Raw genomic sequence first — 57,671 nt, 5'->3', positions numbered from 1 at the left:
CTTTCGGAAGAAGCGCTGCATCGGAAGTTTGGCCGCAGCCTGCAGGACAGGTCGGAAAAAACCTTCTCGTTCAACGCGGATTTCCAGGTCGAAAGCTACTTGCGCCATCAGGGGTCGTCGTTCGTCGACCGCTTCGATGCGAACAGCTATCTCTACATCACGCGCGCGATGGATTACTTCGACCTGCGCGAGGGACGCGGCAGCGTGCTGGCCGACGCATTTCGCGGGACGCAGACACGCTTCTGCGTCGTTTCGTTCACATCGGACTGGCTCTATCCGACGCGCGAAAGCCGGCGCATCGTGCAGGCGTTGAATGCGGTTGCGGCCAACGTGTCGTTCGTCGAAATCGAGAGCGATAAAGGCCACGACGCTTTCCTTCTCGACGAGCCGACGTTTCACGCGACGGTTCGCGGTTTTCTCAATGCGGCGGCGCTGAAACGCGGCCTCGAAGCGGTGGGGAATGGGGCATGAACGCACCGGACCGTTCGGTTGCCAAGGCCAAAACTCCGCGCGTCGACCATGTCCTGATCGCCGAGATGGTCGAAGCCGGAGCGCGCGTTCTCGACGTCGGCTGTGGCGACGGCGAACTCCTGCAGCTTCTGGCTGAGCGGCGGGGCGTCGACGGACGTGGAGTCGAATTGCAGCGCGACAAGGTCAACCAAGCCGTTGCGCGCGGGCTGTCGGTCATTCAGGGTGACGCCGATCGCGACCTCGACAATTATCCCGACCAGGCTTTCGACTATGCCATTCTGTCGCTCACCATCCAGGCGACGCGGCAACCCAAAACCGTGCTTGAAAATCTCCTGCGCATCGGGCGGCGCGCGATCGTGTCGTTTCCGAACTTCGGGCATTGGCGCGTGCGGACAGGGCTTTTGATCGGTGGCCGGATGCCGGTGACGGCCAACCTGCCGGACCTCTGGTATCTGACGCCGAACGCGCACCTGTGCACGATCCGCGATTTCGCCGACCTTTGCGAACGGGTCGACGCCACGGTCGAGCGGGCCGTCGCTTTCAACGATTATGATCGGCAGCTGCCGATCAAATGGTCGTTGTCGATGCAGAACCTGTTCGGCGAGAAAGCCGTGTTCCTGCTGCACGGTCCGAAGCGCGCGACACTCTAGTGGCGGCGTAAGCCGACCGGCCTCGTTGTATTGACCGGCTTCAATACTGGCTGCGCGGTAACTCGCTTCGCGCTGCCACTGATGGGCGACATGACCTCCTTGTGCGCTTCGACGATAATGACGCCCGCGACGCCTATCGACATGCTCGAGCCGACGCGCTCGAGCGTCGGCGCCATGCGCAGCATCAGACGATTGTTGAGCGGCGGAAAATAGAGCGCTTCGCCCCATTGGTCGGGCGCGAACAGCGCGTCGGTCAATTGCGTCTCAAGCTGCCCGCGACTGAAGGGAAGGCCATATCCGAACGGCGTCGCGTCGACACGCGACCACAGCCCACGACGATTGGGGACTACGATGAGCATGCGGCCAGAGGGCTTCAGGACGCGCCACATCTCGCGCAGTAGCGGTCCGGCGCGCTCGGCCTGCTCAAGGCAATGGATCGCCAGCAAACGGTCGATCGAATTGTCGGGCAACGGCCACTGCGCCTCGCCGACGAGCACGGAATGACATTGACTTGAATGCGGCCAGACGAGCGCGCCCTGGCGTTCCGGCATCAGACAGGCGAGGCGCGCGGCCTCTGTCCGGAAGGCGCCCAAAAACGGCGACGCGAAGCCCGCGCCCGCAACGCTCAAGCCCTCGAGGTTCTTCCAGCGCTGCCGGATGACAAGCGACAGCTGGCGGCGCGCGAGCCTGCCAAGGGACGTCCGGTAGAAATCTCTCAGGTTTGTTGCATCCATCGGCATGCGTCTTAACGGCCGCGCTTATCCAATGTTGCCGACGCCGGACCGAACGGTCCAGCCCCATCGGGCTTCGGAAGGCATACTTTGGGAGAACGGCTTCGTCGTCCCGTTTTGTTTGACATGGGCTTTGAGCCCTACCAGACTCTCTGCATGACAACCTTCCAAATCGTTCTTTTACCTTGTCTCGCGGATAACTATTGCGTTCTCCTGCACGATCCCGGCTCCGGTGAGACTGCAGCGATCGATGCGCCGCAGGCCGCGACGATCAGGGCGGCGCTCGACGCGCGCAACTGGCGTCTCAATCACCTATTCATCACACATCATCATACCGATCACACGGCGGGTATCGCGGAACTCAAAGGCCATTATGGCGCAAGCGTCACGGGACCGGAAGCCGAGGCGGACCGCATTCCCGGGCTGACGCGCGGCGTTACGGAGGGGACGCGCCTCGAATTTGCCGGTCATCCCATTCAAGTCCTCGAAACGCCCGGCCACACGCTCGGCCACGTGACCTTCTGTTTGCCTGACGATGGCCTGGTCTTCACCGGCGACACGCTGTTCTCCCTCGGATGCGGCCGGATCTTCGAAGGCGACCCGCAGATGATGTGGAATTCCGTCTCCAAGATCGCCGCGCTTCCGGGGGATACGCGCATCTATTGCGGCCACGAGTATACGCTCGGAAACGCCCGCTTCGCGATGAACGTCGAGCCGGAGAACGAGGCGCTCAAGGCGCGTGTCGCGGAGGTGGACGCGCGGCGCGCTGCCGGAGACGCGACGATCCCGACAACCATCGATCTGGAAAAGGCGACGAACCCGTTCCTCCGCCCCCAATCGCGCATGATCCGCGCGCGGCTCGGCCTCGAGGGCGCGCCGGATTGGGAAGTCTTTGCGCTGCTGCGACAGCTCAAGAACAAAGCGTAAAATCCTAAGCGAGAAATCCGGATGCAGCGCAATCTATCCGCCGATGACGTCATCAAGCTTTTGGAATTGTCGCCGCATCCGGAAGGCGGCCATTTTCGAGAGACGTACCGCGACGTCAGCGAGGCGAACGGACGCTCCGCCTCGACGGCGATTTATTTTCTGCTGAAAGCGGGTGAGCAATCGCACTGGCACGCCGTCGACGCGGCCGAGGCCTGGCACTATTACGCGGGGGCGCCGCTGATGCTCGAAATCGCACCCGGCGGAGGGCCGCTCACGGCGGTTCGGCTCGGTTCTGATCTCGCCGCCGGGGAACGTCCGCAGGCCGTGGTGGCAAAGGATTTCTGGCAGCGCGCGCGCAGTCTCGGCGATTGGACGCTGGTTGGCTGCACGGTCGCGCCGGGATTCGATTTTTCTGGCTTTAGACTGGCGGGGCCGGATTTCTCACCGCTCGATTGAGCGGCGAAGCTGCAACAGATCAAAGCCTTTCGATGACTGTCCACACGTCATCCCCAGAGTCGTTCGACAAGCGCGTGGCGTATCCGCAGTCCATCCACGGCTTATTTGTCTCTTTGGATAGCGGGTTAGCTGGCGCTTCTTGCTGGCGGCTCGAGACTCGTCAACAGTGAAGTCCGAATCACGTTCGGATTCACACGGGGGTTGTAGTCCATGAAACGCGAGTCCTCAGGACCCGTCCTAACTACGGTGTTTGTCGATTACGACAACGTCTATCTTTCTTTGAAGCGCAAAAACGAAGATGCCGCGAAGCGCTTCGCGAAAGACAGCAGCATCTGGCTGCAGGGCATCGCGTCGGGTGAACTCATTACATCCAAGACGGTCCTGGGCGTCCCTGCCGAACGGCGCATCGTCATGAACCGATGCTATGGAAACTCGCAGCCGCGCCGGAACGCACATGATAACTCGACGGACATGTGCTCGTTTCCGTTCATCCGGCATCACTTCCAGCGCTCAGGGTTTGAAGTCATCGACTGCCCGCCGCTAACGCAGCAGCTGAAGAACTCGGCCGACATTCGCATCGTCATGGATGTCAGCGATATCCTCAATCATCCGACATTCTTCGACGAGTTCGTCATTCTGTCGGGCGATGCCGACTTTACTCCGGTGCTGCACCGGCTGAGGGCGCATGCGCGCCGCACCGTCGTTTATGCCAACGATCACACGGCTCTGCCTTACACCGCGATCAGCGACGGCGAGATCAAGGAATCCGATCTTCTGGCGCTGCTGACGAGCGGCCGCGCGATCGCAGGCGAAAGCCCGCGCGAAATCACAGCCACGGTTCCGGTGATCGACGTCGAAGCCGCGCGCAAGTCGATCCTGGCGGAAGTCGTGGATTTCGTGCGCAGCGCGCCGCAAGCGGTGCCGCTCGAGACGCTCGCCGACCGTTCGGTGCGCGTCATCGGACGCGACAAGACCGTCGGGACGAACTGGGGCGGATACGGCACATTCCGCGATCTGTTGCTCGCCGATCTTCCCGACGACATCCATCTCAGCGACACGCCGCCCTACACCGTGTTCGATGCGAACCGGCACATTTCGGCTGCCGGACTGATTGCCCCGCAGCTTGCGGCGCCGACGCCCGAGCTCCGTAGTCGCGAGATTTCGGCCGAGATTTCCGCTTCGGAGGCAAAAGCGATCGCGCGCCCCGCGATGCCGAGCATCCCGAAGGTCGCGCAGCAACAGATGTCGCTTCAGCAGCCGATGCAGACCACCTTCCAGCAGCCTGTGCCGCAGCAGCGGTATGCGGCGCCAGCACCTTCGGCGCCCGTGCCGCCCGCCCCGCCACTGCCGGCGGCTCGCGGTCCTGAAATTTCTCCGGTGCCCACACCGCAGATGTCGCGTCAGCCGCTCGGCCAGCAACGGCCATCGATGCCGCCGCCGGGACAGGGGTCAGGCTATCAGCCGGAGCGCGCCCGCGAAGCGCAGCGGCCTTCGGCTTCGCAGACACCTCCGCCTCCGATGTCAGGCGCGCCACGCAGCGGCGAACAGGCGACGCAGATCCAGCAATCGATCGCACGCATCCACGAGGCTTGCCAGGCTCCGGCTCTGGCGCCGGCAGAATATCGCGTGCTGTTCGACGTCATGGCGCAGGAAATCACGGCAAACGGACTTCAGGGCGCTCAGACGCTGGTAAACATCACGCAACGGGCACGCGAGTTCGGTCTCGACGTCAAGCGCGACGACCTGCGCTTCATCTACGACGTCGTCAGCGAGAGCGATCCGTGGTTCGAGCAAGGCACGAGCGCGACGCTGTTTGCGAGTCGGTTTCGCAATTTCGTCGTGGCCCGCTGCCGTAGCCAGGGCTTGAGCCTTTCGGCCGATGAGCTCGATCTCGTCGAGGCGTGGTTCTCCGCACCGCAGCCGCCAGCGGCGACGCGCGCATTGCCGTATGGCGGGCGCGCTCCCGCACCCCCCGCCCCGTCCGCTCCGATTTCCAAACCGCACGCCCCGGCACCGAACGCCGGCGAACAATGGTGGAGCCTCGAAGAAGGCCGTCAGCATATCGTCGAGCAGCGCGACGCGGAGCAGAAGGAGCTTAACCCTTACGCTCAGAACCAGAGCGAAGAAGAATTTCCGCGCATCGTCCGGTCGCGCTTCCGGGGTTGAAGGAGCGCTTCGCTCAATTCGCCTTAGAGAATGCAGATATAAAAATGGCCGCCTCAAAGGGCGGCCATTTCAATTTGATGCTTAGAGCTTAATGCTTGCGCGGGGGCGATCAGGCGAAGTACTGGCCGCCGTTGGCCGACAGTGTCGAACCGGTGATGAATCCGGCTTCGTCGGACGCGAGGAACACGACGGCGCGCGCGATCTCGTTCGGCTCGCCGAGACGACCAACCGGAATTTGCGGCAAGATCGCCTTGTCGAGAACGTCCTGCGGGATCGCCTTGACCATCTCGGTTGCGATGTAGCCCGGGCAAATCACGTTGACGGTGATGCCGGCACGCGCGCCTTCCTGAGCCAGCGCCTTCGTGAAGCCAATGTCGCCCGCCTTCGACGCGGAATAGTTGACTTGGCCCATCTGGCCCTTCTGGCCGTTGATGGAGGAAATGTTGACGACGCGGCCGAACTTGCGCGAGCGCATGCCTTCCCAAACCTGGCGCGTGACGTTGAACAGTCCGTTCAGGTTGGTGCCGATGACTTCGTCCCACTGCTGCTTGGTCATCTTGTGGAACATCGTATCGCGCGTGATGCCGGCGTTATTGACGAGCACCTCGATCGGGCCGAGATCCTTTTCAATCTGCTTGACCGCCTTCTCCGTCGTCTCGTAGTTGCCGACGTCGAATTTGTAGACAGGAATGCCGGTCTCGACCTGAAAAGCCTGAGCCGCCGCATCGTTTCCTGCATAGCTTGCCGCGACCCGATAGCCGCTATTTTTCAAGGCAATTGAAATCGCGTGTCCAATGCCGCGCGTGCCTCCGGTAACGAGGGCTACCCGTGCCATACTTTTTCTCCCTGGATTTTTTTATCGGAAAACGTGGATGAGGTGACGCGGCCGGATCATTGCGATCCGGCCGCGAATGAGACGTGTATCAGTCGCGGGCGACGCACAGGGCGACGCCCATGCCGCCGCCGATGCAAAGCGTGGCTAGGCCCTTCTTCGCATCGCGGCGCTGCATTTCGAACAAAAGCGTGTTGAGGATACGCGCGCCGGAAGCGCCGATCGGATGGCCGATGGCAATCGCGCCGCCGTTGACGTTGACCTTGTCCGTATCCCAGCCGAGGCCTTTGTTGACCGCAAGCGCTTGCGCCGCGAACGCTTCGTTGGCCTCGATGAGATCGAGATCGGCGATCGTCCATCCGGCTTTTTCAAGCGCTTTCTTCGACGCCGAGATCGGTCCGGTGCCCATGATCGACGGATCGACGCCGGTCGTCGCCCACGACACGATGCGAGCGAGCGGCTTGATCCCGCGCTTCTTGGCTTCCTCGGCGGTCATCAAAACGACGACAGCTGCACCGTCGTTGATGCCCGATGCGTTCGCCGCCGTGACCGTGCCTTCCTTCGGATCGAAAGCCGGACGAAGCTTTGCGATGCTATCGATCGTCACGCCGTCCTTGATGTATTCGTCCTGATCGACGACCGTCTCGCCCTTCTTGGTCTTGATCGTGACCGGGACGATTTCGTCCTTGAACTTGCCGGCCTTGCGCGCGGCTTCGGCTTTGTTCTGCGAGGCGACGGCGAACTTGTCCTGATCCTCGCGCGTGATCTGCCACTGGCGTGCGACGTTCTCAGCCGTCACGCCCATGTGGTAGTTGTTGAAGGCGTCCCAGAGGCCGTCTTTCACCATCGTGTCGACGAGCTTGAAGTCGCCCATCTTGGTGCCATCACGCATGTGTCCGGCGTGCGCCGACTGGCTCATGCTTTCCTGACCGCCGGCGACGACGATCTTGGCGTCTCCGGTCTTGATCTGCTGCATGCCCAGCGCGACGGCTCTGAGGCCCGAGCCGCAAATCTGATTGATGCTCCACGCGGGAGAATCCACCGGCACCCCAGCGCCGACGGATGCCTGACGCGCCGGGCCTTGGCCCTGAGCCGCCGTCAGAACCTGGCCGAGGATGACCTCGGAAACGTCTCCAGGCTGAACGTTGGCGCGCTTGAGGGCGGCTTTGATCGCGATTTCGCCAAGTTTGGAAGCCGGCAGGGACGCCAGCGCGCCGTTAAACGAGCCGACTGGCGTTCGGGCTGCGCTTGCAATCACAATCGTGGAAGAATCTTCGCTCATTGGCGGCCCCTCCCTGGGCACAGTTCTTTAAATTTATCGAATGTCTCGCGCGACGCCGAAGCGTTCTGGGCATCAGGCATAAGGCGAGGGTACTTTGCAGTGCGTAGATATTTTCAGCAATTGCGACCTCTTGGCTAGACTGCCCAATCGTAGTGTTTCCACCCTGCCCAAAAGAGTGACAGAAACGGCTGGCGGCTGACCCCCTCGGTGTGGTACGCTGCCGCAGTGCAGCAACAGGCGCCCAAACCTTCGAAAAGAGAACGCTAACGCGATGCTGAGCAACCCAGAACCGCAAGCCCAGGCTCCCAAACGCGAAGCCGTCGTCGTCAAGAAATATGCGAACCGGCGTCTTTATAACACCGAGACGAGTACATACGTCACGCTCGAGGATCTCGCAAAGATGGTGCGCGGGGATCGAGACTTCGTCGTTTACGATGCCAAGAATGGCGACGACCTAACCCACGCAGTGCTGACGCAGATCATCGTCGAGCAGGAAAGCCGCGAAGGCGGACAGGCGCTGCTGCCGATCCCGTTTCTCCGCCAGCTCATTCGTTTTTACGATGACAGCATCGCGCGGATGGTGCCGAGCTACCTGCAGTTCAGCCTTGAGCATCTGGCGAAAGAGCAAGTGCGGTTCCGCGAACAGTTCGCCTCGGCGTTTTCCAATCCCGCAGCGGCTTTCGAGTTCTACCAGCAACAGGCGCGGCAGAACATGGCGATGTTCGAGCAGGCGATGTCGATGTGGGCTTCGTTCGGCTCGGCGGCCAGCGGTCAGCGCGGCGACGGTAAAATGCCCGACGCGGCGCAGCAGCAAACGCCGGCACAGGGCGAATCCTCTGCTAGCGGCCGCGACGAGCTCAGCGAGCTCAAATCGCAACTGTCGGCCATGCAGCAGAAGATCGAGAAGCTTTCTCAATCGCGGCCCTGATTTCGAGGGCCGCCGATTGAACGAAAGCGACTTCAGGCTTTCCTCGAAACGTAGTCGGCGGCCTCGATCGGCAGGCCGTAGTAAAAGCCTTGCATGAAGTCGATCCCGGCTTCGGTCAAATGCTTGACCGAGTGCTCGTCGCCGACCCATTCGGCAACGGTTTCCATACCGAACATGCGGGCGAGATCGATCATCGTCTTGATGAAGATCCGGTCGCTCGTGTCGTTCGCGAGATTTTTGACGAAAACGCCGTCGATCTTGACGATATCGACGTTGAGCAACTTCAAATTCTTGAATGACGTATACCCTGCGCCGAAGTCGTCGATCGCAACGCGGCAGCCGAATTCCTTCAACGTGTCGACGAAGTTGATGGTCTGATCGAGATCCTCGATCGCGACCGTTTCGGTGATTTCGACGATCAACCGGCTCAGGATATCTCTGCGGCCATCGCTGAGGCGACGAAGGGCTGCGACCCATTCCTTATCGGAGCACGTCAACCCCGACACGTTGAGCGAGAGCACGAGATCGGGATGCTTTTTCAAAAGCGCGATCGTCAATTCCAGGGTTCGGCGATCGATCAGACGCGACAGTCCGAGCTGCTCGGCGACGGGGACGAATTCGCCCGCCGACACGATATGCCCGTCGGGCTTCTGCATGCGAAGTAGACATTCGTAGATTTCCGCCTTGCCGGACTTGGCGGAAACCATCGGCTGCAAGACGAGGCGCATACGGTTGTCGTCAAGCGCTTCGATGACGTTATTGGCGATCGTCCTGTTGCGCACGCGGACGCTTTCGCCGCCCGCGACCGGCTCATAAAGCACGAAACAATCGATCCGCTGCGAGCGCGCCGCATCGAGTGCACGAAGTGCAAAATTCACGGCGTCCTGTACCGAATTCGCCTGTTCCGGAATAATGACGGCGCCCATCGAGATCGTCGCCGAAAGCTGCCCGCCGGATGTCTTGATCGTGGAATCTCGGACCACCTTCAAGAAGCGCTCGGCGGCGACGCGTAGTGCTTCAGGCCCGCATTTCATCATCACGATGCCGAACTTATTCGACGAGTAGCGGCCGAGGATGTCGCCGCCACGCAGCTTGCCGCGGATGCGGCGCGCGACTTCGGCGATCGCTTCATCGCCGATCGAGATGCCGAACGTATCGTTGATCACCGCCAGATTATTCACCGATGCCATCAAGAACCCGCACGACTGAGGCTCGCGCTCGATCCGGTGCAGAACGGAACTTAATGCCTCGGTCAGGCGGATGCGATTGAGTTGTCCGGTCAGTTCGTCGAAGTCGTTGCGAACGAGCTGGCGCTGTTGCTCAAGGTATTGATCGTGGATGATCCTGATGACGCCGCGCGCGTGTCGCGGATGCCCGTCGGCACCCGGCCACCAGCGGCCATGATCTTCGACGCGGATTGTCTTCCAGCTTCGCGGACCTCCGGGGGTTATCCGGTACTGGACGCGGTAGGGAACGCCACGAACGCGATCGGTCGCAACGCCACGCGAAAACACTTCCAGTCGATCCTTCAGGTTTTCCGGCGCGATGAGAGCGTGGTAGGCGGCTCCCGTCGCAATCCTAGTCAGGTCGGCGACGCCGAGGATGGCGGCCGCGTTACTGCCCCATTCAATGCGCCCCGAACCGAGGTCCCAGGCGTAAGCGGTCTCTTCAATCGACGAAAGTATCCCGACCAGATCGAGGTTGTCGGATTCAGCCAGCGCGTCGCGCTTCTGGTCCGCACCTGGATCAGCCTCAGGTTCGTTCCCTTGGACGATGGTCTGGGAGGTCAATTTACAACCTCAAATCAAGTCTCTCAGCGAACAACACGCAAACGTGGTTCAATATCGTTGCATTCTCGCGACAAAACAGATCTCGAAAGCAGATGACTTAACAATACCTGAAGTATCGCCAGAAAATAGATCAGTCTTGCCACGCGGAGCGGACAGACCTTTCGAAGCCATGCAATGTAATTATTGGTCGGCACCGATGTTGAGGTCACGGCGAGCGACGCGAATACCGATGGTGTAACCGCCAATGACGTCGATCATCGTCGCAATCAAGATCAGGAAAAAGATGGATGTCGCGGCCTGCGGCACGGTGAGAAATTCGACGCCAACCGCGATGAACACGACCATCGAAAGCGCATGATCGATCAGCGTCGACGTCGTCGTGAACGTGGATTTGACGATTTCAACAAAAAGCAAAATCAGCGTGACGAGCAGGATGAAATCGCCCCACGTGAACGCCCAATCGCCACCACTCAAAAGCCGGAGGTGGAAAATTTGTTTTGTCAGGGCTTCCAGTCCCAACGTCAGGACGATGGCGTTGTAGAGGACGAAAGCAAGGACCAAGAGCGGAATGGCTCTAACAGACATAAGTCTCTCCTGACATTTGACGCCCCAACGCGCTCGGCTTTTTGGCATGCTCCCTCTGATTTGCCAAGCAAGAGAGCGTGTTCAAAAATCAACAAGGCCGGCATCAAGGACGCCAGCCTAGTCCAATTTAAGGCAACCGGAGCAGTGCTTATTCGTCGGAGGCCGGCGGCAGGATCTGGCGGCCGCGGTATTTGCCTGACTTGAGGTCGATATGATGCGGACGGCGGCGCTCGCCGCTCTCCTTGTCCTCGACGTAAGCCGGGGCCGTCAGGGCGTCATGAGAACGCCGCTGACCCCGTTTCATCGGGGACGTCTTCTTGCGCGGAACTGCCATTGTCTTGCTCCAATTTACCCCCGCGCCAATGCTGCGGAGCCGCCGGTTACGTGGCGGGGAATGCCGAACGCTATATTGATTGTGGATCAGCCTGGCAACGCCGGACTTGGGCGACGCTCAGAACCCAGGGCGCGGCTTATACGCAAATTAGATGAGAAACGCCAGTCCCCCCATAAAATCCGGCTGGAAGGGCCAGTAATCCGGTCAGTTGCGACGTCTTGGCAGGACGCAACTCGTTTGAACGCTCGCGGCGATCCGCATCCGCATTTGGACGATGCGGGCCAGACGCTGCATGCCCGGACCGGGTTTCGCGGGATTTCGCACCCTCGGATTGGGGAGCGCCACGGCAAGCCGGGACGCCTCTCCGGCGCTCAGGCTGCTTGCCGGCTTATGAAAGCGGGCCTCAGCCGCCGCTTCGATGCCGAAGATGCCCGGCCCCCATTCCGCAATGTTGAGATAGACCTCCATGATGCGCCGTTTGGGCCAGAGCATTTCCATGACGAACGTCAGCGGCAGCTCCACGGCTTTGCGCGTGTAGCTTCTCGACGACCAGAGGAAGAGATTTTTCACGACCTGCATCGAGATCGTGCTGGCGCCGCGCGCCGCTCCACTCCCGACGTCGGTGACCGCGCCCGCGAGGGCTTCGAAATCGACGCCGTAGTGATCGCAGAAGCGACTGTCTTCGCTGGCGATGACGGCGCGAACGACGTTCGGGGAAATCTCCTCAATGGGCACCCAGGTCGTCTCGATGCTTTGGCCGGAAAGCCATTGCTGCAGCATCAGCATCGATCCCGGAGGATTGATGAAACGGTACGCGACCATCAGCACGAGTACAACGGCGAGCCAGCCGACGACGAGCCACACGGCGATGTGGAGCAAGTGGCGAAAGAGAGAGCGATGACCAACGACCTCCGTTGCCGGAGAGCCGGTATTTATTTCGCTGAGGCTTGGCCTGGCGGCAAGGTCGGCCTGAAGCCCGCCAAACTGAGCGTCCTGCCGATGCGCCGGCATTTCGAACCTCGGCGCGCCAGGAATGAGGCTTCCGAGGTTCGGAGGCGTCTCGATGCTGGCCTTCGAAATTGGTGGCGGAGACTCGTAAATGTTTTCGGGCGGTTCCGGCGCCTGTCCCGAGACGGCGGTCAGAGAACGCGCGGCTGCTTCCGCGTCGATTTCAGAGAACACCGCATCGACGGGAAGAGTGTGCTCGTCGCCTTGCACCTCGGCCGACGGCGCGGAACGGTCGTAGGCGACCGCCTCGAACGCGGGGCCAGAACGCTGGAAAATGCGCGCCGGCATCGGAACTGGCGCTAGTATCGGCACTGGCACTGGCAATGGCGGGACAACAGCCTGCGGGGCCGGATCGGCCGGACCTCGAAACGCCAGCGGTGGCAAAGGTCGCGGCGGCGCAAGTTCCAACACCTCGCATCCGCCGTCCACGGCGACACGCGCAGCAGTCTCGCCTGCCGGCGCAATCAGCCTCTCCTCCGCCGACGTTTCGACAGGCGGCGCGGCAGTTCGCTCTGATGTCTCCTGCGACCGATCCATGCTTTGCTTATTCTGATTGCAGTGCGATACCGCGACGGCCGGTAACATTGAACAATGGCCATGTTGAGTGCCGGGGCGGCCATACGAGGAAGGTTGAGGGTAGTGTCACAATTTCTTGCCCAGCTTGGCAATGCCGCAACGGCCGTCGAAGGTTTTCTCGCGGAATGCCTGGCGGAACAACAGGCCAATGGGACGCCCCCTCGCCTCGCCGACGCGCTTCGCCATGCCGTGCTCGCCGGCGGCAAGCGGTTCCGGCCGTTCCTGGTTTTCGAGAGCGCCGGGCTTTTCGGCGTGACGCGTGACGCGGCGCTTCCGGCAGCCGCCGCGCTCGAATGCATCCATTGCTATTCCCTCGTCCACGACGACCTTCCCGCGATGGACAACGACGAACTGCGGCGCGGTCAGCCGACCGTTTGGAAGGCATATGACGAGTGGACTGCGATCCTCGTCGGTGACGCCCTGCAGGCGTTCGCCTTCGAGCTCACGAGCGAGCCCAGACGGCATGACGTCGCCGAGGTTAGGGCAGAGCTCACTCATGCGCTTGCGGTCGCATCCGGAGCTGTCGGCATGGTCGGCGGACAGATGCTCGATCTCGAAGCCGGACGATTGCCGGAGCAGGCCGCCGCGACGATTGCTGGCATCACGCGGCTCCAGGCGATGAAAACCGGACGGCTGATTACGGCGGCTTGCGAGATGGGGGCTATTCTCGGGCGCGCCAAGCCAAGTGACAGGGCAGCACTCAAGACCTATGGCGAGCATCTCGGCTCGGCATTTCAGATCAGCGACGATCTTCTCGATGCGGAAGGCAGCGCGGCCGATGTCGGCAAGGCGACCGGCAAGGACGCAGCGGCGGGCAAGGCGACGCTCATCGGCCTTCTGGGCATTCGGGAAGCGCGGCAACATCTCGATCGCACGATCGACGCTGCTATCGCGGCGCTCAACCCGTTCGGCGCAAAAGCAGAGCCCTTGATCGCTGCCGCGCGCCACATGGGTCGACGTGACAGCTGATCAAGGGCTCAACGCAATCGCAGTCTACTAGAAGTGGTAGTTGAGACCGACGCGTACGGTCTGAACGTCATTGTTGATACGCACGAAGTCGCCGTCGGCAGCTTTCAGCTTGGAGTCGCCCAGGCCGAGATACAGATACTCAGCCTTCGCGCTCCAGTTCTGCGAGAATTTCCACTCGAGACCACCACCGACGGCATAACCCGTCAGCGTATCGTTGGCGCGAAAGCTTTCGCCGTCAAGGTTGGCGCGGTGATCAACGTCGGCTACCGCGAGACCGGCTGTCGCATAGAACAGCCACGGACCGCTTGCGACGCCGAGGCGACCACGAACCGTCGAGAACCAATTCATGTCGCTGCGTGCAGTATCGCCGTCAAAGGTGTAGGTGCGGCCGCTGATGTCGGCGCCCTGGAAGTCGCCTTCCAAGCCGAAGACGATGCGATCACGCTGCCAATTGTAGCCGATCTGGCCGCCACCAAATCCGCCTTCAGCTTCCGTCGGCTTTGCATTCGACCAACCGTAGCCGCCGTTAATACCGATGTATGCGCCATCCCAGATCGCGGGCTGATAAATCGGTGCCGCCTCAGGCGGATTGTAGGGCTGATACGGCCCCAGATCAGCGGCCATGGCGCTGCCGCTCGCAGCTGCCAAAGCCGTCGCGCTGCCAAGCAGCAGCGACTTCAAATTCCACGCTTTCATAGTGTTTACCCTGTAAGAACAGCCTCGTGGGCCTGCTTGCCCCCGACAATGCCTAGCAGAATATAGGGTTCCATTTAGGCAATGCGGATGCGCTAACTGAGTATCTGTCATGCCGTAAAATAATTGCTATTCCGTGAGTATTATTCTTCGCCCTTTAATTATGGCTTTTACATTCGTCAGCACTAAGCCCTAACCGGAATGCGGCCTTTTTCTGCCGCAAAAGCCTCTTTCCGAGCCATGCGCTTGTCGCGAAGTTTCAGCAGCGGCAAAACCAAATGCGCGAGGCGAATTTCTCGCCGCGATTTTTCCGGATCGACGAGATGTGTCGTCGGCAGGCGCTGTGTAAACGATTGCTCCATCAGTGTGCCAATTGGAAACTCCAGCTCGTCCTGCATGGCGATCATGCGCGCGTAGAGATCGGATAGCGGCGTGACGAGGCGGCCAAAGCCGTTTCGCGCCTGCGCCCATCCGACAATGTAAAGCCCGCGAATTCCAGCGGGGAACGCGCCGCCGTAGACTTGCACGACATTGTCTTTCACCGCGATCAGACCCTCGGGAAGGAAGGGATAAGAGGCGTGAAATCCGGTTGCGGCGATAATCAGGTCATAGGTGCCGGTCGATCCGTCGACAAACGTCACGGTGTTGCCGTCGACATGATCGATCGCGAGGCGCGGCTTCACACGACCCAATCGAATGGCGCTCAAGAGGTCGGTTCCGAATGCAGGATGACGATCGAACAATTTGTGGGTCGGCCGCTCGAGTCCGTAGCGGCGATAATCGCCGATGCTCAATTTGACGATTGTCTTTAAAATCGCGCGCTGCATGAAGATCGGCAGCCGCCAAATCGGAACGTCGGTCAGCGGGCGGCCGAAAAATGTCTTGGGCAGATACCAATAGCCGGACTTGAGGCTGATGTCGCAGCTCTCTCCGAAGCGGCCCGCATCGCACGCCATGTCGACGCCGGAATTGCCGCCGCCGATGACGAGCACGCGCTTTCCTTGAACCTGCGAGACATCGCGATAATCCTTTGAATGAAGGATTTCTCCCGCGAACGTGCCGCGCAATTCGGGATAGCGTTTATCCCAGTGATGGCCGTTGCAGACGACGACGCCTTTGTACGTTCGCGTTTCGCCGTCGGCGAATGTCACGGTCCAGCGGCTCGCGTCCTCGGGGACGACGGAGGCAACGCTTTTGTTGAACTCGCACTCGGGAAGAAGCCCGCGATCCCGCGCGAACGCATTGAGATAGGACAGCATCTGGTCGGCCGACGGGAAATCCGGAAAATCGTCAGGCATCGGATAATCGGCGTATTCGGTCGCCTTCTTCGAAGACACGATGTGTGCGGAGCGATAGACGCCGTGCAGCCAGTTGCCTCCGACGCCCGATCCGGCATCGACGATATCGAATGGAATACCCCGGTGCTTCAACGCGGCGCCCATAGCGAGCCCGACCGGACCGGCGCCGATGACGAGGTGGCGTTCGGAGGTGCTGCTTCTGTCGCTCATTCCGGATGAAATCCTTCGTGGCTGTTTGACAAGACGCACCCTCTAGCAAACCTCAAAGGGACTGCGAGGGTTCATCTTCAGAAGTGGTAATCGCCGGCTAATACTTAGCGCGGGACGCGAAACGGCGCGAGCGAAGGATGGTCGCAAATCGCGATCAGGACAGCCGTTAATGTCAATTAAGAGATTGAATTATAAATGTTAATTTACGCGATATCGACGCTGCCGGGTCTATTCGGCCGCGTCGCTTTTTGCCAGGCCGGGGGCGGCGAAGCGGCGGGCAATGTAATCCTCGACGATGGACTTGAAATCGGTCGCGATGTTCGGACCGCGCAACGTCATCGCCTTCTTGCCGTCGATGAAGACGGGGGCAGCCGGGGATTCTCCGGTGCCCGGCAATGAAATTCCGACGTCGGCATGCTTGCTCTCGCCGGGGCCGTTCACGATGCAGCCCATGACGGCGAAGTTTAGCGTTTCGACGCCGGGATACTGCGTTTTCCAATCCGGCATGCGGTCGCGGATCATGTCTTGTATGTCGCGCGCAAGTTCCTGGAACACGGTGGACGTCGTGCGTCCGCAGCCGGGGCACGCTGCGACGACCGGGACGAACGAGCGAAGGCCCATCGTCTGCAGGAGTTCCTGCGCGGTGCGCACTTCCTGGGCGCGATCTCCGCCCGGCTCCGGCGTCAGGGAAAAGCGGATCGTGTCGCCGATGCCGTTTTGCAGCAGGATGCCGATGGCGGCGGATGAGGCGACGATGCCTTTCGAGCCCATTCCGGCTTCGGTCAATCCGAGATGCAGCGCATAGCGGCTGCGTTGCGCGAGCATGTGATAGACGGCGATCAGATCCTGGACGGACGAGACCTTGCCGGAGACGATGATGCGATCGGCACCGAGGCCCATTTCCTCGGCGCGTTCGGCCGACATCAGCGCGGATTGCACCATCGCTTCATGCATGACGGCGCGGGCCGGTTTCGGGTTTGCAGACTTCGCGTTCTCATCCATCAAGTGCGTCAGAAGCTCGGCATCGAGCGAACCCCAGTTGACGCCGATGCGCACCGGCTTGCCGTGGCGCATCGCGGTCTCGATGATGGCGCCGAACTGGCGGTCGCGCTTGTCCTTGAAACCGACGTTGCCGGGATTGATGCGATACTTGTCGAGCGCTTCGGCGCAGTCCGGATTTTCGCCCAGCAGCTTGTGCCCGATGTAGTGGAAGTCGCCGATCAGAGGCACGGTCACGCCGCGCTTGCGCAACTGGTCGCGAATGTGCGGGACGGCTTTCGCGGCTTCGTCACGATCAACCGTGATGCGCACGAGTTCCGAACCGGCGCGGGCCAAGTCGGCGACCTGCTTGACCGTCGACGCGATGTCGGCTGTGTCGGTATTCGTCATCGATTGGACGACGACAGGCGCGCCGCCGCCGACGATCACGCCGCCAACGTTGACCGCGACAGTTTCATGACGCGGCTTCATCGAGATGCTGTCGCTGAGCGACATCAGCAAACCTTTCCCTGCCCCACTGGCGACGTTCTAGCCTTGTCTGCGGCTTCCCGCCAGAAGGGATATGGCTGCGACTGTGCACATCGCGATGACGATGCTCGGCCCGCCCGGCAAATCGCTCGAAAGCGACAGCCAAAGCCCGAAAATCGTGCTCGCAACGGCGATTGCCGCAGCCAGTAAAACCATGCCGACCGGTGTTCGCGATAGAGGCCTGGCTGCCACAGCGGGAACGACCAAAAATGCCATGACCAGCAAAATGCCGACGATCTTCATCGCGACCGCAATGACGATAGCGAGCAGAAGGTCGAACGCCGCGCGCGGCAGGCGTGGATTTATCCCCTCGGCCGTCGCCAGGTCTTCGTGCAAGGAGAGCCGGACGAGCGGCTCCCAGAGGTAGAAAATTACCGCCAGGACCACCGCCCCACCGGCATACACCCAGATCAGGTCGGTCGAGGTGACGGCGAAAACATCGCCGAAAAGATAGCTCATCAGATCGATGCCCGGGCCTTTCGCCAGCGCGATGGCGGTAATGCCGAGAGCCAGCGTCGCGTGATGCGTAAGGCCAAGAGCGGAATCGAGGGGGACGACGCGCTGGCGGCCGAGCAGTGTCAGCACGCCGACGGCCGCAATCGCAGCGACGACGACGGCGAGCGTCAGGTCGATGTGGAGAGCCAATCCCAGCGCCACACCGAGAAGGCCGGCTTGGGCCAGCGTTTCTCCGACGTAGGACATCCGCCGCCACACGACGATGCAGCCGAGGGGCGCCGCGATCACCGCGAGACCGATGGCTGCGAACAACGCGCGCCAGACGAACGGCTCAGGCCAGGACAACACTTAGGAACCTCGTCCATGCGTATCGTCGGGGGCGAGCGGCTTCGGTTCGCCTGTCAAATCGTGGGCATGATCGTGGTGATGCCGGTAGACGCTCAACGACGACGCCCCCTTCGGCCCGAAGATACGCGCATATTCGGAGTGCTGAGATACATGCTCCGGCTCGCCCGAGCAGCAGACGTGACCGTTCAGGCAGATGACGCGGTCGCTTTTCGCCATCACGACGTGGAGATCGTGCGAAACGAGCAGAATTCCGAGATGGCGCTCGTCGCGCAGCTTGCCGACCAACTCGTAGAGTTCCGCTTCGCCCGCGAAGTCGACGCCGCTCGCAGGCTCGTCGAGGATCAGCAGGTTTGGCCGCCGCAAGAGCGCCCGCGCGATCAGCACACGTTGCGTCTCGCCGCCCGACAGTTTCGACAATTGCTGGTGTCCGGTGCGGCGCGCTCCGACTTCGTCCAGCGTATTTGCAATCTCTTTCGCGGACGCCGAGCCGCCGAGGGCGAGAAAACCTTCAACCGTCATCGGGATCGCCGCATCGACCTCGAAGCGTTGCGGCACGTAGCCGATGCGTGTCGAAGCGGGGCGTATGATCCGGCCGCTGTCGGGTTTCTCAATGCCGAGAACAAGGCGCACCAGCGTCGTTTTTCCTGCGCCGTTCGGTCCGATCAGGGTGACGATCTCGCCGGGTAGAACGTCGAGATTGACGCCCGCAATGATATCGCGGCCGCCACGGCGAAGCCAAAGATCGCGTGCCGAGATCAGCGCATTCTCGACCGGCGCACCATCGTGGCTGTGGTCATGGTCGCAACTCGCAGCGGGGCGTGGCGAGCCGTATCCGGTCTGTTGGGATAAAGACAAAAAAGATTTCTCCATCGGCTCGGATGCCGAGTTCAAACCTTGCGACGTCCCGCGCACTCGTGACACATGCCGGAGACTTCGGCGAACCGGACCCTTGGTTCGAATTTCGCGGCGTGCGCGGCAGAGTCGATCGCACGAAAGATATCGTCGCCATCAACTTCCTGGACTATGCCGCATTTCTCGCAGCTCAGGAACATCGGACGGCGGCCCGTTCGGGGACGGTGAAGTTGCCGGCAGGCGAAATACGCGTTCTTGCTCTCGAGGCGATGAACGACACCAGCTTCCAGCAGCGCGTCGAGCGCCCGGTAAATCGAGATGGGCGCCAGCCGCGTCCCCTTCTTCGCAAGGCGATCCAGAACCTCGTAAGCTCCGACGCTCGCCTGGGTCGAGGCAATCTCCTCGAAGACCTTGCGCCGAAGGTCTGTAAACCGAATGTTCTTCTCGGCGAAGATTGCAGTCGCCTGATCCACGGACAGCTTGACCTTTTCCCGTGACCGTTGCTCCTCGCCTGCATCTGCCGTCATGAACAGTCCTCCGGACCGCGAACTCAGCCACAATGGTCCGTTTTGGCCGGTCGGACAATATAACATGTCGCGACTGGCGGCTATTCCGTTCCAGGCTTGCATCGCTTTTTTGCGTCCTGCAACTTGACCTTACCCGCGGATCGACCACATGCGGTTGCATGTCCTCCCCCGAGGATTTGCCAACTTTCAAAGATTTTCGCTCGGGGTGCGTTACCTAAAAGATGGTCTGCCGCCAATCAGCCGCGTGTTTTGCGCAAAATAGCGGCCAGTGATTCGCCTGTGCCGTAGCTGGGATCTTACCCCCGATGGACGTCAAGCATCTGATTGACCTGATAAGTGAAAACGCCCGGCCGATCGGCACTGCGATTTTCCTCACGGCGGCCATCGCCCTGCTGCTCAGGACGCGCATTGCGCGGCGTTTGCGCGACACGATCGAGGACACGGTTTTCACGAACTGGCGGCTGGCGCTCCTCGGCACCACCGGCATCGTGCTCTCGGCGGCCGCCGGATGGCGGACCTGGGAGGGAATGTACAATTTCACCGGCGAGCCGCTGCTTTCCGGCATGGTGACGTTCGGCATCCAAGGCATCATGCTGATCGTCGCGTGGCTGATCGGCGAGAGCTTTGCGACGGGCATGAACTCGCGCGCCCGTCCTACCGACTCGTCACTGGTCGGTTCTGCGGTACAGCCTTGGCTCGGCAGCGCCATTGGACTTCTTCTTTTCGTCACCGGGTTCGTGCTGTTCCTGCAGTGGACCGGACAGGCCGACGTCAAGCACGCCAATGTCGAGGACCTTGGCTGGGCGAACGCCGGCGATAAGTTTCTGATGGTCGGCGCCGGGCTGCTGATGGTGGCGCTGATCGCGCTCTACGCAGCCAACGATTTGGTGCGTCCGTATCTGCAGGTCGCGCGCGTCATCATCCGCAATTCGATGCTGTGGCTGATGTTTCTCGCCTGCATGGCGACGAGCGTGTTCTTTTCGTTCGACAGCTTCTTCACCTCAATCTTTCCGCAATCGGAGCGCGTTCGCGCGGCGGAGCTTCGCGCGCAGAACCAGGTGTCGGGCATTCTCTCCGATATCGAGCAGGCGCTCGGGTCGCGCAGCAATAGCTTAGCGGCGGAGGTTTTCACGACCGAGGCCTGGAAAGGCTACGAGCAACAGCTCAGCGCCATCACGGAAGCCGCCGCGCAATCGCAGGGCGCGATCGAGCGTTATGTTAATGCACAGATCGAGGCGCGCAGCCGGGCCGTCAAAGAGCAGCAGGAGCGGATTGCATCGGCGGAAGCCGGTCAAGCCGGACTCGCCGGGCGCAAGACTTCGCTGACGGATGAGAAATCCCGGCTTGCAGCTCAGCGTCCGGAGCTTGCCGCCGACTACGCAACGAAGAAAGCCGAATATGATCTGAAAATGAAGGACGTCGGCGCCAAACGCGTCGAAGCGCTCGCCGAAGACAAGGGCGTCGAGGGGACACTGAAAGCGGGCCGTGGTCCGATCTACCGACAGCGTATGAGCGAACTTGCGATGTCACAGGGCGCCGCGCAGATCGCGGGCGAGCGGACGAAAGACGCGCAGAAGCGGCTCAGCACGATCGAGTCGCGGCTTGCCGCCATCGATGCGGAACTGGCGACGCTCGACGGCGACCTCGCGAAATACAAGGGTGAAGCCGATACGGCGAAGCAGCGGATCGCGCTCTCCGATGATTCAGCGAAGGACGACAGCGGACCGAAGATCGATCCGGCGAAAATCATGCCCGCCTTCGATCGTGCCAAGTCCGAGTTTCGCGCGGAGCCGAACACCGCACGCCTCGCGACGGTGCAGCGGTTCTGTAACGACATCTACGGCGCGTTGTCCGCAACGCCGGAAACGAAGCCGCTTCTCAATGGCATCGACTGCGATCCGAAAGCCGTCTCGGATGCGGCGTCCGGGCTCTTTGCATTGCAGTCCGGCACCAAGGTTTTCCAGGAGAGTTGCGTCGGCGGCGATAGGCTCGTCGAGAACAAGTCAACCGACGATCTGTATGCTTTCGCGCGCCGCTGCCTGTCAGACAGCGCCTTGCCGAGCGATGATACCGCCGCGCTACGCTCGAAGATCAATCGCATCGAGCTGTCACGCGATGACAAGGCGCATCGCTTCGTCGTGACGATTAATGCGTTCCAGGACGGTAACCGCCTCGCTTATCTTGCGCTTGCCATTGCGATCGGGCTTGACGGCTTGATCTTCATGTCCGGGCTTTTCGGCGCCAATGCCGTGCGTTCGCCGCTGTCGGATATTCCGAGCTACAAATCCCGCTCGGGGTCACAGCTGGAAGCGACGATCAACGCAGCGCTTGGCGCGCACCCTTATGAAACAGCATGGCTGACGCTGAAGGCGTTCAGACCGATCACGAACCAAGACGGCTTTTCGGCGCTTGCCGATCTCAGCACGATGGAGCGCTCGCAAGCGGATCGCGTGCGCATGGTGCTGACGGCAGGCGCCGACATTGGTGCCGTTGAAACCGTCTCGCACAATCCTGAACGATACCGGGTGCGCAGCGAGCTTCGCGAGTATCTGTCGAGCGTCGTCGACAAGCAGTTCAAGACGGATGCTTCGGCGAAGGACCGCGCGCGCCTCGATCAGCTCGTGTCGGCGGCACTTGCTCCCCATCCGCGCGAGCATTCCGAAATCGTGCTCAACACATTGGAGCCGATCCGCGAGACGGAAGGCTTCACGTCGATGGTGACGCTGACCGACATTACGAACGATTACGACTCCCGCGTCGTGCGTCGCGTGATGAATGCGGGCTCCGCCGTCAAGGCTGTCGCGCCAGACCTCAAAATCGCGGATCGCTATTACATCCGACCGACGCTTTACGAAACGCTGCTGACGATCCGGGCGACGGCGCCGGACTCATCGCAGTACCGGATTGAGCGGGCGCGTGCTGAAGGCTTCAGGGACCAGCCCGCCATCGAGGGTGGAACTCTGCATGCGTTGCAACCCGAGCTTCAATTCGAACCTCGCCCGCGCGAGATCGAGAAGCCGAGGCCCGCTCTGCCGCGCATCAGTCCGCTGTCGGACGAAGAGCGCGCACATCTCATCGCCTATTACCGCGAGGCACTGCTGGACGCGATCCATCTCAGTTCCGATATCGTCGACACGCGGTTGAGCCAGCTGCAGTCGCGCGATGCGATCCTGGAGGCGTGGAAGACACTCAATTCGCAGAGCAAGAAGAATGAAAGCCTCGGCGTCATTTTGCGTGCCTTCCAAAACGACCAGGACCGCGATCTGAGCGAAGTTTATTCCAAGATGCGCCGGGAAATCGATGGCGACGAGCGCAAGCTGTCGCTGCTGGAAGGCGTCGACGGGCGCGTTCGCGACGACCTTCTTCTTTACATGCTGTTCCCGGAAACGGGTCTCGTCAGCTATTTGATCGAGGAGCTTGAGGCTGCTGCGCAACCAGACGACGGGCTCGTTCACGGCGAGCAGCAGCTCAAGGATCAACTCCGATCCGTGCACGAAGCGCTCGATCGGCTGGACCTCGACAATCCGCAATCCTGGCACGAAATCAGGAAGCGGCTCGCCGTGCGTTCCGGACCTGATCTGCGGAATTTCTTCAACAGATCAAACGACCGTGACGAGCCGTCCAACGATGACGACGCCTGATCTCAGCTTTTAATCAGAGCGCGAACGGAACGACGTTCTGGCGTTGCGTGCCGAGGCCGTCGATCTTGAGTTCGACGACGTCGCCCGCCTTCAGGAACTCCCTCGGATTGCGCGCGGTGCCCACTCCCGGCGGCGTTCCGGTGGAAATGATGTCGCCAGGCTCCAGAACCATGAATTCGGTGACGTAGGCGAGCAGATAGGGAATGTTGAAAATCATCGTCGCGGTCGAGCCGGTCTGCTTGCGCGCGCCGTTCACGTCGAGCGACATCGCCAGATTTCCAACGTCGGCGATTTCGTCCGGCGTTACCAGCCAGGGTCCGATCGGACCGAATGTTTCCGCCGATTTGCCCTTCACCCACTGGCCGCCACGCTTGCTCTGGAAGCTGCGCTCCGAGACGTCATTGCAGATGCAGTAGCCGGCGATGTATTTCGCCCAATCCTTCGCTTCGACGTAGCGCGCGCGGGCGCCGATCACGAACGCGATTTCGCATTCCCAATCGGTGTGGCGGGAATTGCGCGGGATCATCACGTCGTCGTTCGGACCGCAGATGGACGTCGTGGCCTTGTTGAAAAGAATGGGCTCGGTCGGAATTTCCTGACCCGTTTCCTTGGCGTGGTCGGCGTAGTTCAGCCCGATGGCGATGAAGTTACGCGTACCGGCGACCGGGGGACCGAGGCGGACGCCTTCCGGCGCTTTTGGCAGAGAGGCCGGATCGATGGCGGCGAGCTTGACGAGCGCGGCAGGCGCCAGATGCGCACCGGAAAAATCAGGAACATGCGCTGAGAGATCACGAATATTTCCGTCACGATCCACGATGCCGGGCTTTTCCGCGCCGTGTGCGCCAAATCGAACGAGCTTCATTGTTGTTTTATCCCCTAGGCTTGTGACGGAAATTGCCAAAGACAGGGCGGCTGGGCCCATTGCAAGGTGTCTTAAACGATGCTCAATGCGGCAACAATCATTGAGAGCCGCCCTGTGGCGCGGCGAATTTGGACTTATGCGCGCAGGGCTTGGCTTAACGAAACTTCGCAAGCGCGCGCAAAGATCTTCGCAATCGGCAACCGGCTGCTGGAAGCGTTGCCGGTGCTTCGCCTGAAAACATTTGGCGAAATTTTGTCTTTCGCTGATCCGCGCAAAGACGATCGTAGAAAAATTATTTCCTGATGCCGATACGTCGACCTTACGGAAAAGTATATGCGCCGTAAGAACCCCATCAGGCTCCGAGGAGTATCTAGCGCAGACCTGGACAACATCCAGGAAACTCGATGGAGGAGAGATCCAGATGATTTCCAAGCTTGTGCGTGGCGCGGTCCTTACCGGCGTGCTGGTCGCTTTTTCGGCTCCGATCGTCGCCAACGCTGCCGACGCGCCGATGACGAAAGCAGACTGCAAAAAAGCAAAAGACATGAAGTGGGATAAAACCACCAAAGCGTGCGTCAAGAAATAAGCCGGCTTCGGCTCGTGTTTCTGAAGGCGGTGCGTGCGAGCGCATCGCCTCTTTTTTTTGTGCGCGCCGATTTGAATGTTCGCCACGCTTCCGTGCGTCTTCTACCTTTGCGGCCTGACATGACGCCGTCGCGCTGCTATCGTTTCATGATGAGCGTCGAGGATGGAGTGCGTAATGACAGAACGGCAGCGGCTCGCTTCTGATATCTTCGGGCTTACGAAGAAGCCGCCTCTTTCGCGGCGCGACTTCATGAGCGCATCGGCAGCGGTTGCCGCGGGCTACACGCTGGCCGCGGGCCCCGTTCGCGCCGAAGCGGTCAAGACGGATACCAACGGGCTCGATGCTGGAATGAGCAGCGTCAAAGTCGATGGCGGCGAGATGCCGTTATACTTCGCGCGACCGGCGAACGTCGCGAAACCGCCGATCATTCTCGTCGCGATGGAAATTTTCGGGCTGCACGAATACATCAAAGACGTGACGCGTCGTCTCGGCAAGCTCGGGGCGCTTGCGGTCGCGCCCGACTATTATTTCCGGCAAGGACAGCTCGCCGGCATCAGCGAAATTCGCGAGTTGATGCCGCTCGTTAATGCCAAGCCGGACGCGGAATTGATCGGGGATCTCAACGCGACGGTTCGCTGGGCCGAAGTTCAAGGTGGTGACAAGGACAGGATCGGCATTATCGGATTTTGCCGGGGCGGGCGAACGGTCTGGGAATATTGTGCGGCAAGCAATGAGATAAAGGCGGGCGTCGCATTCTATGGCTCGCTGATCGATCCGGCCCCACAGAAACAGATTTGGCCGAAAAGTCCGCTGGAGCTCGCGCCGGACATGAAAGCTCCGGTGCTCGGAATTTATGGAGCGGAGGATCAGGGCATTCCGCCTGCGCAGGTTGAGCAGATGAAAGCCGCCCTCGCAGCGGCGGGAAAAACTGCTGAATTCAAAATTTACCCCACCGCCGGGCACGGCTTCCATGCCGACTATCGCCCGAGCTACAATAAGGAAGCGGCCGAGGACTCTTGGCAGCAAATGGCCAATTGGTTCAGACGATGGAAAATCCTCGGATGAGACGTCCGTCTCTGGCGCAACAACCGCTCGGTAAAAGGAACTCCGATGGCTGAATCGGCCGATCTTATCGAAATCAACACGCGGATTGGCCTCATCCGCGACAATCTTCGTGAGCTTGTCGAGCAGGCCGCTGCCTTTTCGGGGGCTGCCGATGAAGGGCTGACGTCCGAGCGCATCGCGCAACAGGAAGCGCAGCTTGCGGCGCTGCTGAAAGAACGCGAACGGCTATCTGGCGGCGCATAAGTTGAACGTGCCGACGCGGGTCGTTCACGAATGACGTTGGCGCGCCGATCATTCGGCAGATTTGGATTTGCGACACGTTGGGAGACGGATCAACGGGGTCCTCAATCTCGCCACGGATTACGACGATAACCTTCGCGAGCGGGACGTCACATATCTAGTCTGAGTGCATACCCATGAGTGATGCAAGCCGTTCCTTGTCCGCTGCTCTAACCATTCCCCGCAAAGCGATCATCGAAGGTATACTCGAGTTTCCGGGCCCTCTCATCATCGAGGGCACCGTGCTCGGTGATGTACGCTGCACGTCTGTCGTCATCGCCGAGCGTGGCAGCGTCGATGGTGCGATCGTGGCCGATGCGGTCACGGTGCTCGGAGAGGTTTCCGGAGAAATCTTTGCGAACCATTTGACGCTGAAGAAAGCGTCCTCCGTCGCCGCGAACATTTTTCATAAGCATCTGTCGCTAGAGGACGGTTGCTATTTCGAGGGAAAATCGCGTCGCCATGCCAATCCGCTGCAGCTGGCGACGTAGCCACCCGTGATGATCTCTGAACCGTATCGCGGTTGCCTGTCGGATTGCTGCTGTAGGCATTCACTGAACGACTTACGCAGCGGTGCGCGATGCTAACCGCAATCCGGCTACGATAGAGCGCTTTCTCACAGAGCACTGCCGCAAGAACGCCCCCCCCCAATCAAGCCGGGCACCATGCCCAAACTCCGCAGGCACCCTGCCCTTGCCGGTTCGCAGAATTCAATGACAAGTCTTGCCATTGGATCTCGATCAAGGCTGGATTACAAGCGCAGCCTCAATACAGTCATCATCCAGCAAGCAGCATGAGCGGTACATGGAACGGAAACACAAAGTTGCGGTCGTGACGGGAGCCAGCACGGGAATAGGCCGCGCGATCTCCGAGAAGTTTCTCGACGCCGGATACCGCCTTGTGATCATGGCGCGCTCGGAACATGGCTTGCTGGAACTCAAAAAGCAGTCACCGGAAAATGTTCTGGTCGTGCCGGGCGACGTTACGAACGCAGCGGACCTCGATCGCCTGGTCGCGGAAACAGTCAAGTCTTACGGGACGGTCGATGTCGTCATTCCCAACGCCGGTGGCGCAAAAGTGGTGCCGTTCGAGAACAGCGACCCGGGAGCGATTGCCGAGCAGTTCAACCTGAATTTCGTCGCCGCGACGGAGACAGTTCGGAAATTCCTGCCCCACATCAACGCCGGCGGCAGCGTGCTTTTCATCACGACGTTCCTGACGACCGTTGGTTTCCCCGGGCTTGCAATCTATAACTCTAGCAAGGCTGCGTTAAAGTCATTTGCGCAGACGCTTGCGGTTGAACTTGCCCCGCGAAACATCCGTGTGAACTGCCTGGCGCCAGGACCTATCAGCACGCCGTTATGGAGCAAGGTCGGCCTCCCCGACGATGTCCTCGCCGCCGTGGCAAAAAATGTGAATGCCAGGCTGATGCCCGGAGCTTTCGGAGAGCCGAACGATATCGCTGAAACGGCTTTATTCCTCGCGTCCTCAGGAGCCAAGAATATCTACGGCCAGGAGATCGTGGTCGACGGCGGCTATACCATCGGCTGAGCGCTGGAATTTGCGCCAGCCGTCGCCGCGCGGAAATCTCGTGCTTTTTTTCGTGAATGAGCCTTAAGCGTAGCGTGCTTGTGGTGCGAATGCGGTGTGCGTCGGGTAGGCCATTTTTGGCCGCCCGATAGCCTGATGGCTATAATTCGCGGGATCCGGCCGAACAGGCGCATAAAACCTCGCCGAACCTCCGGGCATTTTGCCCGCCGATGCCCGGGGCATCTTCATTTTTGGAACGCAAGGATGCAGACTTAGAAAGTCGAACCAAGACGGAGCGGGTCATGCGTCTTCTCACGTTGTTGATTATTCGCCTCATGGCCGTCGTTTTGCTCTGCCTCACCGTGGCCATCGGGGGTCTAGTCTGGGATGCGCATCGGTCCATAGAGGCGGACGTCGCGTCCACTGCAACGCGCGTCAATCAAAGGCTGCAATCCCTTTATTGGCAGCATTTGATCTTCCGCGACGGGATTCAGCGCGGCTCGTTAGTCCCCCTTCCGAACTGGGATACCGTCGAAACCCAAAGCCTCATCGCTCCAGGCGTTTGCGTAACCTTTGGTTTGCCCGGCGCCGATCGCAGCAAGCTATGCAATCAGGTCGAAGCGTTAGGGCCACGAGCACCGGCTTTGTTTTCGGCTGCCTACCTCGCGCTCCTTGGCTCTTACGAACCGATAACGCAGCCACTCTCGATTCATAACCAGACTGCCGGCAACCTCGTGACAGGCGCCGATCCGGAAGCGGCGCAGCGGCGCGCATGGCGCGAAATATCGACCGTCGTCAACATTGCTGTTCTTCTGGCCTCGGGCATTGCCGTTCTGGCAGCGCTGATGATCGGTCACGCGTTGCTTCCTGCCCAGGCGATCATCACGGCACTCAAAAAAATAGAGGACGGGCAACTCGGGCTGCAGCTTGGAAAATTCAAAAGCACCGAGTTCAATCATATCGCGACTGCAGTGAACCGCCTCGCCGCCACGCTTCGACAAACCAATTCCGAGCGCAACGCCCTCACCCTCAGATTGTTTCAGGTTCAGGAGGACGAACGAAGATCCTTGGCGCGCGACCTGCATGACGAATTTGGGCAAGCTCTCAGCGCAACGACGGCACTTGCCACGGTCATTGAAAGCAGCGCCTTGCCTGACCGGCCGGATATTGCGCGCGATGCGAAAGCAATCGCCAAAACGCAGGAACGCTTAATGGGCGCCTTGCGTACGACCCTTGTCCGTTTGCGGTCTCAAAGCATCGAGGAGGTGGGACTGGAAGCGAGCCTTCGCCAGCTCATCACCGACTTCAACGAACAGTCGAAAACGGGCACGGTCTACCGGTTGCATATGGCTGGACGACTTGCGGGGCTTCCAAAGCGTATTGCCGTCGACCTGTACCGCATCGTCCAAGAATGCCTCACCAATGCCACCAAGCACGGGCGGCCCTCCGAAGTGCGCGTCCACGTCGAACGTCACAGCGCGCGCGATCCCCATGTTATTCTTACCGTCGAAGACGATGGCGGCGGAGACGTCAGGCGCATTCATACATCGTCAGGACACGGAATACTGGGTATCCGCGAACGCCTCGCGGGGCTCGGAGGATCTTTGGCGATTTCCAACGCTCCAAAGGGCGTGCGCGTCTTTGCGTTGGTGCCTCTCGACGAGCACGGGATAACGGCATGAAGGCGATTTCCATCCTTCTTGTCGACGACCACCCTGTCGTGCGGGAAGGCTACCGTCGGCTTTTGGAAATGCGACCTCAGTTCACGGTCTGCGAGGAAGCAGAGGACGCCAATCGCGCCTATATCGCCTACAAGACCCATAAGCCTTCCGTGGTCATCATGGATTTGTCGCTGGTGGGCGCCAGCGGCGTCGAGGCGATCCGGCGCATACGCGAATTCGACAAGGACGCGAAAGTCCTCATTTTCAGTATGCATTCCGGCTCGGCCTACGCTCTGAAGGCGTTTGAGGCGGGCGCCAGGGGATACATCACCAAGAGCAGTCCCCCCGGAGAGCTCATTCGCGCCGTCGAGGTCATCGCCGAAGGCGGGCGGGCGATAAGCGAGGATATCTCGCGCGCCCTTGCGGCAGATCGCATTGGCGGCGGCCGTCCGGTTATTGAGGATCTCACACCGCGCGAGATGGAAGTTTTGAGGTTGGTCGCAACGGGCCTCGGCAGCGAGGCCATCGCGGATCTCCTGAACCTCAGCCTCAAGACGGTGCGTAACATCCACTATACGGTCAAAGCCAAGATCGGCGCAGAGAACGATGCGCATCTCGTCTGGCTCGCGTTGGCCGCCGGACTGATCCCGTCCGACAATCTCGTCCCGAACGGCGCCTGAGCGGGCATTTTGCCTGGATTTCGCGGGCACCGTGCTCTGGCGTCACTTGAAACCCCCGAACTAATCTTTGCGAAGGCCGCAGTGACATGCAGGGCCGATGAGCCTGCGCGTTCTTTTTTTGCGGTCCATATCGTCAAACAATCAAATAAGAAATCGGGAGGAACGACAGCATGTCATTGGACTCATCAATACCTAGTCATTTGCGATGTCCAAGAACAAGGTCGCGGCGCGTCAGCGACAAGTGGAATCCGGCTGTCTCGATGTATTCCGCACGCGGACCGGAATCCATCGAGCAGCTTGTCATGTCGTACTTCGGCGTGCAATCGAAAGGCGACGAGAACAAGGGCCGAGCCTGCGCGGCGTTCCAGAAAATCCTGGAGACGTTCAAGCAGCCACACGGCCCGGCACGTCACGACCTCGTGCAGTTCGTCGACGGCCAGGGTTATCTCAACCTGATCGCCGTCGGGTACTGGATCGATCCGTCCGAATTTCAAAAGTGGAACAAGAGCCCGATCATCTCGGACTGGTGGGCGTCCGATAAGCGGCTGAAGGAAGGAGTCGGCTATTTCCGTGAGATCCTGCAGCCGCGCATGGAGCAATTCGAGACCATCTACACGCATGATCATGGACCACTGGAGGGAGTCAGCATTCTGATGGGCGGCATGAGCGAGCCCATTATCGAGCATGGTTATTGGGGATCGATGCGGGATCGTATGCCGAAATCGCAAACCGACACGCTCGATCCGATGGGCGAGGTTGCCGTCAAGCAGGGAAATCCCGCGCTCGGAGGTCGCGTCATCGTTGCCGGTCATGACAATCTTGCGCTCATCCGTTCGGGAGAGGACTGGAGTTTCACCGAAGGTGATGAGCGACGGACCTGGTTCGACGAGATCGAGCCCGTCCTGAACGAAGGCATGAACTATCTCCGCGACGATGGCTTGGAAGCAGGCTGCTATTGCAACCGGTACCTCCACCATATGGATGAGAACGGCAATCTTCTGGAGAAGGGCTTCGGCTATAGCCTTTGGCGCTCACTCTCTCAGCTCGAAACCTGGGCGGAGTCGCATCCGACGCATCTGGCGATCTTCGTGACGTTCACCAAGCTCGCGAAGAAGTTCAAGAAACTGACGCTCTATCACGAGGTCTCGGTGTTCGATGCGTCAAACCAGTACTTCGAGTACATCAACTGCCATCCCAAGACCGGATTGCTGAGGGCGGCTTAGAGCCAAGCCCGGTCCAGGGTGAAACTGCTGCTGGCGCCAGCTTCGTACTGGCGCCCGCATTGCTTACTCCTCAGCGCGGAATTTCTGTCGTTTGATGCGGCAAGAATTACGACGGCGAGATGTCCCGCCGACAAAGTGCTGCAAAATCTGCAACGTCTCGACGATGGGTGTCGCGCGCCGACGTCGGCTTGTGACCCTGAGTGCCATTAGGCAGACGGCGGCTTTCAGAAAGCTATGCCTAAGTCTACGACGCCGGGCGGTCCTTCTTCTTATGCGCGTATTTTGACCCAGGCTTATATGTGCCGTTTGATTTCGACGAACCGGAGCGAGGCGCAGTGCCCTTGGAATGATCTTTCGATGCGTCACGCTTTCGATGGGGAGGAGCGCCAGCTTTCTCTTTGTTTCGATCCCGCCACGGCGTTTTTCCGCGCGGACCCGTCTCCGGACCTGCGGACGTTGCGGCATTGGCCACGTCGTCTTTCCGCTGCTGGACGGCACCGGTCAGATTGCCACGCATACCGGCGTCGCCCTCCATGGAACCGCCGATGCGCGATATCCGCCCCTCATTGGGCTTCATGGCGCGCGCAGCATCCGCAAACTTGTCTGCAAATTCGGCGGCGATCTCGAAGCGCGTGTCGCGATCGAATATCTTGATGGAACCGATCTCGGCCTTCGTCACGTTGCCGGCGCGGCAGAGAAGCGGTAGCAGCCACCGGGGATCGGCTTTGCGCTCGCGGCCGATGTCGACTCGGAACCATACCATCTCGCGGCCCTGATCGCGCACGGGACGCATGGGGCGGCTCTCTCCCGAACGCGTGTTCGCGCGCTCACCTCGATCGTGCGCCCCATGACTGCGTGGTGCTCGCTCACGGTCATCGCGCCGCGGCGGCGGGCCCGTATCCTCAGCAAGATCTTCGGGCGCGGGAAGCTGGGCACGGTGGATGCGGACCAGGGCGAGAGCAATTTCTTCCGCCTTGCGGCTGGCCTGAAGAGCTTGCGCAAGCTTCAGATCCTCGTCCGTCGCGGGATCGGTGAAGATAGAATTGGCGAGGAAGCGTTCCTGATCGCGTGTGCGGATCTCCTCAGCAGTTGGTGCCGGACCCCACGTGACCTTGAGCTTCGCACCGGCCAACAGAGCATCGGCCTTGCGCCGCCGATTGAACGGCACAATCAGAACAGACAGGCCCTTGTTGCCAGCCCGGCCCGTACGACCCGAACGGTGAAGGAGCGTCTCGGTATTGTTGGGCAGATCGGCGTGAATGACGAGCGCGAGAGCCGGCAAGTCGAGTCCGCGCGCCGCCACGTCCGTCGCGACGAGAACGCGCGCGCGGCCATCACGTAACGCTTGCAGCGCATGGGTGCGCTCGTTCTGCGTCAACTCTCCGGATAGGGCCACGGCTGAGAAGCCTCGTTCAGATAAGCGCGCGTGCGTCCGCTTTACGGCTTCACGCGTCGAACAGAACACAATCGCGGCGCCGGCCTCGTGAAACCGAAGCACGTTGACGATGGCATTTTCAATGTCAGCCGGCGCGACACGAATGGCGCGATAGTCGATGTCGGCATGCTGCTCGTTGCGCTTTGCGGTCTCGATACGGACGGCGTCGCGCTGGTAGCGGCGCGCCAGTGCTTCGATCTCACGCGGCATGGTGGCTGAGAACAGCAACGTCTGGCGGCTTTCCGGAGTCGCATCGAGAATGAATTCCAAATCCTCGCGGAATCCGAGATCGAGCATCTCATCGGCCTCGTCGAGCACAACGGCCGCGAGCTTTGTCAGATCAAGCCGCCGTCGTTCCAGATGGTCGCGCAGGCGCCCGGGCGTGCCGACCACAATATGGGCACCCAAGCTGAGCTGGCGGGCTTCCGCGCGCGCGTCCATGCCGCCGACGCAGGCGACAACACGCGCGCCGGTGTCGGTATAGAGCCAGTCGAGTTCGCGCTGCACCTGCATGGCAAGCTCGCGCGTCGGGGCGATGATCAGGGCCAGCGGCTCGGCGGCTTGCGGAAGACGTTCCGCCTCTCCAAGGAGCGTTGGAGCTATCGCAAGTCCAAAGGCCACCGTTTTCCCTGAGCCGGTCTGGGCCGACACCAGCAAATCGCGCCCGACCGTATTGGCTTCGAGAACCGCGAGTTGCACGGCGGTCGGCGTAGAGTAGCCGCGCGCCGAAAGAGCGCGCCCGAGCGCGGGATGAACCGATGGGAAGGTCATGATTGCGAAAACTTTTCAAATGGAGGAAGGCGCCGGGCTCTATTCGAGTGGCAGGCGCACTTCGTCAAGAATGTCGTTATTTAACGTGCCTAGCCGGTATTCGGCTTAACCGCCAGCAGGCAGGTTGGCGCGCTTCGAATGTTGGTTAGGAGGGGCTTGCGCGCCATGCCTTGGTGTGATCGTAGGATGGTCCAGTCCTGCCGCCGTCGCCCCCTGTGACGACGGGATCAGAAGCCGGATAGTCCGTGCGCGTGCGCGCATAGCGCAAAACAACATCGGCTGTTGTCGGCAGCGGTCGAATTTATTTGCGCCGCCTTGCGCTTGTCAGAGCCATCCAAACGGCGAGATCACAGCGCTGCAGCGGCTCAAAGCATGGGCGCGAGCGGCGCCGGTAACGTCGTAGCGCACTTTCGCTTGCTTGGCTTGCCGATCGCGAAAAATCGTCGCCAAAGTGCTCGCGAATTGTTTGCTAATCTAGAAGAGCAGCGTCACGCCGGGAAGCAAAGCCAAGCGCCCAAGCAGGTTTTGGGTGTCGTCACTTTGCACGCCGTCTGCGATGAGTGACACGTCGTCATGCTCGAGCTGTCGTCGCATTTTGTGTGGACCGGGCCCTTCCCCACGCGGCCCTGCCCGTAGATGATGTTTGCAAGGCCATGCGTCGAGAAGAGTTCGGCGATATCGTGGGTCACAGCTTGGCCGACCGCTCCCACCTTAATGCAATCTGCCTGAGCCGTTGCTGAAAGTGCGCAGAAGGCCGCCGCGGCGGCTAAGCCGAGTTTCAAGGAACGCATTTGCCCCTCCAAAAAATAATCTATCCCGGCCTGGAAACTAGTTGAGCGCGTGGCCCTCGACAACAGAATCGACCTGCTACAAGTCGATTCTCCCGAAAGGAACTGGAAAGCGTGCCGCATTTACCACCCATCCAGCGGCCGTAGTGTCCGGCTTGGCTCATGCGGAATAAAACCTCATGCCCCCGGCTCCTGGCCCGCAGTCGATGTCGACCGCCTTCTTGATTGTGGCACTGGTCAGCTTGCAAAATCGATAGGTGTCAGGGCCAAAGACACGGCGTCTCCGCATCGGTCGTCGGGTATCGGCTTTTGCACCGAATATATTTGGTGCGGACGGAGGGACTCGAACCCTCACGACGTTACCGTCTCAGGATTTTAAGTCCTGTGTGTCTACCGGTTCCACCACGTCCGCGCCGGCGGTCCTTATGCCGGGCCGGCACCCCAAGCGCAACTGAACAGTGAGCGGGATTTGGACTTGAGCGTCAGGTCCGGTCTTCAACGGCTGCGGCTGGAGGTGAAGCCTTTGGCGCCATGTCGAAAACCCCGTGCGCCTTCTTCATCAGAGACAAAAGCTCATCGGGTTTGTCGACGGCGAGAGAATGCGGATATTGCGGATCGCTCCCGACCAGCTTGTCGGAAACGTTGCCGTCGGAGTCGATGAAAAGCGTTCTCGGCACATAGACGCCATCGGGCGAGAACGCTCCGTTCAGTTCCTTTTCGGCGTCGCCGTCGACGAGGATCATCACAAAATCGCGCGATGCCGCGACGATCCCCGGGTCCTTGAAAACCTGACGAAAGCGTTTGCACACCGAACACCACGTCGCATGGAAAACCATGATGACGGGACGGCCGGTCTGCGAGGCTTCGTAAATTCCGGAGCGCGCGTCTCGCCAATTGATCTCGGCGCCGTTCCAGTCTTCGGCATGATTGGGTGGGCGTGCGTGAGCGGACGTCGACGACACGGCAAGCAAAAGTGAGAAGGCACAGAGAAGCGAGCGCAGCATACCGGACATCCCGTTTTCAGCAGCAAGTTGTCCCGCTTTTGGCTGACAAAGACAAGACCGGCAAACGCTCTGAAAATTAATGTCCGGTAATTATCCGCTTCATCAAACGATGCTTTCCTCGGTCGCGTTGAATCTGTTCTGATAGGCCTGGAGGTGCACGTAGGCGACGTCCAGCAAGGGCGTGGGTACGCCCTGCTCGCGGCCGCGACGGATGAGATCGCCGACGATATGATCCGACTCGATCTCAGCCCCGCGCTGAATGTCGCGCAACATCGACGCCGAAATATTCGATTGTCGGTCCGTCAGCGTCGCCCGCGCACTCTCCTGGGCAGCGGGCTGCGGCGGGTGACCACACGCGGACGCAACGGCCGAGCACTCATCAAGCATGCGCGAAATAAAGCGCGCGCCTTCGGCGGTTCGCATGATTTCGCCGACGGTCGCGCGCATGAGGCAGGTCGAGCCCGCGAGCGTCGCGAGGAAGAACCATTTCTCCCACATCGTGCCGATAATATCGTCGGAAAATCTTGCGTCGAAGCCGCCGCGTTCGAGTTCTTTTTGGAGGCGCACGGCGCCTTCGCGCTGAGCAGCGTTTCTCGGGCCCTGCGTCAGCGAACCGAACGGACTCAGATGGCGAATGCTCCCATCGGCGTCGAGAACCACGCTGATGTGGCATGTTCCGCCGAGGACGTGCTCCGCTCCGAACGCTTTATCGAGGTCGTAGAGATGGCGCATGCCATTGAGCAGTGGGAGAATGAGCGTCGTGGCACCGACGGCGGGACGGATCGTCTCGATCGCATCCGCGAGACCATAAGCCTTGCTGCTCAGAATAACGGCATCATACGTCTTCGAGATTTCGTCGCGCGTGATCGCGGTCACCGGCGTGGCGACGTTGCCGAGGTGGCTCTTGATCGCGAGACCGTCACGTTTCAGCTGATCGCGCCTCTTCGGCCTGACCAGAAACGTGACGTCAACGTCTGCCTTGGCCAATAAGGCACCGAAGTAACCGCCAGTTGCGCCGGCACCGAGGATCAGAATTCGCATCGACATGACCACCTCTTCCGAGGTTTCTGTCGTAGTCCGATCGATGGAGTTGGCCAACAGGCAACGGGCGCGATCGATCGGCGCGCCCGTATTACAGCGTCACCGTAGTTATGCTGGTCTCACGCGCGCATGATCGGCCGTTCACGGCCGTTCACGAAACGCGAGGCTTTTGCGCACGGCGAGTTGTGTGGCGAAGGCATGCAAATGCGCATATCCAGGTGACAACACGGGTTGTGGTTGGCCACCGCCCGCAATCCCTAGACTGGCATTTTCTCCCTACTCATACCTCGCGAACTAATAACTCGCATCCGGCGCCCTTCGAGCTTCGAACGGGCGCTTTTTTTTGGCTGCTGCTAAGCCTTCTTTTCCGGAGCGACGACGCGGAGCGAAAGCTCGCGAAGCTGCTTGGGCGTGACGTCGCTCGGCGCGCCCATCAACAGGTCGTTGGCCTGCTGGTTCATCGGGAAGAGCGCCACCTCGCGCACGGTCTTGCCGCCGGTCAGCAGCATGACGATGCGTTCGATTCCGGCCGCCATGCCACCATGCGGAGGCGCTCCGTACTGGAAGGCGCGGAACAATCCGCCGAAGCGCTGCTCGACGATCTCGGGTCCGAGCCCGGCGATGCCGAACGCCTTGATCATCACCTCTGGCTTGTGATTGCGGATGCCGCCCGAGGCGATCTCGTAGCCGTTGCAAACGATGTCGTACTGGTAGGCTTTGAGCTTCAAGCGATCTTCGTTCGTCGTCGCGGCGTCGAGCGCTTCGCCTCCGCCTTGAGGCATAGAGAAGGGGTTATGCGAGAAGTCGATTTTTTTCTCCTCCTCGTTCCACTCGTAGAACGGGAAGTCGACGATCCAGGCGAGCGCGAACTGGTCTTCCTTGACGAGCTTCAATTCCTGACCAGCGCGATCGCGAGCCGCGCCAGCGAACTTGTAAAAGTTCGCCGGGTTGCCGGCGACGAAGAAAACAGCATCTCCATGTTCGGTCTTCAGCTCATTTAAAAGAATACTGGTTGCCACCTCGCCCAAATTCTTGGCTACAGGCCCTTTTCCGACTCTGTAAAATTCGTTCTCCTGCTCTTTCGCGTAGCCTGCAAAGCCTTTGGCATCCATTGCGGCAACTATTGCTTCATCGAGAGATTTCGGTGGGGGTCCTTGAATGGTCTCGCAAATAATATAACCTAGGCCCGGCTGGCCTTCGCCCTGCGCCCAGGAATTCATGCGATCGCAAAACGCGCGCGAGCCCCCCGTCGGCGCGGGGATCGCCCAGACGCGGACCTTCGGGTCTTTCTCGATCATGCCCGCGAAGACCTTGAAGCCCGAGCCGCGGAAGTGCTCGGTCACGTCCTGCATTTCGATGGGGTTGCGGAGATCCGGCTTGTCGGAGCCGTATTTCGCGATCGCCGTGTCGTAAGGAATGCGCGGCCAGTTGTTCGTCACCGGCTTACCGTTTGCAAATTCCTCGAAGAGGCCGGTGAGCACCGGCTCCATCGTCGAGAACACGTCTTCCTGCTCGACGAAACTCATTTCGACGTCGAGTTGGTAAAATTCGCCGGGTAGGCGGTCGGCGCGCGGATCTTCGTCGCGGAAGCAGGGCGCGATCTGGAAGTAACGGTCGAAGCCCGACACCATCAGCAATTGCTTGTACTGCTGCGGCGCCTGCGGCAGCGCGTAGAACTTGCCCTCGTGAATGCGGCTCGGCACCAGGAAGTCGCGCGCGCCTTCGGGGCTCGATGCGGTCAGGATCGGGGTCGGAAACTCGTTGAAGCCGACGTCATGCATGCGTGCGCGAATGGCGCGCGTAATCTCCAGCCGCTTCATGATGATCGCGTGCAGCGATTCACGGCGCAGGTCGAGGAAGCGATACTGCAGGCGCAGATCTTCCGGATAGTCCGGCTCGCCGAAAACCGGGACAGGAAGTTCCTTGGCGGCCGAGAGCACCTCGATCTCGGTCGCGTAGAGTTCGATCTCGCCGGTCGGAAGATCACTATTTACCGTACCATCCGGCCGGTTGCGGACTTTCCCGTCAATGCGGATGACCCACTCCGAACGCACGGCCTCGGCCGCCTTGAAAGCGGAGCTATCGGGATCGGCGACGACCTGCGTCACGCCGTAGTGGTCGCGCAGGTCGATGAACAGCACGCCGCCGTGGTCGCGGACGCGGTGCACCCAGCCCGACAGCCGAACGTTTTCACCGACATTGGCCTTCCGAAGCGCGCCGCAGGTGTGCGAGCGATAACGATGCAGTTTTGCCTCGGCCATTGCCGGAAACCCTTTGCTCGGTATGGATGGAAATCGCCGCGGAAAAGCGCATGGGGACGGGCGAAAGTCAAGGTTACGGGGCAGCGGCCGAAGTACCCCCAGAGGACGCGCATTGCCGTCGATCGGTTCGCATGAGCCGGCTAAAGGTGCGATGCAACCCAAGACCGCCGCGAATCGCCGTCAGATCGGGCCGCGACCAAGCTGATGGCGACAACCGAAAATCGATACGCTATAGGCGTCCCTAAATGCTGACCATTACCACCACGCCGGAGCTGGCCGCACTTTGCGAAACCCTCTCCAAAAGCGACTACGTTGCGGTTGATACCGAATTTCTGCGCGAGCAGACGTTCTGGCCGCTGCTATGCCTGATCCAGTTGGCTGGGCCCGAGGCCGAGGCGGTCGTCGATCCGCTCGCGCCGGGGCTCGACCTCGCGCCGTTTTACCAGCTGATGGCCGACACCTCGACGGTGAAGGTTTTCCACGCCGCGCGGCAGGATATCGAAATCGTTTTTCTCAAATCGGGGGTTGTACCGGCGCCGGTCTTCGACTCGCAGGTTGCGGCAATGGTCTGCGGCTTCGGCGACAGCATCAGCTACGTCAACCTCGTGAAGAAAACGACGGGCGCGGACCTCGACAAGAGTTCGCGTTTCACGGATTGGAGCCGACGGCCCCTTTCACCCAAGCAGCTCGACTACGCGTTGGCCGATGTCACCTACTTGAGGGACGTGTATCTGCACCTTCGGCAGACGCTCGATAAGACCGGGCGCACGCCGTGGCTGCAGGAAGAGATGGGGGTTCTCACCAATCCCGGCACGTACGACACGTCGCCAGAGAACGCGTGGCAGCGTCTGAGATTACGCGTCAAGGGCCGCAAATCGCTTGGCGTGCTGGTCGAGCTTGCGGCTTGGCGCGAACGCCTCGCGCAACAGCTCGACGTGCCGCGCGGGCGCGTGCTGCGCGACGATGCGCTTTACGACGTCGCCAATCAGATTCCCGTCAACGTCGAAGCGCTCGGACAGTTGCGCACGCTCTCGGACGGTTTCGCGCGCTCGCAACGCGCGAAGGAAATCCTGGAAGCGGTCAAGGCCGGCGCGGCGCGTGATCCTAAGACGCTTCCGAAAATCGAGCGAACCGAGTCCTTGTCGGCCGAAGCGAGCGCGACACTCGAGCTTTTGAAGGTGCTGCTGAAGGCGGCCGCGGCCGAACATGGCGTGGCGCCGCGCATCATCGCGAGCAGCGAAGACCTGGAGCAGCTCGCGATGTCGAATGAGGCAGACATTCTGGCGCTGCAAGGATGGCGCCGCGCATTGTTCGGCGAAGCGGCGCTGAAGCTCAAGCGTGGTGAGCTTGCGCTCACACTCGTCAACGGCGAAGTGCGCGCGGTTCCAGCGAGTCTTTAAGATGGCGATTGGCGACTCTCCTTCGGAGAGCCGGCCGCCAATCGCGGACAAGTGTGATGGCGATTGCCTACACGCGTTCCGTGAGCCGGCCGCCAATCGCATGGTGTGGTCATTCTCGGCCAAGTGCGCCAAAGGCGCATCGAAAGCCGGGAATCCAGCGCAAAGCTTGCGGCAAAATCGATTGAAGAGCCTTCGGCAGTCTTGTGCTGGATCCCCACGCTTGCTCGCAGGGGCTCACCGCGCGTGAGGATGACGAAAATCGAGGCGGCCGGATTTACGAATGAGAGCCGCCAATCGCATTTATTTCCGGCCCGGGTCGTAGCCGTGCTTCTGACGCCACTCGGAAAAGAAGTAGGAGAGACTTTCGTCGATGTCGTGCGGCAGAACAATCTTGACCGTGACGAGTTGATCGCCCGCGCCGGTGCGCGTCCGCACGCCCTTGCCCTTCAGGCGGAACGTCTTGCCGGAACTCGTGCCTTTCGGAACGGCGAGTTGCACGCGACCGGCGGGTGTCGGAACTTCGACGCGGCCGCCAAGCACGGCTTCATCGATCGTTATCGGAAGCTCGAATAGAATGTCGTCGCCGTCGCGTTTGAATTCCGGATGCGGGCGGACCTTGATCTCGATCAGCGCATCGCCCGCTTCGGCGCCGAGCGATCCCGACGTGCCTTTGCCCTTGAGGCGCAGGGTCTGTCCGTCGGTCACGCCCTCGGGCACCGCAAGATCGAGAACGCCCCCATCGGGAAGCGTGACGCGCTTCTTGGCGCCAAGAACCGCTTCAAGAAAATCGATCTCGAGAGAATACCGGAGATCCTGCCCGCGTGCCGCAAAGCCGAACCCTTCGCGCCGGGCTGCGCCAGCACCCGCACTCCCGGCGCCGAACACGTCGGAAAAAATATCGGAAAAGCTGAAGTCCTCGAACGCGCCGGCCTGACCGCCGCGCGCTGCCTGAGGGCCCCGACGAGGCCCGGCGCCCGCTCCGGGACCGGCACCAGCTCCGGCATGTCCCCAGAACGGCCGGCGCGGGTCGCCCTTGCCGTCGATCTCGCCAGCATCGTATTGCCGGCGCTTTTCCGGATCGCTCAGAATGTCGTTCGCGGCCGTGATTTTCTTGAAGCGCTCGCCCGCCGCGGCGTTGTTGGGATTGACGTCCGGATGGTTCGCTTTCGCCAATTTGCGAAACGCCTTGCGGATGTCCTCCTCGGTCGCGCGTCTTGAGACGCCCAAAATGTCGTAGAGGTCTTCCGCCATGGAGGGCCGCTTCATCCTGCAAGCTTGTGCCTGCACTCTATCAGAATTTCTTGCGTCACAAGCGAGGCGAGCTGCCTTTTACCCGCTTATTCTAATTTTTGGCTTTTTGCCGAGCAGATCCGCCAATGCTTCGAATCTGCGGCGAAGTCGCTCGCCGTCAAGCGCGGCATAGGCTCGCGGAATGGTCAGGACAAGCAGCCCATTTTCGTAGTTCAGGGGAATCTGATCGATGACCCCCGCCATCCCGATCGACAGCATATGCGCGGCCCGTATGGCGGCCCCGACAATCCGCGCCCGGCGCTGAACCCTTTTGCTGACGAGGCTTCGCAGCCGTTCGGACAGCTGCTCGCCGTTGCCTTCCGACGTTTCGTGCCGATGGAAGACCGACAGGGCAAGAAAAATGCGGCCCTGATGATCCACGCCTCCGAGACCGGCATGCGCGACTGTGTTGAGGCTTTGCTCGCCGCGATAATCGGGATGGGCGCGCCATCCGACATCCGACAAAAGACAGGCCGCATGGCGAAGACGCCGCTCGTCGGCCGTCTCTTCAAGCGCGGGATCGGCGAAAATCCGATCGGTCCAGCGGCATAGCTCCCAGGCGTGCTCGACGGAGCGCGACCGCAGGGCCGCATAGTCCTCGCAGAAGCTCAGCAATGGATCGCGCATTTGCTCGTGCGGCGGCAGCAGACCGTAAATCAGCCCCTCGCGAATGCCGAATACCGAGAAGACGATCTGGCGCGGCTGCATCCGTCTTATAAGCCGTTCGAGAACCAGAGCACCGAACGGCAGCACTTCGCGACGGGCGCGGGCGACGCTGGCGATGCCCGGGATTTCGAGTGGCTTCTTGGTCTTACGAAACTGCTCGCAGAGATCAATCGCTTCGCGCGCCGAAAGTTTGTAGCCCTGCATCACATGCAACGGATACCGGATTTGCTCCATGTGCAGCTTGGCGAGCGAACGCCACGTTCCGCCGACGGCATAAAAGATCCGGCCCTCGCCGTTAGCAAGCCAGGGCAGGCTTGCGATCGCGCTGTCGATCGGATCGCCCGCGCGCTCAATTCTGTTGCCGGTGGTGTCGATGAGGCGAAGGCCGCCGAGCGGCAGTGTCGCTTCTTCCTTCAAGCGATCTTTTGCGAGATCGACGAGTTCGAGGCTGCCGCCGCCGAGATCACCGGCGATGCCGTCCTCGTCGACAAAGCCCATCATGATGCCCTGAGCCGCGAGCCGCGCTTCCTTCTCTCCCGAAAGGATCTCGATCGAGGTGTCGAGAATGCGCTCACCGCGCTTGATGAAAGAAGCACCGTTCTGAGCGTCGCGGACGGCGGCGGTCGCGATGACCATCAGGTTCTTGACGCTCAGGATGCGCGCAACGGCCTTGAAGCGCGCCAACGCCGCCAAGGCGCGCTCGACGGATTCTTCACCGAGACTTCCCGTGGTCGCAACGGAACGTCCAAGCCCGCACAGAACTTTTTCGTTAAAGACCGGGGTCAGCGCGCGGACGGCGCCCTCATAAACGACAAGACGCACCGAGTTGGAGCCGACGTCGATGACGCCGATAGGCTCCAATTCGGCGGTGCGTTCATTTGCACCCAGGATTTCCTTCCATCGCGTCAAGCAGGCGCCTCAACCTCAACCCGGCTTAACGAAGCGCAGCGGGAAGCTCTCTTTGAGAGATTGCCCGCGGCCTGAAAGCGAGGGATTGGTCATGAAATATTTATGAGCGTTGAACGCTTCCTCTCCGGGCTCCGGCTCGATCCGCGTTGCGCTTCCGTCCGGGTTGATCCGCCAGCTCTGCTGGTTGTCTCTCAAGTTCGCGACCATGATCTGGTTGAGCACCTGCTCGTGGACGGTAGGATTCTTCACCGGCGCCAAGGCCTCGACACGACGGTCGAGATTGCGCGGCATCATATCGGCGGAGCTGATGTAGACGGCGGCATCGGGTGAAGGCAAGGGCCGTCCGTTTGCAAAACAGTAAATGCGGGCATGCTCCAGAAAACGACCGACGATGCTTTTCACACGGATGTTGCTTGAAAGCCCCGGAATGCCCGGTTTCAGGCAGCAAACACCGCGCACGATCAGATCAATCGGCACGCCGGCGTTGCTTGCGTCATAAAGTGCGGAAATAATCTGCGCATCGACGAGCGAATTCATTTTCCACCAGATGCCGCTCGGCTTGCCGGCATTGGCGTGGCGAATCTCTTCCGCGATGTGTGTCATAATCCGATTGCGGATGCCGTGCGGGCTCGCCGCCATGCATTCGAGTTCGATCGGTTCGCCGTAGCCTGTCACAAAATTCAGAATGCGCGTGATGTCGCGGGCGATCACCGGATCGGTCGTAAACAGCGAGAGATCGGTGTAAACGCGCGCCGTCTGCGGGTGATAGTTGCCCGTACCAATATGACAGTACGTCGTCAGTTCGCTGCCTTCGCGCCGGACGATCAATCCGAGCTTGGCATGCGTTTTAAGTTCGGTGAAACCATAAACGACATGGACGCCGGCGCTTTCGAGATCGCGCGCCCAGCGAATATTCGCGGCTTCGTCGAAACGCGCCTTCAGCTCGACCACGGCGGTGACGGATTTGCCGGCCTCGACCGCCTCCTTCAGCGCCTGGATGATCGGGCTGTCGCGTGACGTTCTGTAAAGTGTCCACTTGATCGCCATCACGTTCGGGTCGGCGACGGCCTGGCGCAGATACTGAACGACGACGTCGAAGCTCTCATACGGATGATGAACGACGATGTCTTTCTTGCGCACAGCGGCGAAGCAGTCGCCGCTGAATTCGCGGATGCGTTCGGGAAAGCGGATCGGGAACGGCTTGAACATCAGGTCGGGGCGATCGCCGATGATCAGCTGCGAGGTGTCGGCAAGGGCGAGAATGCCGTCCTTCACGAACACGCTTTCCTCGCGCACCTCCAATTCTTCGATGACGAATTTCTGCAGGCGCTCCGGCATGCGCGCTTCGATCTCGAGACGGATCACGTTGCCGCGCCGACGCCGCTTCAATTGGCTTTCGTAGGAGCGCACGAGGTCTTCGGCCTCTTCCTGCAGCTCGATGTCGCTGTCGCGCAGCACGCGAAACGCGCCTTGGCTCTTGATGTCGAAGCCTGAGAACAACTCGCCAATGAAGAGGCCGATGGCGCTTTCGAGACGGACGAAGCGAATGTCCTTGGGCTTGGCGGGATTGGCTTCGAGCCGAATGAAGCGTTCAAGCGCCCCGGGGATCGGGATCAGACCGTTCATAGCCTTGCCGTCCGACGGACGGACCAATTCCACGACAATCACCATCGCCTTGTTCGGGATGAACGGAAAAGGGTGCGCGGGGTCGGCGGCGATCGGCGTCAGAATCTGGAATATGCGCGTCAGAAACAGCTGCTCGAGCCAGTCGCGCTCGGAGCTGGAGAGTTCTTCGGCCTGCAGGACCGAGAGCCCAGCTTGGGAGAGCTCGGATTTGATCGTCTGCCAAAGAGCCTGCTCTTCAGCCACCAGCTTGGCCGCGAATTTGTTGATGGACGCGAGCTGCTGCATCGGCGTCATGCCGTCTTGCGACAGCGTCGTGATGCCGGCGCGCACCTGGCCATACACGCCCGCCGCGCGGACCATGTAGAACTCATCGAGATTGGCGGCAGCGATCGACAGGAAGCGCAGACGCTCCAGCAGCGGATGCTGTGTGTTTGCCGCTTCCTCGACAACGCGACGATTGAATTGCAGCCAGGATAACTCGCGATTGTAAAAGCGATCAGGTCCTTGCGGGACCTCCTCAGCACCTGACTTCGCGACGCTTCTGCTTTTTGCCGTAGCCATGATTGGGATGCACTCTGAATTCGGCCGAAGGGCCGATCGCGGGTTTACATCTAAAATGCGAAGACGACGCAAAACAAGCGCCGAACTATCTAATATCCGAGGGAATCGAGCGCCGCAGCCGCGATCGCGCGTGTGACGCGCCGCTGCAGCACGAGGGCTTGGCGATCCGCTTCGGCAACGAACCGTTCCGCTGCCGACATGGACCGTTCCATCCGCACCAGGACATAGTCAACAATATGGGGTTCGACGCTCAATTGGCGATCGGCAAATAGTTTGACGAGAACGGCGCGTAAAAGAGCGTCGTCCGGCGCCTCGATCGACGCCAGCGGCAGGGCCTTGAGCCGCGAATGCAGGTCGGGAAGCGCAATTTTGAGGTCCCCCGGCGCGGCATCGGTCGTCAACAGAACCTGAAGGCGCTGTTCGCGAACAAGATTGAGCAGATGAAAGAGGGCTGCTTCGTCGGTCAGCGTCTCGACGTTCTCAATTATGACAGCTCCCGCGGACGCGACGGCGGGAACGCTTTCGCGCGTCAGCGAAGACGCGGCGTGGGGCGTCGCTTCAGCCCGCAGTTGCCAAACATTGGCGAGATGCGTTTTACCGCTGCCTTTCGGTCCGACGAGGATCGCTGCGCCGATAGGCCAATCCGGCCACCTATCGACGAGCGCGACCGCGGCCGCGTTCGAGTCCGAGACGAGAAAATCCTCCAGCCCCATCGCGGCGCGATGCGGCAGTTCAAAGACGAGTTGCTCCGGCATAGTCGGCATTCGGTATCGATACTTTATGCTTCAGCGCTGTCGCGGCCCGTGTAGACCGAAGATGAAAGATACGTCTTGAGCGCGAAGCGTACGAGCACGCCGATTGCGGCGGAAACAGGCACGGCGACGAGAAGACCCAGAAATCCGAACAGATAGCTGAACGTCAGCAGCGCGAAGATCAACCAGACCGGATGCAGCCCCACCTCCGAGCCGATGATGTTGGGCGACAGGATGGCCGACTCGAGCGCCTGTCCCGCAAGCATGATGCCGGCGACGATCAGGATCGGCATGGTTTCGGGCCAGAATTGCAATATCGAAAGAATGATCGCGGTGGCTGTTCCAAGCGTCCAGCCCACGACTGGAATGAAGGCCGCGAGCCCGGTGAACAATCCAACGAGCAGCCCGTATTCCAGTCCGGCAAGGCTCAACGCCACAGCGTAAAACAGCGCCAGCAGGAGGCACACCGCGCCCTGGCCGCGAATGAAGGCGGAAACGCGCTGGTTGATTTCAAGGGCGAGCGCACGAAGCTCGCCCGCGTTGTCACGCGGCAGCCATGAATCGACGTTGGCGACGATTATCGGCCAATCCTTCAGCGTATAAAAAAAGACGATGGGCGTGATCAGGACGAACGAGACGAAGTTGAAAGCCGCCGCGCCCTGGTTCCAGATGCTTTGCGCGACGCCCGCCATCAGCGACGGCATCGATGATGCGAACGCGTCGAGCGCCGACCGAACAGTCGTTTCGGCCTGCGGGTAGCGGGCCCCAAGATAGTCGCGGGCGCTTGTCTCGATCATCAGCTTGATACGATCGATCTGCCGGGGCGCCCCTTCGACGAGGCCCGCCGCTTGTTGCACGAGTATCGGGACGAGGAAGACCAGCGCGACGACGATCAGAAACACCACCAGTCCGAGGAGAAGAATGGATGACGCCCAGCGCGGAAGCCCGACGCGGCGGAGCGCGTCCACGACAGGATTGAAAAAATAGGCGAGCACGAGGCCAATGACGAACGGCAGCAGGACCGGCGCGAGCAGTTGCGCGAGATACGCAAACACAACGGCGGTCACGATCCAGAACAGAGCGTGCCGCTCAATCTGCATGGCCTTCTATCTCCTCCAGTCGGCGTTTACGAAAACGGACTAAGCCTTGGGGTCCGTCGTTTCAGAATACGTCATGTGGTGCAGCCAGATACGCAAGTAGACGCCAAGCGACGCGACGGTCGTTGCGGCCGTCAGCAGGATCAAGAGCTGCACCGGTCCGTTAAGATTCAAAAGAAATGCTTCGTCAGCGAGCACGGTGCCGGCGAGGACGATCTGCACGAGGGTATTGATCTTGCTGATCGCCAGCGGCTTCATCGGCGTCGGGCGATTGAGCAGCCACGACAGAACCACGGCGATGATGATCAGGACGTCACGGGAAACCACGAGGATGACGAGCCAGGACGGCAGCCGTGCGGTGACGCCCAAGGCGATGAATATGCAAACGATCAGCAGCTTGTCGGCCAGCGGATCGAGGTAAGCTCCGAGTTCGGTTTCCCAGCCGAAACGCTTCGCCAAAAATCCGTCGACAGCGTCCGAAATGCCCGCGACGACGAACACGAGAAATGCGGGCTGCAGTTCTCCCGTCAGCAGCAACCAGAACACGACAGGCACGAGGATGACCCGACCGAGCGTAATAAGATTAGGGATACTCACGCCGAATTTGATCCTGTGTTCGGGGCCGCCCCGCGCGGGGGTGCGCGGCTCGATCGCGCCGCGCGATCCTACCTAGCCTCTCGGGGTTCATCCCGTCGAGCACATCTGCCAAAATGGATGCAAAAAAACCACCCGTGCGAGGCATTTTCGATCAAAGCAAGCGCAGCTGAACATCAGTAGCCGGGCCTAAGCACCCAACCCGTCTCAGTATTTGCGAACCTAAGGCCGCGCGCGCCCAGCGTGTTCGCAAGACCACGAATCCCGCCGACAAATTTCAATGTGATATTGGCATCGTGGTCCGACACCGACAGGATGTTGAGGCTATCGATGCCGGGCGTATCGAGCAGCTGAGTGCGAATCTGGTCCCACTGTCCGGGACCTGAGAACTCGGCCACGAATGTCACATCGTCGCCGCCCCCACCGCTCGAGGCTTCCCAGACGGGCGTATCGCCGGCGGCCTGCGGTGCGGCAGTTACGGCGCCGGACTTCGACGCCTTCCACCGGCCCTCGAGTACACCCAGCGCCACGACGGCTGCGAGCTGGGACGCATAATCGACGTCGCCGTCCGAAAGCCGGTAGGTGCGCTTCAGCAGAATTGTCCCGACCGTATCGCGGCCCGCCAACGTCACGGTGAGCTTCTTGGCGGCAAGGTCGGGCTCGGCAACGGCGAGAACGATCAGCTTGGCGCCGTAGGCGGCGTTCAAGGCGCGCAGACCCGCGTCGTCGCCTGAAAGCACTTTCGCGACTGTGTCGGATTGAATATCCGGCTTGAGGTCGGCGATGCTGATGGGCGTGATCGTGTGATCGAGATCGAGCCCTGTCCAGGCGCGATGCCAGATGCCATTGTCGTTGGCAACGGTGGCGGGCTCGCCTTGCAGCGACGCCGTCACGACCGTTACCGGCGCCGCCTGCTCATCGACGAACGGAATCCCCTCACGCGACAGAAGCGACCGCACGCCGTCGGGCTGAAACGAAAAATCCAAATTAGCGATATAGGCCGTCGCCGAGTTGCGCTCTGATCGGACGGTCACGCCCGACACGAGATCGGCAGCTTTCACGTTCGAAACGCGCGTGAGTTGCTTATAGGCGGTGACCGGCACGATGCGTTTCAGGAGGGAGCGGAACGCGGCCTGCTGGCCATCGGCCAGCGCCTGCTGCTTGGCCGCGACGGCGTTGTCTGCCGACGCCTCGACGGGGTAGTTGGCAACCGTGTAGGGCAAGTTGGCACCTGCGGCGAAAGCCGCTTGGCCCGTCAAAGCCGAAGCGATTGCCCAGAAGGTTAAAGCAACTGCCAAGGAGCGACCGGCGCGCACTGCATTCCCCTTCGTCGTGGATACCCCGGCCCGAATGCCTCAGCCGGCGGAGGCTTCGTTGCCCTCGTTCGTCTGGGCTGCTACGACCGCCATGACGTGTTGGCAATGGGGCAAAAGTGAGTTTAACGACACGCCACGCTGCCGTCGCCCACAAAGATGCAGAGGCCCTTGCCTCGCTCTACTTTTTTCGAGGATTGATGCCGTCGCCCACAGATAAATCCCAGAAGCCGATGACCTACGCCGACGCCGGTGTGGACATCGATGCCGGGAACGCACTTGTCGCCGCAATCAAGCCGCTGGCCAAAGCCACGAGCCGGGCCGGCGCCGACGTCGACCTCGGAGGTTTCGGCGGGCTGTTCGATTTGAAGCGGGCGGGGTTTCGCGATCCCATTCTCGTTGCCGCCAACGACGGTGTTGGCACCAAGCTCAAGATCGCGATCGATAGCGGACAGCACTCGACGATCGGCATCGATCTCGTTGCGATGTGCGTCAACGATCTCGTCGTGCAGGGCGCGGAACCCTTATTTTTTCTCGATTACTTCGCGGTCGGGAAACTCGATACGCATGTGGCGCGCGATGTCATCGCGGGCATCGCCGAGGGCTGCAAGCAAGCAGGCTGCGCCCTGATCGGCGGCGAGACCGCCGAGATGCCAGGCATGTATAAAGCGGGCGACTATGACCTCGCGGGCTTTTCGGTCGGAGCCGTCGAGCGCGGAGAAATTCTGCCGCGTGCGGATATTGCGGTCGGCGACGTTCTGATTGGGCTCACATCGTCGGGAGTTCATTCCAACGGCTACAGTCTGGTTCGTAAGCTGGCCGAGCGGGCCGGGATCGACTGGAGCGCCGCGGCGCCCTTCGCGCATGGCCGAACCTATGCGGAAGCGCTGCTGACGCCGACGCGCATCTACGTGAAACCGCTGCTCGACGCGATCCGCGCAACGGGCGGATCTGGCCCGAACGGGGCGATCAAAGCCTTGTCTCACATCACCGGCGGCGGGTTGTCCGAAAATCTGCCGCGCGTGATGCCGAAGGATGCCGCTGCTCGCGTCGATCTTTCAGCCTTCAAGGCGCCTGCGGTTTTCGGGTGGCTCGCGAAAGAAGGACAGCTCGACGACGCAGAAATGCTGCGCACGTTCAACTGCGGCATCGGCATGGTCGTTGTCGTGGGCAAGTCGCGCACCGACGAGGTCATCGCGGCTCTGAAATCGGCGGGTGAGGATCCTGTCGTCATCGGCGATATCGTTCCGCCGACCGGCGAAAAGTCGGAGGCCAAGGGCAAGGGCGAAGCCTGGGCCGTGGCGTATGACGGGCGGCTTCAGTTCGGCTGAAGCGCCAGGGCGGTCGTGCGAACCTTCGATTGAGCGTGCGTCAGGGCAAAGAGAATACGGTCAGCGAGCCGCCAGCGCTGGTGTACGCGGAGAGGTTCGCAAATCCGCCGACGGCGCCCGAGCCGTCGTCCGGGTTCGTCAGTCCGGCTGCGAGGCCGATCCCCGCCCAGCCGCCGACTCCCGAGTACACCGCGACGTATTGCTTGCCGCCATGCATATACGTCATCGCGTTGCCGATGATTCCGGACGGGGTCTTGAACTTGAACAGCTCCTTGCCGTCCTTCTGGTCGACGGCTTTGAAGTAACCTTCGAGCGTGCCGTAAAACGCGATGCCGCCCGCCGTCGTCAGCGCGCCGGACCAGACTGAAAAGCGCTCCGGCTTCGACCAGACGATTTTGCCTTTCGCGCCGTCCCACGCGATGAAATTGCCAAGATCCGGCGTATCGGGAGCCGGATACATCGCGAGCGTCGCGCCGACGTAGGGCTGTCCGGCAGTGTAGCGGACTTTGAACGGCTCATAATCCATGCAGAGGTGGTTGGTCGGGACGTAGAACAGGCCGGTCAACTTCGAATAGGACGCAGGCTGCTGATTCTTGGCGCCGAGCGACGACGGGCAGATGCCTTTCGTGACCTCATCGACGCCGGTTTTAAAGGGCTCGTATTTCTCGACGAGCTTCGGCCGGCCGTAGGTCGGGCTCGTCTTGTCCATGTCGATCGCGGATGCCCAGTTGACCGAAGCATCGAATTTCTCGGCGACGAGAAGTTCGCCCGTCACGCGGTCCCATGTGTAGGCGAAGCCGTTGCGGTCGAAATGCGTAACCGCCTTGCGCATCCGGCCGTCGATCTCAAGATCCGCCAGGATCGGCTCATTGATGCCGTCGTAGTCCCATTGGTCGAACGGCGTCATCTGATACACCCACTTCGCGATGCCCGTGTCGACGTCGCGGGCGAACATCGCCATCGCCCATTTCTGATCGATCGGCTTGCGGTCGGGCCCGGCGCGCTGCGCCGGATTCCATGTCGACGGATTGCCGGTGCCGTAATAGATCAGGTTGAACTCGGGATCGTAGGCCATGTAGCCCCACGTCGGGCCACCGCCGATTTGCCACTGATCGCCGTTCCAGGTGTTGATGGAGGAATTTTCGCCGACCGGCTTGCCGAGCGACGTGGTTTTCTCAGGATCGACCAGGATGTCGGAATCTGGACCCATCGAATAGGCGCGCCAGATTCTGTTGCCCGAATTCAGGTCGTAGGCGGTGAGATAGCCGCGCACGCCGAACTCGCCGCCGGATATGCCCACGATAACTTTATCTTTTGCGATCAGCGGAGCGCCGGTTCCGGTCGCGCCGAGCTTCGGATCGCCGTCCATTACCTTCCACAATTTAGTGCCCGTCTTCGCGTCGAGCGCGATCAAAGACGTGTCGGCCGTGTGCAGAAGGATTTTGCCTTCAGCATACTGCACGCCGCGATTGATCGTATCGCAGCACATTACCGAAATGACGGACGCATCCTGCTTCGGCTCGTACTTCCAGATGATTTTCTGCTCGTCGTTGAGATCGAGCGCCATCACGACATTCGGAAAGGGCGTGTGAACGTACATGATATTGCCGATCACAAGCGGGCCGCCCTCGTGCCCCCGGAGCACGCCCGTCGAAAAGCTCCACGCGACCTTGAGATCGCCGACGTTGGCGGCCGTGATCTGATCGAGCTTGGAATATCGCATACCGGCATAATCTCCGGACTGGATAGCCCAATTTTCCGGATTGCGTGAAAGTTGGATGACGTTCTGATTTGCATAGGCGCAAGGAGAATATGCAAGGATCGCCACCGCGAGCGCGCCCCATCTGCCATCGATCATGCCAAGCTCCGAACGCACGCCGCGCCATCCGCCGCAATTGCCTTGCGAAGCTTATCGCGCGGCGGCCCCGTCAATAAAGATTTCAGCGGTTGCTCCACATTGCCGCAAGCCGGCGCGAAACGCGCCGTCAATTGGGGACGCGCGCAAAATCGCCTTCTGTCCGCCACCGAACTGAAAAATTCCGCGCGTAACCTTCGCTCGCGAATCAACCTTCCCCCCGAGGTCTCCGATGACGGCATGTACCCCAACTTCCAATTTGATGATTGGAGAGCTTATCGAGATCAAATACCGCATCTCGCGTTTGGCGGTAAATGGGACGACCCCTGATTTCACTGAGCGATGGATCTCGGCTCGCATCGTTCATAACGATAACGATGCGCCGCCCATGGCACGCCTCGCGGACGGGCAGCTGACCGACATTCGCGCCTACATGACTTGGCGGCGAATTCCCGGCTCCGAAGCCGCCTTCGTAGGCCCGCTTCGAGGTTAACTGATTTCCATCAAAATGGCCCGCGTCGGGCTTCGCGCCGCCGCTGTCATACAAACGAAAAAGGCGGGCGTCACAAGCAGAGGTGTTCGGATAGAGATTCGGAACAGCCTTTGCTGAAGCGCGCCCAATTCGACAGGCTCTCATGCTCGGTGGCTGGCCGGGAGCGGGGTTCGTTCGAGCCCGCCCGCATCCATGTCTCCGTGCACATTGCGTTCTGCAGCGGAGCCGGGTGATGCGCATCCTGATCGCCACCGATGCCTGGCGGCCGCAGATCAACGGCGTCGTTCGGACGTATGAAAATCTGCGCCATGCGTTGGAAGAGTCGAGTCATCAGGTCATCGTTCTCTCGCCGTCCGATTTCATGACGCTGCCCTGTCCTGGATACCGCGAGATCCGGCTGGCGCTGCCCAACATGGCGTTCATCGCCGAGCACGTTCTCAGAAACGGCGTCGAACACGTGCATATCGCGACGGAAGGGCCGATAGGCTGGGCGACACGTTCGATCTGCCTGCGCCACGGCGTTCGCTTCACGACATCGTTTCACACGCGCTTTCCCGAGTATCTCGAAACGTACATCGGCTTGCCCGCGTCCATCAGCTATCGGGTCCAACGACGCTTTCACCGCCGCAGCATCGGCACGTTCGTCGCGACACCGTCGCTCAAGACCGAACTGGAGCGGCGCGGGTTCGAACGGCTGATGCCCTGGGCGCGGGGCGTCGATACGACGTTGTTTCTCCCGCGACCGGACGCAACGAAAAAGCCTTGCGCGCCGACATTTCTCTATGTCGGACGGGTTTCGCCGGAAAAGAATATCGCGGCATTCCTCAATCTCGACCTGCCTGGACGGAAGGTTGTGGTGGGGGACGGCCCCTTGCTTCACCTGCTGCGCAGGCAGCATCCGAACGTCGACTTCAAAGGCTCGAAAACGGGCGATGCGCTGGCTTCCGAATATTCGGCTGCGGACGTCTTCGTGTTTCCAAGCCGGACGGACACCTTCGGCCTCGTAATGCTGGAGGCCATGGCATCCGGTCTGCCGATCGCCGCTTATCCGGTGATGGGACCGATCGACATCGTCACACCCGGCCTCACCGGCATATTGTCGGAGGATCTGCGCGCCGCCGCCCTGCAGGCGCTCGAACTCAATCCGCTCAAGGTTCGCGCCGAAGCGATGAACTACGATTGGTCGAGTGTCGCAGAGATTTTCGTCGACAACGTGTACCGGGCGCGCGAGGCCGGTCGGACGATCGGTTAAAATCAAAGGTAAATCGCCCCAGATCAAACGAAGTCCGAAACCGATCGTCTAGGGTCCATAGGCTCGCTCTCGCGCTTTCCATTCCGGGGTGCTAAGCCGCATCCATGACGATCAAAAAAGTTCGCACCGCCATTCTGATCTCGGGCCGCGGCTCAAACATGCAGGCCCTCGCCGATGCGGCGCGGGACGACGACTATCCTGCCGAAATCGTGCTGATCGCGTCCAATCGCCCGGACGCGGCGGGCCTGGAATGGGCAAAGGCTCGCGGGCTGCCGACCTTGGCGATCGACCACAAAAACTATGCGAACCGCGAGGCCTTCGAGGAAGCGCTTCAGAATGCGCTTGCGTCCGCCAAGACGGAGCTCGTCGCGCTTGCGGGTTTCATGCGGCTGATGACTGCGGACTTCGTCGAGCATTGGCGGGACAGGATGATCAATATCCATCCGTCCCTATTGCCGAGCTTCAAGGGTTTGCATACGCACGAACGAGCTTTAGATGCGGGCGTGAAGATTGCCGGCTGCACGGTGCACTTCGTCCGGCCCAAGATGGACGAGGGGCCGATCATCGGCCAAGCCGCCGTCCCGGTGCTGAGCGGTGACGATCCGGACACACTCGCGGCGCGCGTCCTTGCCGCAGAGCACCGGCTGTACCCGGCATCGTTAAAGCTGGTGACTGGCGGGCAAGTTCGTGTCGAAGGAGAAAAAACTGTTATTTTTCATAACAGTAACGTGAGTTCTCCGATCTATTCACCAGGTCTTTGAAGTGGAAAACTACCTTCTAGTTACCTTGCGCTGGCGGTCGCATGGACAGCTCCCCCCCGAAGCGTGGTATTTTTAAGTTGCCCGAAGAGGGATATCCGGGAAATTGAAGTGCCGACCCGAGTTTAGCTGGTTGTTCAAAAGCGCCTAGCGGCTGCGCTCCGAGGCACGGGTTCGCTGCTCCGAAATGGAGGCATCAAAATGGAAACGACACCCAGCCACACGATCGGGCTTGGCGAGGAGTCGAGCATCTGGTTCAAGCTCACGCCGTTGCTGCGGGGCGATCCGGAAAACCCGATGCGCATCCTCATGCACATGATGGATCGCTATGGGCCGGTGCTGCCGGTCAACATGGCGAACCAGCGCGTCGTTCTTATTTCAGAACCCGAATACTTCAAGCATGTGCTGGTTACGAAGGTCGACAACTACATCAAATACTTCGATGGCCTGAAGCCGATCTTCGGCAAGTCGATGATCACGAACGACGGCGTGCTCTGGCAGAAAATCCGCATGCCGCAGCAGCCCGCTTTCCATCCTGATATGTTCGCCGAGTACATCCCCTATTTCCTCAAGGCGATCGATACGAAGATGGCGCTGTGGGCCGATCTCGCCAAAAGCGGCGAGACGGTCGAAATGGTCGAGCAGACCTGGACGCTTGCCGCGGACATGATCTGCAAGGCGCTGTTCGATCGCAACATGCCTTTCAATCCGCACGTCGTATTCAAGTGCGTGAAGACCTACACCGACGTGATGAACCATCGCGACATTCGCCTGCGCAAGCAGGCGGGCGAAGTTTTCGAGATGTCGGAAGAAAACGCAGCAAAGGCGATGGAAGTCTGGGGTAGCGTGCCTCCGGCCGTCATTGACGCCGATCCGCGCGAGGAGCGCGAGCGCACGCTGCTCAAGATGATCCAGGCGGCGGTCGACGATCCGTCGGTCCCGGAATTCGACGCCGCACAGGCGGTCGACGAGCTTAAGCAGTATCTCTGGGCCGGCACGGAAACGACGGCTCTGACGCTTGCGTGGGCGCTTTATGAAACGTCGCGGCGCCCCGAAGCTGCCGAACGCATCCGCCGCGAAGGCGAAGAAGTTTATGGCGACCGCGAGCCGACGGCCGCCGACTACTCGGGCCTCGTCTATACGCGTGCCGTCATTCAGGAAACGATGCGCATCTATCCGCCCATCTGGGGCCTGATCCGCGTTGCTGTGGCCGAGGACGAGATCGGCGGCGTCAAGATCAATCCGGGCGATCGCGTCACGCTGTTTGCCTACGCAGCGCACCACAATCCGAAATTCTGGCCGGAGCCCGAGTCGTTCCAGCCCGAGCGCTGGATGGCGGGCAATGCGAAGAAGCAGGTCAAGTACAGCTACATTCCGTTCGGCGGCGGAAAACGCTCGTGCATCGGCGGGGCAATGAGCCAAGTCGAAAACACGCTGGCGCTATCGCTGCTGCTTCGTCGTTTCCGGCCGGAATACGTCGGAAGCGATCCGGCACGGCTCAATGCAACGGTGACTTTGACGCCGAAGGGCGGCCTGCCTTTCAAGATCAGAGAATTGAGCTGATCCCACGCAGTTGGAGGCGTACGTCGCCTCCAATGACGTTCGGCGCCCCTTTCGCTTCGTAGCCCTCACCTAAACGTGATGACGCTGAAGGCGCGCGTTCGCGGGCGGCAAGCAGGTTATCCACAGCTTCCAATCGCACCGCATCATTGGTGATGCTTCCTGGAAATGCTCAGAGAAATGCAAATTGGGTTGTAGAGGGCTCGCACGTGCGAGAATGGCGGGTATGCGGAATGGGTTAATGCTGTCATAGTCTCGGCACGTTATGGATTTAGCAAGGAATTTCGAGCGTCAGTTACCTTGTACGTACCTTTTGTGTGTTCCAACTCCAGGAGACCCCCCGGCCATGGAGTCCGTGAAAACCACAGTTCTAGGCAAGCCCGTATTCCTGCTCACGGGAGCTAGATCGCGCAAAACGACACTCAAAGGCAAGCACTCGCATACGCTTGTCGTCGAGGCGCCAGAAAAACTCATAGAAACTGCACGCCGCAATCCCGATGCTGTTGCCTTCGGGTTCGTCGCGGGCAGTTGGGTCGCGGCCGCCTAAGCGCCGATTACCGTCCGGCTCGTCGAGGTGCGTAACCTCCACACCCACATAGAGCCGGACGAAGCGCCCGAGGGCCGACCGACGTACAGTGTTTCCGGCGGCCCTTGCGGCGATCGAGTTCAGAAGCAAAATCCGAGATAAGTCCAGGACCGCGCGTTCGCAGCGACGATTGTGCCTCCGTCAATCAATCGCGACGACCGGACCAAACGGAAGATCGGTCACGCCGGGATTGATGCCGAAACCCGTCAGCAGCGTGTTCACCTGACCGCGATGGTGTGTCTGATGGTTGAAGAGATGGGTGATGAGCAACGCTTTTGAAGCCGTCACCTCGCGCCCTGCACTCGCTGAAAACCATGTCAGGTCGCCCGCCAGTGCCGCGTCGTCGATGTTATCAGCGAAGCTTTGAATATGCGCGTCGAAGCGCTGGCGCTCACCTAGAAGCTCATCCCACGTCTCGAAAGCCGCCAATCCTTCCGGTATCGTCCGCGCGGCCGGCAGCGAAGCCGCGCCGAAGCGCGCCAGCCACATCTGATCGGCCCATAAAATATGATTGAGCGTCGCATGGATCGAGCCGAAGAACGCGCCGCGATTTTCCCGGCGCTGTGCATCGGTCAGTTTCCCCGCCGCATCGTAGACGTTCCGATTTTGCCACGTGTTGTAGCGAGCCATCGTCTGAACGTAGGCGGCGGAAATCATTGCTCGCTTCTCGCATCGGGGACCGAGCGGCACCGTTTTTCAGCGCCGCCCGGAAGACTGCACGGACGAGTTTAGCCGACGATTTCTTCGAGGCGGAAGTTCAGCGTGATCTCGCGATCGGCGGCGGCGGAGCTGTCCGACCCGTGTGTCGAGTTCGAACCCTTCGATTCCGCGAAGAGCTTGCGCACCGTTCCCTCGGCGGCTTCCTTGGGGTCGGTTGCGCCCATGACTTCGCGGTATTTTGCGATCGCGTTTTCGCCTTCGAGAACCTGCAAAACGATCGGCCCGGAGGTCATAAAATCCACGAGTTCGCCGTAAAACGGACGCGCCTTATGTTCCTCGTAGAATTTCTCGGCCTGCGCCCGGGTCCAGCGGACGCGCTTCTGAGCGACGATGCGGAGGCCCGCGCCTTCGATCACGGCATTGATCTTGCCGGTCAGATTGCGGCGCGTTGCGTCCGGCTTAATAATTGAAAACGTACGTTCAACGGCCATAAGTCTGCCTCGCTTTGCGGTTTCCTGAGAGTTG

Annotated in this window: 52 protein-coding genes and 1 tRNA gene (1 of these 53 running past the window's edge); 24 read left to right on the top strand and 29 right to left on the bottom strand. The window is 60.6% G+C overall.

Annotated features, from left to right (window positions below; translation table 11 throughout):
• Positions 1-471, top strand: the 3' end of a protein-coding gene (locus WC026_RS04125) for a homoserine O-acetyltransferase (RefSeq protein ID WP_372709537.1). The gene continues 732 nt to the left of window position 1, outside the view; only the last 471 of its 1,203 coding nucleotides appear in the window; its start codon lies beyond the left edge, outside the window; its stop codon occupies positions 469-471.
• On the top strand, positions 468-1,121 hold the full coding sequence (gene metW, locus WC026_RS04120) for a methionine biosynthesis protein MetW (RefSeq protein ID WP_372709536.1): 654 nt from the start codon (positions 468-470) through the stop codon (positions 1,119-1,121). The genes WC026_RS04125 and metW overlap by 4 nt, the downstream gene beginning before the upstream one ends.
• Here the strand turns inward: metW and WC026_RS04115 are convergent.
• The gene (locus tag WC026_RS04115) at positions 1,118-1,855 is read right to left on the bottom strand and encodes a methyltransferase domain-containing protein (protein WP_372709535.1); all 738 of its coding nucleotides are present in this window, start codon (positions 1,853-1,855) and stop codon (positions 1,118-1,120) included. The genes metW and WC026_RS04115 overlap by 4 nt on opposite strands.
• A gap of 153 nt (positions 1,856-2,008) precedes the next feature.
• On the opposite strand from WC026_RS04115, the gene gloB reads away from it, so the two are divergent.
• From gloB to WC026_RS04100, 3 genes are all read left to right on the top strand, one after another.
• Positions 2,009-2,779, top strand: coding sequence for a hydroxyacylglutathione hydrolase (gene gloB, locus WC026_RS04110; RefSeq protein WP_372709534.1), 771 nt, complete (start codon positions 2,009-2,011; stop codon positions 2,777-2,779).
• Between the two features lie 21 nt (positions 2,780-2,800).
• Entirely contained in the window at positions 2,801-3,235 is a 435-nt protein-coding gene (locus WC026_RS04105; protein ID WP_372709533.1) for a cupin domain-containing protein, read from the top strand.
• 210 nt (positions 3,236-3,445) lie between these two features.
• Complete coding sequence (locus tag WC026_RS04100; RefSeq protein ID WP_372709532.1) at positions 3,446-5,401, top strand: NYN domain-containing protein; 1,956 nt, start codon at positions 3,446-3,448, stop codon at positions 5,399-5,401.
• Positions 5,402-5,510: 109 nt separating this feature from the next.
• On the opposite strand, the gene phbB is transcribed toward WC026_RS04100, so the two are convergent.
• Positions 5,511-6,236, bottom strand: coding sequence for an acetoacetyl-CoA reductase (phbB, locus tag WC026_RS04095; RefSeq protein WP_372709531.1), 726 nt, complete (start codon positions 6,234-6,236; stop codon positions 5,511-5,513).
• 88 nt (positions 6,237-6,324) lie between these two features.
• Positions 6,325-7,515: an acetyl-CoA C-acetyltransferase gene (locus tag WC026_RS04090; RefSeq protein WP_372709530.1), complete on the bottom strand. Its 1,191-nt coding sequence runs from the start codon at positions 7,513-7,515 to the stop codon at positions 6,325-6,327.
• Between the two features lie 271 nt (positions 7,516-7,786).
• On the opposite strand from WC026_RS04090, the gene phaR reads away from it, so the two are divergent.
• On the top strand, positions 7,787-8,443 hold the full coding sequence (phaR, locus tag WC026_RS04085) for a polyhydroxyalkanoate synthesis repressor PhaR (protein WP_372709529.1): 657 nt from the start codon (positions 7,787-7,789) through the stop codon (positions 8,441-8,443).
• Positions 8,444-8,475: 32 nt separating this feature from the next.
• Here phaR and WC026_RS04080 read toward each other — a convergent pair whose 3' ends face one another.
• From WC026_RS04080 to mtgA, 4 genes are all read right to left on the bottom strand, one after another.
• Complete coding sequence (locus WC026_RS04080) at positions 8,476-10,233, bottom strand: EAL domain-containing protein (RefSeq protein ID WP_372709528.1); 1,758 nt, start codon at positions 10,231-10,233, stop codon at positions 8,476-8,478.
• A 180-nt stretch (positions 10,234-10,413) separates the two neighbouring features.
• Positions 10,414-10,818 (bottom strand): hypothetical protein, encoded by a 405-nt coding sequence (locus tag WC026_RS04075; protein WP_372709527.1) that lies wholly within the window; start codon positions 10,816-10,818, stop codon positions 10,414-10,416.
• A 148-nt stretch (positions 10,819-10,966) separates the two neighbouring features.
• Positions 10,967-11,152 (bottom strand): 50S ribosomal protein L32, encoded by a 186-nt coding sequence (gene rpmF, locus WC026_RS04070; protein ID WP_181336244.1) that lies wholly within the window; start codon positions 11,150-11,152, stop codon positions 10,967-10,969.
• Positions 11,153-11,356: 204 nt separating this feature from the next.
• Entirely contained in the window at positions 11,357-12,697 is a 1,341-nt protein-coding gene (mtgA, locus tag WC026_RS04065; RefSeq protein WP_372709526.1) for a monofunctional biosynthetic peptidoglycan transglycosylase, read from the bottom strand.
• Between the two features lie 102 nt (positions 12,698-12,799).
• On the opposite strand from mtgA, the gene WC026_RS04060 reads away from it, so the two are divergent.
• Positions 12,800-13,705 carry a polyprenyl synthetase family protein gene (locus WC026_RS04060; protein WP_372709525.1) on the top strand — a complete coding sequence of 302 codons (906 nt, stop codon included), beginning with the start codon at positions 12,800-12,802 and terminating at the stop codon, positions 13,703-13,705.
• A 27-nt stretch (positions 13,706-13,732) separates the two neighbouring features.
• Here WC026_RS04060 and WC026_RS04055 read toward each other — a convergent pair whose 3' ends face one another.
• The 6 genes from WC026_RS04055 to WC026_RS04030 form a co-directional block, all read right to left on the bottom strand.
• Complete coding sequence (locus WC026_RS04055; protein WP_372709524.1) at positions 13,733-14,401, bottom strand: outer membrane protein; 669 nt, start codon at positions 14,399-14,401, stop codon at positions 13,733-13,735.
• 182 nt (positions 14,402-14,583) lie between these two features.
• Complete coding sequence (locus tag WC026_RS04050) at positions 14,584-15,906, bottom strand: flavin-containing monooxygenase (protein WP_372709523.1); 1,323 nt, start codon at positions 15,904-15,906, stop codon at positions 14,584-14,586.
• Between the two features lie 228 nt (positions 15,907-16,134).
• Complete coding sequence (gene ispG, locus WC026_RS04045; protein WP_372709522.1) at positions 16,135-17,400, bottom strand: flavodoxin-dependent (E)-4-hydroxy-3-methylbut-2-enyl-diphosphate synthase; 1,266 nt, start codon at positions 17,398-17,400, stop codon at positions 16,135-16,137.
• Positions 17,401-17,433: 33 nt separating this feature from the next.
• Positions 17,434-18,237 (bottom strand): metal ABC transporter permease, encoded by an 804-nt coding sequence (locus WC026_RS04040; protein WP_372709521.1) that lies wholly within the window; start codon positions 18,235-18,237, stop codon positions 17,434-17,436.
• Entirely contained in the window at positions 18,238-19,092 is an 855-nt protein-coding gene (locus tag WC026_RS04035; protein WP_372709520.1) for an ATP-binding cassette domain-containing protein, read from the bottom strand.
• A 32-nt stretch (positions 19,093-19,124) separates the two neighbouring features.
• Positions 19,125-19,616 carry a Fur family transcriptional regulator gene (locus tag WC026_RS04030; protein ID WP_372709519.1) on the bottom strand — a complete coding sequence of 164 codons (492 nt, stop codon included), beginning with the start codon at positions 19,614-19,616 and terminating at the stop codon, positions 19,125-19,127.
• 305 nt (positions 19,617-19,921) lie between these two features.
• Here WC026_RS04030 and WC026_RS04025 point away from each other — a divergent pair, with 305 nt between their 5' ends.
• The gene (locus WC026_RS04025) at positions 19,922-23,257 is read left to right on the top strand and encodes a hypothetical protein (RefSeq protein ID WP_372709518.1); all 3,336 of its coding nucleotides are present in this window, start codon (positions 19,922-19,924) and stop codon (positions 23,255-23,257) included.
• A gap of 13 nt (positions 23,258-23,270) precedes the next feature.
• Here WC026_RS04025 and WC026_RS04020 read toward each other — a convergent pair whose 3' ends face one another.
• Positions 23,271-24,119 (bottom strand): fumarylacetoacetate hydrolase family protein, encoded by an 849-nt coding sequence (locus WC026_RS04020; RefSeq protein WP_372709517.1) that lies wholly within the window; start codon positions 24,117-24,119, stop codon positions 23,271-23,273.
• Between the two features lie 78 nt (positions 24,120-24,197).
• Here WC026_RS04020 and WC026_RS04015 point away from each other — a divergent pair, with 78 nt between their 5' ends.
• The 9 genes from WC026_RS04015 (at position 24,198) to WC026_RS03975 (ending at position 31,143) form a co-directional block, all read left to right on the top strand.
• Complete coding sequence (locus WC026_RS04015) at positions 24,198-24,422, top strand: hypothetical protein (RefSeq protein ID WP_372709516.1); 225 nt, start codon at positions 24,198-24,200, stop codon at positions 24,420-24,422.
• Between the two features lie 118 nt (positions 24,423-24,540).
• Positions 24,541-24,705, top strand: a complete 165-nt coding sequence (locus tag WC026_RS04010) for a hypothetical protein (protein WP_372709515.1) — start codon at positions 24,541-24,543, stop codon at positions 24,703-24,705.
• A gap of 174 nt (positions 24,706-24,879) precedes the next feature.
• A complete protein-coding gene (locus WC026_RS04005; protein WP_372709514.1) occupies positions 24,880-25,770 on the top strand; it encodes a dienelactone hydrolase family protein in 891 nt (296 codons plus the stop codon).
• A gap of 45 nt (positions 25,771-25,815) precedes the next feature.
• Positions 25,816-26,013, top strand: coding sequence for a hypothetical protein (locus WC026_RS04000; RefSeq protein WP_372709513.1), 198 nt, complete (start codon positions 25,816-25,818; stop codon positions 26,011-26,013).
• A gap of 173 nt (positions 26,014-26,186) precedes the next feature.
• On the top strand, positions 26,187-26,540 hold the full coding sequence (locus WC026_RS03995; protein WP_372709512.1) for a polymer-forming cytoskeletal protein: 354 nt from the start codon (positions 26,187-26,189) through the stop codon (positions 26,538-26,540).
• A 313-nt stretch (positions 26,541-26,853) separates the two neighbouring features.
• Positions 26,854-27,600 (top strand): SDR family NAD(P)-dependent oxidoreductase, encoded by a 747-nt coding sequence (locus WC026_RS03990; protein ID WP_372709511.1) that lies wholly within the window; start codon positions 26,854-26,856, stop codon positions 27,598-27,600.
• A gap of 281 nt (positions 27,601-27,881) precedes the next feature.
• A complete protein-coding gene (locus WC026_RS03985; protein WP_372709510.1) occupies positions 27,882-29,261 on the top strand; it encodes a histidine kinase in 1,380 nt (459 codons plus the stop codon).
• Positions 29,258-29,920 carry a response regulator gene (locus WC026_RS03980; RefSeq protein WP_372709509.1) on the top strand — a complete coding sequence of 221 codons (663 nt, stop codon included), beginning with the start codon at positions 29,258-29,260 and terminating at the stop codon, positions 29,918-29,920. The genes WC026_RS03985 and WC026_RS03980 overlap by 4 nt, the downstream gene beginning before the upstream one ends.
• 260 nt (positions 29,921-30,180) lie before the next feature.
• A complete protein-coding gene (locus WC026_RS03975) occupies positions 30,181-31,143 on the top strand; it encodes a phenylacetaldoxime dehydratase family protein (protein ID WP_372709508.1) in 963 nt (320 codons plus the stop codon).
• 244 nt (positions 31,144-31,387) lie between these two features.
• On the opposite strand, the gene WC026_RS03970 is transcribed toward WC026_RS03975, so the two are convergent.
• The 5 genes from WC026_RS03970 to aspS all read right to left on the bottom strand — a co-directional run bounded on the left by WC026_RS03970 (position 31,388) and on the right by aspS (position 38,428).
• Positions 31,388-33,349, bottom strand: a complete 1,962-nt coding sequence (locus WC026_RS03970; RefSeq protein WP_372709507.1) for a DEAD/DEAH box helicase — start codon at positions 33,347-33,349, stop codon at positions 31,388-31,390.
• Between the two features lie 1,113 nt (positions 33,350-34,462).
• Positions 34,463-34,549, bottom strand: a tRNA-Leu gene (locus WC026_RS03965).
• Between the two features lie 70 nt (positions 34,550-34,619).
• A complete protein-coding gene (locus WC026_RS03960; protein WP_372709506.1) occupies positions 34,620-35,141 on the bottom strand; it encodes a thioredoxin family protein in 522 nt (173 codons plus the stop codon).
• A gap of 102 nt (positions 35,142-35,243) precedes the next feature.
• Positions 35,244-36,188 (bottom strand): 2-dehydropantoate 2-reductase, encoded by a 945-nt coding sequence (gene panE, locus WC026_RS03955; protein ID WP_372709505.1) that lies wholly within the window; start codon positions 36,186-36,188, stop codon positions 35,244-35,246.
• A 347-nt stretch (positions 36,189-36,535) separates the two neighbouring features.
• Complete coding sequence (gene aspS / locus WC026_RS03950) at positions 36,536-38,428, bottom strand: aspartate--tRNA ligase (RefSeq protein WP_372709601.1); 1,893 nt, start codon at positions 38,426-38,428, stop codon at positions 36,536-36,538.
• Between the two features lie 260 nt (positions 38,429-38,688).
• Between aspS and rnd the strand changes: the two genes are divergently transcribed.
• Complete coding sequence (rnd, locus tag WC026_RS03945; RefSeq protein ID WP_372709504.1) at positions 38,689-39,843, top strand: ribonuclease D; 1,155 nt, start codon at positions 38,689-38,691, stop codon at positions 39,841-39,843.
• Between the two features lie 300 nt (positions 39,844-40,143).
• Here rnd and WC026_RS03940 read toward each other — a convergent pair whose 3' ends face one another.
• The 7 genes from WC026_RS03940 to WC026_RS03910 form a co-directional block, all read right to left on the bottom strand.
• Positions 40,144-41,094, bottom strand: a complete 951-nt coding sequence (locus WC026_RS03940; protein ID WP_372709503.1) for a DnaJ C-terminal domain-containing protein — start codon at positions 41,092-41,094, stop codon at positions 40,144-40,146.
• A gap of 78 nt (positions 41,095-41,172) precedes the next feature.
• A complete protein-coding gene (locus WC026_RS03935; RefSeq protein WP_372709502.1) occupies positions 41,173-42,708 on the bottom strand; it encodes a Ppx/GppA family phosphatase in 1,536 nt (511 codons plus the stop codon).
• Positions 42,709-42,723: 15 nt separating this feature from the next.
• Positions 42,724-44,895, bottom strand: coding sequence for an RNA degradosome polyphosphate kinase (locus tag WC026_RS03930; protein WP_372709501.1), 2,172 nt, complete (start codon positions 44,893-44,895; stop codon positions 42,724-42,726).
• Positions 44,896-44,984: 89 nt separating this feature from the next.
• Positions 44,985-45,659 carry a hypothetical protein gene (locus WC026_RS03925; protein ID WP_372709500.1) on the bottom strand — a complete coding sequence of 225 codons (675 nt, stop codon included), beginning with the start codon at positions 45,657-45,659 and terminating at the stop codon, positions 44,985-44,987.
• A 14-nt stretch (positions 45,660-45,673) separates the two neighbouring features.
• On the bottom strand, positions 45,674-46,747 hold the full coding sequence (locus tag WC026_RS03920) for an AI-2E family transporter (protein ID WP_372709499.1): 1,074 nt from the start codon (positions 46,745-46,747) through the stop codon (positions 45,674-45,676).
• 39 nt (positions 46,748-46,786) lie between these two features.
• Entirely contained in the window at positions 46,787-47,341 is a 555-nt protein-coding gene (locus WC026_RS03915; protein WP_372709498.1) for a CDP-alcohol phosphatidyltransferase family protein, read from the bottom strand.
• A 173-nt stretch (positions 47,342-47,514) separates the two neighbouring features.
• Positions 47,515-48,636 carry a DUF2066 domain-containing protein gene (locus WC026_RS03910; protein WP_372709497.1) on the bottom strand — a complete coding sequence of 374 codons (1,122 nt, stop codon included), beginning with the start codon at positions 48,634-48,636 and terminating at the stop codon, positions 47,515-47,517.
• A 215-nt stretch (positions 48,637-48,851) separates the two neighbouring features.
• Between WC026_RS03910 and purM the strand changes: the two genes are divergently transcribed.
• Entirely contained in the window at positions 48,852-49,982 is a 1,131-nt protein-coding gene (gene purM / locus WC026_RS03905; RefSeq protein WP_372709496.1) for a phosphoribosylformylglycinamidine cyclo-ligase, read from the top strand.
• A 40-nt stretch (positions 49,983-50,022) separates the two neighbouring features.
• On the opposite strand, the gene WC026_RS03900 is transcribed toward purM, so the two are convergent.
• Positions 50,023-51,840, bottom strand: a complete 1,818-nt coding sequence (locus WC026_RS03900) for a methanol/ethanol family PQQ-dependent dehydrogenase (RefSeq protein ID WP_372709495.1) — start codon at positions 51,838-51,840, stop codon at positions 50,023-50,025.
• Positions 51,841-52,069: 229 nt separating this feature from the next.
• Here WC026_RS03900 and WC026_RS03895 point away from each other — a divergent pair, with 229 nt between their 5' ends.
• From WC026_RS03895 to WC026_RS03875, 5 genes are all read left to right on the top strand, one after another.
• Positions 52,070-52,330 carry a hypothetical protein gene (locus tag WC026_RS03895; RefSeq protein ID WP_372709494.1) on the top strand — a complete coding sequence of 87 codons (261 nt, stop codon included), beginning with the start codon at positions 52,070-52,072 and terminating at the stop codon, positions 52,328-52,330.
• A gap of 232 nt (positions 52,331-52,562) precedes the next feature.
• On the top strand, positions 52,563-53,582 hold the full coding sequence (locus WC026_RS03890; RefSeq protein ID WP_372709493.1) for a glycosyltransferase family 4 protein: 1,020 nt from the start codon (positions 52,563-52,565) through the stop codon (positions 53,580-53,582).
• Positions 53,583-53,686: 104 nt separating this feature from the next.
• Positions 53,687-54,343 carry a phosphoribosylglycinamide formyltransferase gene (gene purN, locus WC026_RS03885; protein ID WP_372709492.1) on the top strand — a complete coding sequence of 219 codons (657 nt, stop codon included), beginning with the start codon at positions 53,687-53,689 and terminating at the stop codon, positions 54,341-54,343.
• A gap of 198 nt (positions 54,344-54,541) precedes the next feature.
• Entirely contained in the window at positions 54,542-55,903 is a 1,362-nt protein-coding gene (locus tag WC026_RS03880; protein WP_372709491.1) for a cytochrome P450, read from the top strand.
• A gap of 343 nt (positions 55,904-56,246) precedes the next feature.
• Positions 56,247-56,447 carry a hypothetical protein gene (locus tag WC026_RS03875; RefSeq protein WP_372709490.1) on the top strand — a complete coding sequence of 67 codons (201 nt, stop codon included), beginning with the start codon at positions 56,247-56,249 and terminating at the stop codon, positions 56,445-56,447.
• Positions 56,448-56,627: 180 nt separating this feature from the next.
• On the opposite strand, the gene WC026_RS03870 is transcribed toward WC026_RS03875, so the two are convergent.
• Together WC026_RS03870 and ndk are read right to left on the bottom strand one after the other, a co-directional pair.
• Positions 56,628-57,143, bottom strand: coding sequence for a DinB family protein (locus WC026_RS03870; protein WP_372709489.1), 516 nt, complete (start codon positions 57,141-57,143; stop codon positions 56,628-56,630).
• 71 nt (positions 57,144-57,214) lie between these two features.
• Positions 57,215-57,637, bottom strand: a complete 423-nt coding sequence (ndk, locus tag WC026_RS03865) for a nucleoside-diphosphate kinase (protein ID WP_372709488.1) — start codon at positions 57,635-57,637, stop codon at positions 57,215-57,217.
• Between the last annotated feature and the right edge of the window lie 34 nt (positions 57,638-57,671).

Origin of the sequence: Hyphomicrobium sp. (assembly GCF_041674905.1) — a bacterium.
Taxonomy (GTDB): domain Bacteria; phylum Pseudomonadota; class Alphaproteobacteria; order Rhizobiales; family Hyphomicrobiaceae; genus Hyphomicrobium_B.
Note: the sequence above shows the minus strand (reverse complement) of the source record. Positions and strands in the feature narration are given on the sequence as shown.

Bases quoted from the DNA above. Each gene is read 5' to 3' on its own strand.
- WC026_RS03925 (WP_372709500.1), bottom strand. From the start codon at position 45,659: ATGCCGACTATGCCGGAGCAACTCGTCTTTGAACTGCCGCATCGCGCC.
- WC026_RS03870 (WP_372709489.1), bottom strand. From the start codon at position 57,143: ATGATTTCCGCCGCCTACGTTCAGACGATGGCTCGCTACAACACGTGG.
- WC026_RS04020 (WP_372709517.1), bottom strand. From the start codon at position 24,119: ATGAAGCTCGTTCGATTTGGCGCACACGGCGCGGAAAAGCCCGGCATC.
- WC026_RS04100 (WP_372709532.1), top strand. From the start codon at position 3,446: ATGAAACGCGAGTCCTCAGGACCCGTCCTAACTACGGTGTTTGTCGAT.
- WC026_RS03995 (WP_372709512.1), top strand. From the start codon at position 26,187: ATGAGTGATGCAAGCCGTTCCTTGTCCGCTGCTCTAACCATTCCCCGC.
- WC026_RS04030 (WP_372709519.1), bottom strand. From the start codon at position 19,616: ATGACGGCAGATGCAGGCGAGGAGCAACGGTCACGGGAAAAGGTCAAG.
- WC026_RS04010 (WP_372709515.1), top strand. From the start codon at position 24,541: ATGATTTCCAAGCTTGTGCGTGGCGCGGTCCTTACCGGCGTGCTGGTC.
- gloB (WP_372709534.1), top strand. From the start codon at position 2,009: ATGACAACCTTCCAAATCGTTCTTTTACCTTGTCTCGCGGATAACTAT.
- WC026_RS03880 (WP_372709491.1), top strand. From the start codon at position 54,542: ATGGAAACGACACCCAGCCACACGATCGGGCTTGGCGAGGAGTCGAGC.
- WC026_RS04005 (WP_372709514.1), top strand. From the start codon at position 24,880: ATGACAGAACGGCAGCGGCTCGCTTCTGATATCTTCGGGCTTACGAAG.
- rnd (WP_372709504.1), top strand. From the start codon at position 38,689: ATGCTGACCATTACCACCACGCCGGAGCTGGCCGCACTTTGCGAAACC.
- WC026_RS04050 (WP_372709523.1), bottom strand. From the start codon at position 15,906: ATGAGCGACAGAAGCAGCACCTCCGAACGCCACCTCGTCATCGGCGCC.
- WC026_RS03990 (WP_372709511.1), top strand. From the start codon at position 26,854: ATGGAACGGAAACACAAAGTTGCGGTCGTGACGGGAGCCAGCACGGGA.
- WC026_RS03920 (WP_372709499.1), bottom strand. From the start codon at position 46,747: ATGCAGATTGAGCGGCACGCTCTGTTCTGGATCGTGACCGCCGTTGTG.
- WC026_RS04105 (WP_372709533.1), top strand. From the start codon at position 2,801: ATGCAGCGCAATCTATCCGCCGATGACGTCATCAAGCTTTTGGAATTG.
- metW (WP_372709536.1), top strand. From the start codon at position 468: ATGAACGCACCGGACCGTTCGGTTGCCAAGGCCAAAACTCCGCGCGTC.
- ispG (WP_372709522.1), bottom strand. From the start codon at position 17,400: ATGTCGCTCAGCGACAGCATCTCGATGAAGCCGCGTCATGAAACTGTC.
- WC026_RS03985 (WP_372709510.1), top strand. From the start codon at position 27,882: ATGCGTCTTCTCACGTTGTTGATTATTCGCCTCATGGCCGTCGTTTTG.
- WC026_RS03960 (WP_372709506.1), bottom strand. From the start codon at position 35,141: ATGCTGCGCTCGCTTCTCTGTGCCTTCTCACTTTTGCTTGCCGTGTCG.
- WC026_RS04090 (WP_372709530.1), bottom strand. From the start codon at position 7,515: ATGAGCGAAGATTCTTCCACGATTGTGATTGCAAGCGCAGCCCGAACG.
- WC026_RS04075 (WP_372709527.1), bottom strand. From the start codon at position 10,818: ATGTCTGTTAGAGCCATTCCGCTCTTGGTCCTTGCTTTCGTCCTCTAC.
- ndk (WP_372709488.1), bottom strand. From the start codon at position 57,637: ATGGCCGTTGAACGTACGTTTTCAATTATTAAGCCGGACGCAACGCGC.
- purM (WP_372709496.1), top strand. From the start codon at position 48,852: ATGCCGTCGCCCACAGATAAATCCCAGAAGCCGATGACCTACGCCGAC.
- mtgA (WP_372709526.1), bottom strand. From the start codon at position 12,697: ATGGATCGGTCGCAGGAGACATCAGAGCGAACTGCCGCGCCGCCTGTC.
- WC026_RS04000 (WP_372709513.1), top strand. From the start codon at position 25,816: ATGGCTGAATCGGCCGATCTTATCGAAATCAACACGCGGATTGGCCTC.
- WC026_RS03930 (WP_372709501.1), bottom strand. From the start codon at position 44,895: ATGGCTACGGCAAAAAGCAGAAGCGTCGCGAAGTCAGGTGCTGAGGAG.
- WC026_RS04055 (WP_372709524.1), bottom strand. From the start codon at position 14,401: ATGAAAGCGTGGAATTTGAAGTCGCTGCTGCTTGGCAGCGCGACGGCT.
- WC026_RS03900 (WP_372709495.1), bottom strand. From the start codon at position 51,840: ATGATCGATGGCAGATGGGGCGCGCTCGCGGTGGCGATCCTTGCATAT.
- WC026_RS03980 (WP_372709509.1), top strand. From the start codon at position 29,258: ATGAAGGCGATTTCCATCCTTCTTGTCGACGACCACCCTGTCGTGCGG.
- WC026_RS04115 (WP_372709535.1), bottom strand. From the start codon at position 1,855: ATGGATGCAACAAACCTGAGAGATTTCTACCGGACGTCCCTTGGCAGG.
- WC026_RS03875 (WP_372709490.1), top strand. From the start codon at position 56,247: ATGGAGTCCGTGAAAACCACAGTTCTAGGCAAGCCCGTATTCCTGCTC.
- WC026_RS03940 (WP_372709503.1), bottom strand. From the start codon at position 41,094: ATGGCGGAAGACCTCTACGACATTTTGGGCGTCTCAAGACGCGCGACC.
- phaR (WP_372709529.1), top strand. From the start codon at position 7,787: ATGCTGAGCAACCCAGAACCGCAAGCCCAGGCTCCCAAACGCGAAGCC.
- WC026_RS03975 (WP_372709508.1), top strand. From the start codon at position 30,181: ATGTATTCCGCACGCGGACCGGAATCCATCGAGCAGCTTGTCATGTCG.
- WC026_RS03895 (WP_372709494.1), top strand. From the start codon at position 52,070: ATGACGGCATGTACCCCAACTTCCAATTTGATGATTGGAGAGCTTATC.
- WC026_RS04015 (WP_372709516.1), top strand. From the start codon at position 24,198: ATGCTCAATGCGGCAACAATCATTGAGAGCCGCCCTGTGGCGCGGCGA.
- WC026_RS03890 (WP_372709493.1), top strand. From the start codon at position 52,563: ATGCGCATCCTGATCGCCACCGATGCCTGGCGGCCGCAGATCAACGGC.
- WC026_RS03970 (WP_372709507.1), bottom strand. From the start codon at position 33,349: ATGACCTTCCCATCGGTTCATCCCGCGCTCGGGCGCGCTCTTTCGGCG.
- rpmF (WP_181336244.1), bottom strand. From the start codon at position 11,152: ATGGCAGTTCCGCGCAAGAAGACGTCCCCGATGAAACGGGGTCAGCGG.
- WC026_RS04025 (WP_372709518.1), top strand. From the start codon at position 19,922: ATGGACGTCAAGCATCTGATTGACCTGATAAGTGAAAACGCCCGGCCG.
- phbB (WP_372709531.1), bottom strand. From the start codon at position 6,236: ATGGCACGGGTAGCCCTCGTTACCGGAGGCACGCGCGGCATTGGACAC.
- panE (WP_372709505.1), bottom strand. From the start codon at position 36,188: ATGTCGATGCGAATTCTGATCCTCGGTGCCGGCGCAACTGGCGGTTAC.
- purN (WP_372709492.1), top strand. From the start codon at position 53,687: ATGACGATCAAAAAAGTTCGCACCGCCATTCTGATCTCGGGCCGCGGC.